The 57,671-nt window shown below is 46.5% G+C and carries 42 protein-coding genes (1 of these 42 running past the window's edge); 32 read left to right on the forward strand and 10 right to left on the reverse strand.

The features are described from left to right. Positions 1 to 43: 43 nt before the first annotated feature. Positions 44 to 385, reverse strand: coding sequence for a hypothetical protein (locus ACLUWI_RS02330; RefSeq protein ID WP_412145993.1), 342 nt, complete (start codon positions 383 to 385; stop codon positions 44 to 46). A 310-nt stretch (positions 386 to 695) separates the two neighbouring features. Continuing rightward, entirely contained in the window at positions 696 to 959 is a 264-nt protein-coding gene (locus tag ACLUWI_RS02335; RefSeq protein WP_272208940.1) for a hypothetical protein, read from the reverse strand. 284 nt (positions 960 to 1,243) lie between these two features. Here ACLUWI_RS02335 and rihA point away from each other — a divergent pair, with 284 nt between their 5' ends. From rihA to ACLUWI_RS02410, 15 genes are all read left to right on the forward strand, one after another. After that, positions 1,244 to 2,182 (forward strand): pyrimidine-specific ribonucleoside hydrolase RihA, encoded by a 939-nt coding sequence (rihA, locus tag ACLUWI_RS02340; protein WP_412145994.1) that lies wholly within the window; start codon positions 1,244 to 1,246, stop codon positions 2,180 to 2,182. Positions 2,183 to 2,510: 328 nt separating this feature from the next. Then, positions 2,511 to 3,194, forward strand: a complete 684-nt coding sequence (locus ACLUWI_RS02345; protein WP_412145995.1) for an amino acid ABC transporter permease — start codon at positions 2,511 to 2,513, stop codon at positions 3,192 to 3,194. A gap of 9 nt (positions 3,195 to 3,203) precedes the next feature. After that, the gene (locus ACLUWI_RS02350) at positions 3,204 to 3,956 is read left to right on the forward strand and encodes an amino acid ABC transporter ATP-binding protein (protein WP_412145996.1); all 753 of its coding nucleotides are present in this window, start codon (positions 3,204 to 3,206) and stop codon (positions 3,954 to 3,956) included. Between the two features lie 24 nt (positions 3,957 to 3,980). After that, positions 3,981 to 4,766: a transporter substrate-binding domain-containing protein gene (locus ACLUWI_RS02355; RefSeq protein ID WP_412145997.1), complete on the forward strand. Its 786-nt coding sequence runs from the start codon at positions 3,981 to 3,983 to the stop codon at positions 4,764 to 4,766. A gap of 325 nt (positions 4,767 to 5,091) precedes the next feature. Next, positions 5,092 to 6,867 carry a LytS/YhcK type 5TM receptor domain-containing protein gene (locus ACLUWI_RS02360; protein WP_412145998.1) on the forward strand — a complete coding sequence of 592 codons (1,776 nt, stop codon included), beginning with the start codon at positions 5,092 to 5,094 and terminating at the stop codon, positions 6,865 to 6,867. Then, positions 6,867 to 7,604, forward strand: coding sequence for a LytR/AlgR family response regulator transcription factor (locus tag ACLUWI_RS02365; protein WP_412145999.1), 738 nt, complete (start codon positions 6,867 to 6,869; stop codon positions 7,602 to 7,604). Before ACLUWI_RS02360 ends, ACLUWI_RS02365 begins: the two co-directional genes overlap by 1 nt. 273 nt (positions 7,605 to 7,877) lie before the next feature. Further along, positions 7,878 to 8,342 carry a CidA/LrgA family protein gene (locus ACLUWI_RS02370; RefSeq protein WP_412146000.1) on the forward strand — a complete coding sequence of 155 codons (465 nt, stop codon included), beginning with the start codon at positions 7,878 to 7,880 and terminating at the stop codon, positions 8,340 to 8,342. A 31-nt stretch (positions 8,343 to 8,373) separates the two neighbouring features. After that, positions 8,374 to 9,108, forward strand: coding sequence for an LrgB family protein (locus tag ACLUWI_RS02375; RefSeq protein ID WP_412146001.1), 735 nt, complete (start codon positions 8,374 to 8,376; stop codon positions 9,106 to 9,108). 25 nt (positions 9,109 to 9,133) lie between these two features. Further along, positions 9,134 to 10,120 carry an L-lactate dehydrogenase gene (locus ACLUWI_RS02380; RefSeq protein WP_412146002.1) on the forward strand — a complete coding sequence of 329 codons (987 nt, stop codon included), beginning with the start codon at positions 9,134 to 9,136 and terminating at the stop codon, positions 10,118 to 10,120. A gap of 146 nt (positions 10,121 to 10,266) precedes the next feature. Next, a complete protein-coding gene (gene pdhA, locus ACLUWI_RS02385; RefSeq protein WP_412146003.1) occupies positions 10,267 to 11,358 on the forward strand; it encodes a pyruvate dehydrogenase (acetyl-transferring) E1 component subunit alpha in 1,092 nt (363 codons plus the stop codon). A 2-nt stretch (positions 11,359 to 11,360) separates the two neighbouring features. Next, the gene (locus ACLUWI_RS02390; RefSeq protein WP_412146004.1) at positions 11,361 to 12,338 is read left to right on the forward strand and encodes an alpha-ketoacid dehydrogenase subunit beta; all 978 of its coding nucleotides are present in this window, start codon (positions 11,361 to 11,363) and stop codon (positions 12,336 to 12,338) included. A gap of 18 nt (positions 12,339 to 12,356) precedes the next feature. After that, complete coding sequence (locus tag ACLUWI_RS02395) at positions 12,357 to 13,685, forward strand: dihydrolipoamide acetyltransferase family protein (protein ID WP_412146005.1); 1,329 nt, start codon at positions 12,357 to 12,359, stop codon at positions 13,683 to 13,685. A gap of 6 nt (positions 13,686 to 13,691) precedes the next feature. Then, the gene (gene lpdA, locus ACLUWI_RS02400; RefSeq protein ID WP_412146006.1) at positions 13,692 to 15,095 is read left to right on the forward strand and encodes a dihydrolipoyl dehydrogenase; all 1,404 of its coding nucleotides are present in this window, start codon (positions 13,692 to 13,694) and stop codon (positions 15,093 to 15,095) included. Between the two features lie 27 nt (positions 15,096 to 15,122). Further along, a complete protein-coding gene (locus ACLUWI_RS02405; protein ID WP_412146007.1) occupies positions 15,123 to 16,142 on the forward strand; it encodes a lipoate--protein ligase in 1,020 nt (339 codons plus the stop codon). A gap of 132 nt (positions 16,143 to 16,274) precedes the next feature. Further along, a complete protein-coding gene (locus ACLUWI_RS02410) occupies positions 16,275 to 17,375 on the forward strand; it encodes a GDSL-type esterase/lipase family protein (protein WP_412146008.1) in 1,101 nt (366 codons plus the stop codon). A gap of 85 nt (positions 17,376 to 17,460) precedes the next feature. Here the strand turns inward: ACLUWI_RS02410 and ACLUWI_RS02415 are convergent, their stop codons facing one another. After that, positions 17,461 to 18,540 (reverse strand): Ldh family oxidoreductase, encoded by a 1,080-nt coding sequence (locus ACLUWI_RS02415; protein ID WP_412146009.1) that lies wholly within the window; start codon positions 18,538 to 18,540, stop codon positions 17,461 to 17,463. A gap of 414 nt (positions 18,541 to 18,954) precedes the next feature. Here ACLUWI_RS02415 and ACLUWI_RS02420 point away from each other — a divergent pair, with 414 nt between their 5' ends. After that, positions 18,955 to 19,473: a hypothetical protein gene (locus ACLUWI_RS02420; RefSeq protein WP_412146010.1), complete on the forward strand. Its 519-nt coding sequence runs from the start codon at positions 18,955 to 18,957 to the stop codon at positions 19,471 to 19,473. 466 nt (positions 19,474 to 19,939) lie between these two features. Here the strand turns inward: ACLUWI_RS02420 and thrC are convergent, their stop codons facing one another. Further along, on the reverse strand, positions 19,940 to 21,433 hold the full coding sequence (gene thrC / locus ACLUWI_RS02425; protein WP_412146011.1) for a threonine synthase: 1,494 nt from the start codon (positions 21,431 to 21,433) through the stop codon (positions 19,940 to 19,942). Between the two features lie 131 nt (positions 21,434 to 21,564). Between thrC and ACLUWI_RS02430 the strand changes: the two genes are divergently transcribed. From ACLUWI_RS02430 to ACLUWI_RS02470, 9 genes are all read left to right on the forward strand, one after another. Continuing rightward, positions 21,565 to 22,848, forward strand: coding sequence for a homoserine dehydrogenase (locus ACLUWI_RS02430; RefSeq protein ID WP_412146012.1), 1,284 nt, complete (start codon positions 21,565 to 21,567; stop codon positions 22,846 to 22,848). A gap of 11 nt (positions 22,849 to 22,859) precedes the next feature. Continuing rightward, complete coding sequence (gene thrB, locus ACLUWI_RS02435) at positions 22,860 to 23,723, forward strand: homoserine kinase (RefSeq protein WP_412146013.1); 864 nt, start codon at positions 22,860 to 22,862, stop codon at positions 23,721 to 23,723. 455 nt (positions 23,724 to 24,178) lie between these two features. Further along, on the forward strand, positions 24,179 to 25,372 hold the full coding sequence (locus tag ACLUWI_RS02440) for an MFS transporter (protein WP_412146014.1): 1,194 nt from the start codon (positions 24,179 to 24,181) through the stop codon (positions 25,370 to 25,372). A 3-nt stretch (positions 25,373 to 25,375) separates the two neighbouring features. Beyond that, positions 25,376 to 25,636, forward strand: coding sequence for a chorismate mutase (locus tag ACLUWI_RS02445; protein ID WP_412146015.1), 261 nt, complete (start codon positions 25,376 to 25,378; stop codon positions 25,634 to 25,636). Between the two features lie 54 nt (positions 25,637 to 25,690). Next, positions 25,691 to 26,857: a chorismate synthase gene (gene aroC, locus ACLUWI_RS02450; RefSeq protein ID WP_412146016.1), complete on the forward strand. Its 1,167-nt coding sequence runs from the start codon at positions 25,691 to 25,693 to the stop codon at positions 26,855 to 26,857. A gap of 13 nt (positions 26,858 to 26,870) precedes the next feature. Then, positions 26,871 to 28,172, forward strand: coding sequence for a 3-phosphoshikimate 1-carboxyvinyltransferase (gene aroA, locus ACLUWI_RS02455; protein WP_412146017.1), 1,302 nt, complete (start codon positions 26,871 to 26,873; stop codon positions 28,170 to 28,172). Next, positions 28,169 to 29,017: a prephenate dehydrogenase gene (locus ACLUWI_RS02460; protein ID WP_412146018.1), complete on the forward strand. Its 849-nt coding sequence runs from the start codon at positions 28,169 to 28,171 to the stop codon at positions 29,015 to 29,017. The genes aroA and ACLUWI_RS02460 overlap by 4 nt, the downstream gene beginning before the upstream one ends. 11 nt (positions 29,018 to 29,028) lie before the next feature. Continuing rightward, positions 29,029 to 29,547 (forward strand): shikimate kinase, encoded by a 519-nt coding sequence (locus tag ACLUWI_RS02465; RefSeq protein WP_412146019.1) that lies wholly within the window; start codon positions 29,029 to 29,031, stop codon positions 29,545 to 29,547. A gap of 425 nt (positions 29,548 to 29,972) precedes the next feature. Further along, the gene (locus ACLUWI_RS02470) at positions 29,973 to 30,425 is read left to right on the forward strand and encodes a helix-turn-helix domain-containing protein (protein WP_272217469.1); all 453 of its coding nucleotides are present in this window, start codon (positions 29,973 to 29,975) and stop codon (positions 30,423 to 30,425) included. A gap of 98 nt (positions 30,426 to 30,523) precedes the next feature. Here ACLUWI_RS02470 and ACLUWI_RS02475 read toward each other — a convergent pair whose 3' ends face one another. After that, the gene (locus ACLUWI_RS02475; protein WP_412146020.1) at positions 30,524 to 31,840 is read right to left on the reverse strand and encodes an MFS transporter; all 1,317 of its coding nucleotides are present in this window, start codon (positions 31,838 to 31,840) and stop codon (positions 30,524 to 30,526) included. A gap of 270 nt (positions 31,841 to 32,110) precedes the next feature. Next, positions 32,111 to 32,527, reverse strand: a complete 417-nt coding sequence (locus ACLUWI_RS02480) for an arsenate reductase ArsC (RefSeq protein ID WP_412146021.1) — start codon at positions 32,525 to 32,527, stop codon at positions 32,111 to 32,113. A gap of 209 nt (positions 32,528 to 32,736) precedes the next feature. On the opposite strand from ACLUWI_RS02480, the gene ACLUWI_RS02485 reads away from it, so the two are divergent. Next, on the forward strand, positions 32,737 to 35,382 hold the full coding sequence (locus ACLUWI_RS02485; protein ID WP_412146022.1) for a cation-translocating P-type ATPase: 2,646 nt from the start codon (positions 32,737 to 32,739) through the stop codon (positions 35,380 to 35,382). 68 nt (positions 35,383 to 35,450) lie between these two features. Here the strand turns inward: ACLUWI_RS02485 and ACLUWI_RS02490 are convergent, their stop codons facing one another. Further along, positions 35,451 to 36,692, reverse strand: coding sequence for a glycosyltransferase family 2 protein (locus ACLUWI_RS02490; protein WP_412146023.1), 1,242 nt, complete (start codon positions 36,690 to 36,692; stop codon positions 35,451 to 35,453). A 22-nt stretch (positions 36,693 to 36,714) separates the two neighbouring features. After that, complete coding sequence (locus tag ACLUWI_RS02495; protein ID WP_080890476.1) at positions 36,715 to 36,879, reverse strand: LPXTG cell wall anchor domain-containing protein; 165 nt, start codon at positions 36,877 to 36,879, stop codon at positions 36,715 to 36,717. A 345-nt stretch (positions 36,880 to 37,224) separates the two neighbouring features. On the opposite strand from ACLUWI_RS02495, the gene ACLUWI_RS02500 reads away from it, so the two are divergent. The 3 genes from ACLUWI_RS02500 to ACLUWI_RS02510 all read left to right on the forward strand — a co-directional run bounded on the left by ACLUWI_RS02500 (position 37,225) and on the right by ACLUWI_RS02510 (position 39,801). Continuing rightward, positions 37,225 to 37,710: a flavodoxin gene (locus tag ACLUWI_RS02500; protein ID WP_412146024.1), complete on the forward strand. Its 486-nt coding sequence runs from the start codon at positions 37,225 to 37,227 to the stop codon at positions 37,708 to 37,710. Positions 37,711 to 37,871: 161 nt separating this feature from the next. After that, positions 37,872 to 39,215 carry an FAD-dependent oxidoreductase gene (locus ACLUWI_RS02505; protein WP_412146025.1) on the forward strand — a complete coding sequence of 448 codons (1,344 nt, stop codon included), beginning with the start codon at positions 37,872 to 37,874 and terminating at the stop codon, positions 39,213 to 39,215. Positions 39,216 to 39,294: 79 nt separating this feature from the next. Continuing rightward, positions 39,295 to 39,801 (forward strand): cupin domain-containing protein, encoded by a 507-nt coding sequence (locus ACLUWI_RS02510; protein ID WP_033935521.1) that lies wholly within the window; start codon positions 39,295 to 39,297, stop codon positions 39,799 to 39,801. A 209-nt stretch (positions 39,802 to 40,010) separates the two neighbouring features. On the opposite strand, the gene ACLUWI_RS02515 is transcribed toward ACLUWI_RS02510, so the two are convergent. Then, a complete protein-coding gene (locus ACLUWI_RS02515) occupies positions 40,011 to 40,871 on the reverse strand; it encodes an SDR family oxidoreductase (protein ID WP_412146026.1) in 861 nt (286 codons plus the stop codon). Beyond that, positions 40,868 to 41,311 (reverse strand): Rrf2 family transcriptional regulator, encoded by a 444-nt coding sequence (locus ACLUWI_RS02520; protein ID WP_412146027.1) that lies wholly within the window; start codon positions 41,309 to 41,311, stop codon positions 40,868 to 40,870. Before ACLUWI_RS02520 ends, ACLUWI_RS02515 begins: the two co-directional genes overlap by 4 nt. 191 nt (positions 41,312 to 41,502) lie before the next feature. Between ACLUWI_RS02520 and ACLUWI_RS02525 the strand changes: the two genes are divergently transcribed. From ACLUWI_RS02525 to ACLUWI_RS02535, 3 genes are all read left to right on the forward strand, one after another. Next, complete coding sequence (locus ACLUWI_RS02525) at positions 41,503 to 42,447, forward strand: ATP-binding cassette domain-containing protein (RefSeq protein WP_412146072.1); 945 nt, start codon at positions 41,503 to 41,505, stop codon at positions 42,445 to 42,447. A 1-nt stretch (position 42,448) separates the two neighbouring features. After that, entirely contained in the window at positions 42,449 to 43,984 is a 1,536-nt protein-coding gene (locus ACLUWI_RS02530; protein ID WP_412146028.1) for an ABC transporter permease/substrate-binding protein, read from the forward strand. Positions 43,985 to 44,251: 267 nt separating this feature from the next. Then, positions 44,252 to 57,671 carry the 5' portion of a mucin-binding protein gene (locus ACLUWI_RS02535; RefSeq protein WP_412146029.1) on the forward strand. 5,144 nt of this gene lie beyond the right edge of the window, so the window shows 13,420 of its 18,564 coding nt (coding positions 1-13,420); its start codon is at positions 44,252 to 44,254; its stop codon lies off the right edge, out of view.

Raw genomic sequence — 57,671 nt, forward strand, 5'->3', positions numbered from 1 at the left:
GCATTTGGGGAACAACGGCGATTAAGCTGATTGAGACATGAATTTAAAGTGCTAGCGGCATGGCACTGTCTAACGCCATCACCGCATCATAGATACTATCACGATCGGTTCTGGTATAGGCATGTTTTTTCAATTTTTCATCAACTAATTGACGAAATTCCTTAGCCTGCTCCAAGAATTTGACATATTGTGACGCATTTTCAACCTCACTGGTATGATACATAAATTCATTCATCGTATTGACGTTGCGCTGAAAAGCATCCAGATGAGCCCAGAGCCGTTCCTTAACGCCGGTTGACTTCATGGCATCAACGAACAGCCGTTGCACGTTGACGGCTTCTTGATAGGCCAAGCGCATGTAGTCGCGAATATAGTTTTCAGTCATGATCTGCCTCCGATAGATGATCTTATTTTTTATGATAGCAGTTTTTGGCGAACAATGGTCTAAATCGGATGGGAAAATAATTCTATTAGGCTCAAGATAGTTGCATTATAAGGTGAGCTTACGTTTGAACGTCAATTTGAATAGATTTTATCGAGATATTTGCCGTCAACTATGTCAAGCCTGGTAGATTTCAGTTAAAATTGGTATATGTATATTTATTTTTAGTAAAAGGTCGGATCAGTTTGATGTATCAGAAAAGATATGTAATAAAACCCGTTGCCAAGCATTTTGCTTAGTAACGGGTTTTTGATCAGCGTGCCTTAGCCAGACTTTGGCAAACCGTGGTCGTTTCTTTTTCAACCAGCGGCAGAATATCCATGGCCATGCAGTCGTCAATATGCAGCTTGACTTGGTAGTCGCGGTCGTTAGGGAAGAAAGCATGATCTTGAACGTAGACGATCGCGCTTTGTACGGAATCCAAATGCCGCCGCTCGATTACTTCCGACAGTTCAACTGCCAGTAGCTCGATCATTTTTTGATTGTGGTGATACTTGAAAAAGCTGCGCAAAGTCACGTTTCATGCCTCCTAAAATTTATTAAAGCTAAGATGCTTTTTTCGATTACTCACGAGATAGTATTTTAGCTGAATAGATCTAAAAATCAAGCCTTTTACCACGAAAAAAATATTATATTTTGATGGGAAATCGAGCCGCTGAAAAACCTCGTCAGATCAAGGATTCTTTGGCTTTCAAAGCAAATTTTAAAAATTAAATTGGGGATTTGAAGTCGTTAGGTAAAATGTTATACTAGTTTTATTGATGAAAACGCTTTATCGGATATGGAAAGGCAGGAAAATTTATGACGAAAAAAATCATCCTTGATTGCGATCCTGGTCATGATGATGCTTTGGCAATGATGCTGGCGGTGGCCTCGCCTAAAATTGAGCTGCTGGCCGTTACTACCTCAGCCGGCAATCAAACGCCTGATAAGACACTCAACAACGCCATGCGAATGCTTAAGCTGTTGGGCCGAGAAGACATTCCGGTTGCTGGCGGGAATCGGACGCCGTTGGTCAAACCATTGGAAACTGCCGGTGAGGTGCATGGTGAAAGCGGTCTGGACGGCTATCCGCTGCCTGAACCGGATTTTCAGCCAGTTGATCTAACAGCAATTGAATTGATTGCCAAAACGCTTAATGAAAGTTCAACGCCGGTGACGCTGGTAGTCACTGGGCCAATGACCAACGCGGCGCTTTTTTTGCGAGTGTATCCTGAGTTGGCCAAGGCAAAGATTGATCAGATCGTCTACATGGGTGGAGCCATGGGTCTTGGAAACTGGCAGCCCAGCGTAGAATTCAACATTTTTGTTGATCCTGAGGCGGCCAAGATCGTCATGAATTTCGGGATTCCATTGGTGATGGCACCATTAAATGTTACGCACCAGGCCCAGATTCTAAAACCAGAAATCGAGGCATTAAAACAGATTAAGAATCCGGTTGGCCAGGCATTTTATGGGCTGCTGAGCTTTTTTGAGCGCTATCATGAAAATCCGAAGTGGGGCTTTCAAGGCGCGCCGCTGCATGATCCTTGCACGATTGCCTGGTTGATTGAACCAGAGATGTTCCAAACCGAAAAAATGAACGTTGACGTTGAAACGGCCGGTGAGCTGACGCGCGGCGAAACGGTCTGCGACTACTATCAGCTGACCAGCAAACCGCAAAATACCGAGGTTATGCTGGGCATCAATCGACAGCGTTTTATTGAAATGATTATGGAAGCATTGCATAGTTTTGACTAATTTAATAAAACTGACATCGGTTTTTGCCAATGTCAGTTTTATTTTTGATTTTTGGTTGACAGCTTATTTTTAGTAAGTTATCATACAATTACTAACTTTTTCAAAGGAGAAATCGGCAATGGCAAACTTTAATTCACTGACCAATCATCTGTGTTGCAGCGGACCGCGCTTAGGCTGTCCGCTTATTGCCGTTGCCCAGCTGGTTGGCTGAAAGACGGTCGGATCAGCATCAAGCGCAGCCTGGTCAATCCCGACTGCGCCTTTTTTATTGCTTTAAGCAACTAAAGCTGTAAATTTCATTTGAGACGTTCAATTTAGGAGGAATAGGATGTGGCATACGATTCAAAGCTCGCTGCCAGAACTGTTGGCGGCCGGCTTTAAATATACGATTCCTTTAGCCCTGGTGTCTTTTTTCTGGGGTCTGCTGATTGCACTTTGCGTAGCATTGATTCGTTTGTCCAGGCAAAATGGCGCGTTTCGGATCTTGAAGGGAATTGCGGTCTTTTATGTCTGGCTGTTTCGCTCAACGCCATTATTGGTCCAGCTGTTCATCGTCTTTTTTGGGCTGCCGCACTTGGTCATACCTGGAGTCTTTCCTGATGGCGTGCAGCTCAAGCCGTTTACCGCTGGTGTGATTACGTTCTCGCTTAATACTGGCGCCTATGCTTCCGAAACGATTCGGGCGGCGATTGCTTCCGTCCCCAAAGGTCAATGGGAAGCGGCTGAGGCAATTGGTATGACCAGACTGCAGGTGCTTTGGCGTATCATTTTACCCCAGGCATTGCGGGTCGCGCTGCCGCCACTGGCCAATTCATTTATCAGTCTGGTCAAGGATACCTCGCTGGCAGCCTCAATTACGATTGCTGAAATGTTTTCGGTGGCACAGCAGATCACGGCTGAAAACTATGAGCCGCTTTTGATGTACATCATCGTGGCTTTGATCTATGCCTTGTTTACGACTGTTTTGTCGCGGCTGCAGGCTTGGCTGGAAAAAACGCTGGCCGTCCAATAGGAGGTTTAAATGAAAGTCGCTAAGATTAACAAATGGTTTGGTGAAAAGCACGTTTTAAAAGATGTCAGCCTGGAGTTTCCAACGGGACAGACAACGGTTTTGGTTGGTCCTTCTGGGTCAGGCAAATCAACGATCCTGCGCTCGTTGAATCTGTTGGAGCGGCCAGATCGCGGTACGTATGATTTTGATGAGCTGCATTTTGATTTTGAAAAGAGCGTTAGCCGGAAGCAAAAGCTGAAGTTGCGACAAAAAACAGGTATGGTTTTTCAAGACTATAACCTGTTTCCGCATCTGACGGTTCTGCAAAACGTCACGGAAGGCCCAGTGCGCGTGCTCAAGCAGTCTAGGAACGAGGCTGATAAAGCAGCTTTGGAAATATTGAGCAAGGTAGGACTGCGGGATTTGGCCGCCGCCTATCCTGCGCAGCTTTCTGGTGGGCAGGCGCAGCGAGTAGCGATCGCCCGCGCGTTGGCTATGAAACCGGGATATGTTTTATTAGACGAGCCAACCTCCGCGCTTGATCCTGAACTAGAATTAGAAGTTTTGCGCGTACTGCTTAAGCTGGCTCAGGAAAATCAATCGCTGATTATTGTAACGCATAATATGGTCTTTGCTCGTCGCATTGCTGACAAGATCGTTTTTGTCGAGAATGGTACGATCAAATATGACGGTGATCCGACAGCTTTTTTTGCGCCTGATAACCCTGATGAAAGAATTCGACGTTTTATTGCGGCCATGACAATGGAAGAACTGGAAGTATAAAAGAAAAAGACGAGGGATAACAACATGAAGATTTTTAAGAAGATTGCCCTAATGACAGCTGCACTGGCATTGGGAACCGTAATTGGCACGACAATCAGCCATGCTGACTCAGTTAAGTCCGAGTTAAAAACGCCTGATACGCTGACGATCGGTCTGGAAGGTACCTACGCGCCATTTTCATACCGCAAAGATGGCAAACTGCAGGGATTTGAGGTTGAGTTGGGCAAAGCCGTTGCTAAAAAAATGGGATTAAAGGCCAAGTTTGTGCCAACCAAGTGGGATTCTTTGATTGCTGGTTTAGGCGCCAAGAAGTTTGACGTGGTGATGAACAACATTGCCCAAACGCCTGAACGCGAAAAGAAGTACCTTTTCTCAGATCCCTACATTTCATCACACTTTGTCATGATCGTTAAAAAGAACAGTTCGCTTAAAACGCTTAAGTCAATTAAGGGTCATAAGTTTGCTGCCGGTGTTGGTACCAATAATGCCACGCTGGTTAAAAAATATGGCGGAATTACGGTTGATGACAGCGATTTTGCCAGTGGATTGGATATGATCAAGCAAGGTCGGGTCGATGGGATGATCAATAGTCGCGAGGCCTGGTACGTTTATGCTAAAAAGCACAGCACCAAGGGACTTAAGATGATTGATGTCTCTAGTGAAGCCAAGCCGGTCAAAATCGCGGCAATGTTCAACAAAAACTCATCGGCACTGCAAAACAAATACAACCAGGCACTGCAGGAACTGCAAAAGGATGGCACGGTCGAAAAACTTTCGCAAAAGTACTTTGGCGCGGATATTACAAAATAGCAGGCAAGACATGGTCTAGAAAATTTCTGGATCATGTTTTTTAATTATGCCTAGCTCATTCCTATGGCAACCTGGGAATGTAAAAGGCATTGGTAATTAGATGATCACTGCTCAAGCAACTGCGGCTGTTTGAGTAAATCGTCCGTATCTATGCAAATTGTGGTTCAGACACTCAATACTGGGGTGTCTGCTCACAAGCCATCGACTTTAGCCGATGGTGGTTGACTTGCCGAAATAAATTCAATTCTTGTTAAGGCTCTCACTAAGCTGTTGGCTGATTGTGGTATATTAAAGTTATTGGATGAGCAAGATTAAGGAGAAATGAATGGGAGAATTAGCTTTTTTAACTGCCGAACGTGTCGGTCTGATTATTTTGTTAGCCTTTATTTTGGTTAATATTCGGCCGTTTCGTCGGCTGCTTTTGGAGTCAACGCCAGCCAACCTGTTTAAACTGGCATTGATTTTTTCGGCGTTTGCAATTATTTCAAATTTATTGGGGCTTGAAATTGATCCTGATAATCACATCATGCGTGAGACTATTTTATGGCATGTTCATAATGGTTATTCGGTTGCCAACGTTCGTATTCTGGCGGTGACCGTAGCCGGAATCGTTGGCGGACCGGGAGTAGGTGGGATGACAGGGCTGGTTGCCGGAACTCATCGCATGATGCAGGAAAGCTGGTCGGCGGATGCCTGGTTTTATATCATCAGTTCAACTTTAATCGGGATTTTGTCTGGCATGCTCTATCACAAAGATCGGCGGCATTTTGTCGTGATGCCGCCTTGGCAAGGTTTTTTGGTTAGTTTGGTGATGGAATCGATTCAGATGATCTTTGTCGGTTTATTCAGTCCGACTCATCTGAAGCTGGTACGGTTTATCGCGCTGCCGATGATCGTGATCAGTTCGATTGGGACCGCGTTTTTTCTGATGATTCTGGCTTTGTATTTTCGGCAGGAAGTTGATACGCGTGCTGTGCAGACCCGTTCAGTAATGAAACTGGCGGTTAAGACGCTGCCGGCATTTCGACATGGACTGCAGGCAGAATCAGCCAAGCAGGTTGCCAGTCTGATTTTAGAGTATACTGACTTTGATGCAGTTGGAATTGCCAATAACGAAAAAACGCTGGCTTTTGCAGGAGTGGGCAGTGATCACCATTATCATGACATGCCAAAAGCCAACGTTCCAAAATTTGCCAATGAGGCGCTAAACGACAAGCAGACACAGCTGGCCTATAATGCTGCGCAGATTGGCTGTTGCGATGACCATTGCCCTTTGCAGGCGGGGATGGCAATTCCTTTGACCCTGGGCAGCCGTGTGTTGGGCGTTTTAACGCTGTATTTTAAGGAAAACTGGCAGCTGACCCCCGTTGAGATTCAAACCGGTGAAGGGCTGGGCGAGATTCTGGCCACGCAGATTGTACTAGGAGAAAAAGAACGTCAGGCTGGGCTACTTAGGGATGCCGAGCTTAAATCGCTGCAGGCCCAGATCAGTCCCCACTTTTTCTTTAATTCAATCAATACGATTATTGCGATTTCACGATTTGATAGTGAAAAAGCCCGCTTTTTACTGCGGGAACTCAGTACGTTTTTTCGTTCTAATCTGCTGGGGGCCAACCAGTCGAAGATTCCCCTTAAACAAGAAGAAGCCCATGTCAAGGCCTATTTGAATTTAGAGCAGACCCGTTTTCCTGATAAGTATGACGTTGGCTTTTATAGCAGTGTCGATGACCGGGTACTGGTACCGCCGTTTGCGATTCAGGTTTTGGTAGAAAACGCGATTCATCATGCTTTTGGCAATCGCAAGACCGGTAACGTTATCAATATTTGGATTACCAAATCAGGCAGATACTTAGAGATTAGGGTTGCGGATAATGGTGAGGGGGTTGATCCAGACGTTATTGGTAAATTAGGTAAGGATAAAATTAACTCTGAGCATGGCAGCGGCACTGCCTTGCAAAACTTGAATGCACGTTTGAAGGGATTGTATGGCGATAGCGCTAAAATGCAGATTGTTACTGGTAAGACTGGGACCTCAATCTCACTTTTGATTCCTTATGCACAAACCGAACAGAAGCTAGATCCGGAAGGGGCGTCCATGTAATGAAAGTATTAATTGTTGATGATGAACCGTTAGCGAGAAATGAGCTGCACTATTTATTGAAAGAAAACATGCTGATCGATCAGATTGACGAGGCAGACGGCGTAATGGCTGCCGATCAAAAGGTCAACACTGACCATCCCGATCTGGTTTTTTTGGACATTAAACTAGATGATGGCAATGGCATGGCACTAGCCAGGCGTTGGAAAAAGCTGCCTCAGCCACCAGCAGTCGTTTTTGCCACGGCCTATGACAGCTATGCGGTCGATGCCTTTAATGAAGCCGCTGTTGACTATATTTTAAAGCCATTTGACCCAGAAAGAATTAAAGAAGCTGTTGTCAGAGTTGCCAAGATCCGTGGTAACGGCGATCGGGTGGAAAATGTAGCTGAGCAGGCAGCCTGGCATAATCCGCGGCTTTCAATTACGATTGATGACAAAACGATGGTGATTCAAAAACGTGACATTATGTACATTGAGACCCAAGGCGGCTATACGCATCTGCATCTTAGAGGCGACAAGCTTTTGATCAGCCGCCAGACTTTGACAAGTATTGCTCAACTGCTTGATCCAAAGCATTTTCTACGAATTCATCGCGGATATATCGTTAATTTGGACCAGATTGATGAAATGCAGCCCAGCTTCAACCATACTTACGAATTAACGCTCAAAGACGGCAGCAAAATCCCCGTCAGCCGATCATATGTAGCAAAAACCAAGAAAGCAATCGGCCTGCAATAACTTGAATTATCTAAAATTTGCACAAGTGTTGAATGTCTAGATGATGCATTCAATGCTTTTTATTTTGTCGAAAAAATGCATTTAGGGCATTTCACGGGGGCCAAAGGGCATTTCAGAACAAAATTCGGTCAATCAATGTGAAAGTTAACACAAATTTAATAAAGGAACCTACAATACATTGTGTAATCGATAGCAAAGATGATCATCTTAACTAGATTAACTGCACTTATTTTATTTGGTATTTTGGATTGATTTGAGGAGAGGACAACTCACATGGATAAGAAAGAAAAGCAAACGCCGGCTAAGGAAGAAAAAAAGGCGGCACCAATTCTGATTCAAATGGGGATTTTTGGCGCAATCCTGTTCGTTTCACAGCTGATTTCGGATCTGTTCCCAGCTAGCTTCGTTGTACCAACGCCACTGATCGGGATGATTTTGCTCTACATTTTGCTGGCAACGCATATTGTTAAACTGGAACAGGTTGAAAAGTTCGGTGACTTTATGATCAGCCTGATTGCCTTTCTGTTCGTGCCATCAGGCGTTCAGCTTTGTGGCAGTTTGGGACTGATGAAGCGTGAAGGTCTGCAAGACATCTGTGTCATCATTATCTCCACGATCATCATGCTGGTAGTGATCGCCTACGTTGGTAACTTCTTTGTCAAGATGCACCAACGCTTGTCCAATAAGTCAGGGAATGTTTCTGCACAAAACGGCTCACAACACCATATGGCTCACTAATCGCTGCATGAGAAAAGGGAGGATTTAAGCAATGTTTACTCAATCACTAATGCTGCCATATACTGGTATCTTTATTTCACTTGTTGGCTACTTGTTAGGGATGTGGCTGTTTAAGATCAGTCATGGTTTCTTCTTGTTCACCCCGCTTTTGGTCGGAATGGTCTTTGGGATCGCGGTTTTGGCAATCTGGGCCAAGGGCATCGGTTCAACGACGGCTGCCGTTTATACTAAGTACTACCTGCCAGGTGGGAACATTATTTTCTGGTTCCTAAACCCTGCTACGGCCGCTTTTGCTATTCCGCTGTATCGCCGGAATGATATCTTTAAGAAGTACTGGCTCGATATTGTTTTGACGCTGTTTGTCGGCGGTTTTATTTCACTGTTTGGTATTCAGATGGTTTCCAAGCTGTTTGGTCTGTCACGAGTTTCGACGGCTGCCATGCTGCCACAGGCTGCCACGACTGCTGTTGCCATGCCAATTGCTAAAGGGGTTGGCGGTGACCCAGCCATTACGGCCATGGCCTGCATCTTAAACGCCGTAATCATCTACGCATTGGCCAACTTCTTGATCAAGGTATTCCGTTTGAACAAGCTTTCTCGCGTTGGTAACGGTCTGGCATTGGGTTCTGCCGGCCACGCTGTTGGTACTGCCAAGGCTTTGCAGCTGGGTTCTATTGAAGGGGCAATGGCTTCGGTTGCCGTTGTTATCGTTTCGTTGGCAATGGACATTCTGGTTCCGCTTTATGTCAACTTGTTCATGAAATAATTAACAAACAAAGGGGTATTTCAATATGTCATATCGACAACAAAAAGTCGTGCTGATTGGTGATGGCGCTGTTGGTTCTGCTTATGCATTTGCCATGGTTCAACAGGGATTGGCTGAAGAATTTGCCATTATCAACCACACCAAGAGCAAAGGGGAGGGTGACACGCTGGATTTGGAGGACGCGACGGTTTTTACCTCGCCCAAAAAAGTTGAATCAGCTGACTACTCGGTCTGCCAAGATGCTGATCTGGTCGTAATTTGTGCGGGAGCAGCGCAAAAGCCTGGCGAAACGCGGCTGCAGCTGATCAACAAGAATCTTAAGATCATGGCCGATGTAACAGAAAATGTCGTTAAGTCTGGTTTTAACGGGATTTTCTTGGTTGCTGCCAACCCTGTCGATATCTTGACTTACGCCGTTCAAAAGATCTCCGGATTCCCAACCAGTCGCGTGATCAGTTCTGGTACGCTGCTTGACTCGGCACGGCTTCGCGTTGCTTTGGCCAAGGAATTCAACGTTAGTCCAGCCGATGTTTCTGCCAACGTCTTAGGCGAACACGGTGACTCCGAATTTGCGGCCTACTCATCGGCGGCAATTGGCGGCAAGAATCTGTTGCAGATTGCTAAAGAAGAAGGAATTTCTGAGGATCGGCTCAAGCAGATTGAAGATGAGACTCGTCACAAAGCCTACGAAATCATTAATCGTAAAGGTGCCACCTACTATGGGGTAGCCACGGCTTTGATGCGGATTACCAAGGCTATCCTGCGTAATGAAAATGCCGTTTTGCCAATTGGTGCCTATGTCAATGGCGAGTATGGTGTTAAGGATCTGTACCTTGGCACGCCTGCGGTTATCAACGCGCACGGGGTAGAACAGGTTATCGACGTACAGCTTGACGAACGCGAACAAAAGGCAATGGCTCATTCGGCAAAAGTTTTGCGTGAAGCAGTGGATAATGGTATGCGTGAAACTGGTCTGGATAAGAAGATCGTTTCATTGAGCAGTAAAGCATAAAAATTCACAATCTAGATAGAGAAAACGTTTTCTTTTATGAAAAAATGTTTTCTCTTTTTTTTGTAAAAAAGCCTTGATTTTTTCTAAAAATGTTATAAAACTATAACTGTAAGCGTTTCATTGTTTATTGAAGGAGGTTGTTCTAGATGAAAAAGTTGGATTTTGAGGAATTGAAGCACAATCCCGAAATCAAGCCGCTTCAAGTTCTGGACGAGGATGGCAAAGTTGTCAATCCTGATTTGATGCCTGACCTGAGTGACGAAGAGCTGGTTGAACTGTTCAAGCAGATGATCTGGTCTCGTGTATTGGGCGACCGTACGATGAAGCTTTGTCGCCAAGGCCGCTTAGGATTCTTTGCTCCTACTGCTGGTGAGGAAGCCAGTCAAATGGGTTCCAATTTTGCAATGAGCAAGGATGACTTTCTGCTGGGCGGCTACCGTGACGTGCCACAATTGGTTAAGCACGGTCTGCCAATGTGGAAAGGTTTCTTGTGGAGCAAGGGACATGTCAACGGCAATAAATACCCCGAAGAATTAAACGCGGTTCCGCCTCAGATCATTATCGGTGCTCAATATGCGCAAACAGCTGGGGTTGCGCTTGGAATCAAGAAGAAGGGTGAAAAGAACGTTGCCTACACCTACACCGGTGATGGTGGTACTTCACAGGGGGACTTTTACGAAGGCGTCAACTTTGCCAGTGCCTTTAAAGCACCAGCTCTGTTCTTCGTACAAAACAACCTATATGCTATTTCAGTTCCAAGAAAGGCGCAGACGGCGGCCCCAACCTTGGCACAAAAAGCCGTTGCCTGCGGAATTCCTGGACTGCAGGTTGATGGGATGGACGCCTTGGCAGTCTACAGCGTTGCCAAGCAGGCTCGTGACTGGATCACGGCCGGTAATGGTCCAGTGCTGATTGAAACGCTGTGCTATCGTTACGGACCACACACCACGGCCGGTGACGTGCCACGTCGTTACCGTTCTGAAGAAGAAGAAGATGTCTGGTTGAAGAAAGACCCATTGATTCGGATGCGTAAGTTCCTGGAGAGCAAGGGCCTTTGGGATGAAGACAAGGAAAAGGCTTGTGTTGAAGCAGCCAACAAAGAAGTCGATGACGCAATGCAGGAAGTTGAATCACAACCAACGCAGACCGTTACCGAACTGATGCAAAACGAATATGTGGTTACGCCACCAGCTATTCAAAAAGAGTTGGATGCATATCAAGCAAAGGAGGCTAAGTAATCATGGCTAAGATGACAATGATCAAAGCAATTACAGCTGCCATGGACGAAGAGCTTGCTCATGACGATAAGGTAATGATCTTTGGTGAAGACGTTGGTAAAAACGGCGGGGTCTTTCGGGCAACTGATGGTCTGCAGGAAAAATACGGTAATGATCGTGTATTCGACACGCCGCTGGCTGAATCCGGCATTATCGGCTTGGCCAATGGGATGGCGCTGAAAGGATTCCGTCCGGTACCTGAACTGCAGTTTATGGGCTTTATCTATGAAGCCTTTGATGAACTGGCCGGTCAAATGGCACGTTACCGCTTCCGGATGGGTGGCTCGCGCAAATTCCCAATTACGGTGCGTGCTCCGTTTGGTGGCGGTGTTCACACGCCAGAACTGCACTCGGACAGCTTTGAGGGCCTGCTGACTCAGGTTCCTGGCCTGCGTGTGGTTGCGCCAAGTGGTCCATATGATGCCAAGGGACTTTTGATCTCTGCTATTCGCTCCGATGATCCGGTCTTCTACTGTGAACACATGAAGCTGTACCGTTCCATTAAGGAAGAAGTGCCTGATGAAGCCTACACCATTCCTTTGGACAAGGCGGCCGTCAAGCGTGAAGGCACTGATGTATCGATTATTACGTACGGCTACATGGTTCAAGAAAGTCTGGCAGCTGCTGAAGAACTGGCAAAAGACGGTATCAATGCGGAAGTCGTTGATCTGCGGACGTTGGCACCGCTTGACGAAGACACGATTCTGGCATCCGTTAAGAAGACGGGTCGTGTTGTCCTGGTTCAAGAAGCCCAAAAACAAGCCGGTGTTGGCGGTCAAGTTGCCTCATTGATTGGTGAGAAAGGTATTTTGTATCTGGATGCGCCAATTGCACGGGTAGCTGCTCCTGACACGCCATACCCATTCAGTGATGCTGAGGAAGTATGGCTGCCTAACAAGCAAGATATCGTTGACAAGGTTAAGGAAACTGTCAACTTTTAATCGCGAGGTGGAAGATCAATGAGCAAATATGAATTCAAAATGCCAGAACTTGGTGAAGGGATGGCAGAAGGCACGATTGGCGAATGGCATGTTAAGGTTGGCGACACCATTCAAAAGGACGCCGATATGGTTGAAATTGAAAACGACAAGTCAACCTCTGAAATTCCATCACCAGTTGACGGCAAGGTAACCAAGATCAATTTTGAAAAGGGCGACGACGTTACGGTCGGTCAAGTCCTGATTGAATTTGAAGTTGCTGAAGGGCAAGGCAATGTTGATGACAGTGCCGAAGCGAAAAACGACGCCAGTGATGCGCCAGAGGAAAGTGCCGCCCCTGAGACCAGCGCTGCTCCTGCTGCATCAAATCCTGCCCCAGCAGCTCCAGCCCCAACGGCGGCCCCAGCAGCTGCCGATCATTCGCTGCCGGTATTGGCAATGCCAGCCGTACGTCGCTATGCACGTGAAAAGGGTGCTGATCTGGCCCAGATTGCCGGAACCGGTCATCACGGTCAGATTTTAAAGGCTGACGTTGATGCCTTCTTGGCTGGTGGTACCAAGGCTGCCCCAGCTGCCAAACAAGAAGCTCCTCAGACGGCAGGTGCGGTTGCCATTGAACAGCCAGCACTGCCGAAGGGCTCCGATGAATGGCCATTGCACGACGAGAAGATGACACCAGTTCGCAAAGCTACCGCCAAGGCAATGATTCGTTCCGTACAGCAGATTCCAATGATCCATGTCTTTGATGACGTGGTCGTTGACAAGCTTTGGGACCATCGTAAGAAGTACAAGGAACTGGCTAAAGAGCATGGCGTTCACTTGACGTTTATGGCATACCTGACCAAGGCACTGGCTGTAATTATGAAGGAATACCCAATCTTTAACTCAATGGTGGACATGGCAAACCAGAAGATCGTCTACCGTGACTACATCAATGTCGGCATCGCTACTGATACTGATCGTGGTCTGTTCGTTCCAAACGTTAAGCACGCTGATTCGATGAGTCTGTTTGATATTGCACGTCAAATCAGTGCCAATACTGAAAAGGCTAAAGAAGGCAAGCTCTCTGGCGATGACATGAGCCACACTGGCATGTCGATCACTAATATTGGCTCAATTGGCGGCGGCTTCTTTACGCCAATCATCAACTGGCCAGAAGTAGCCATCCTGGGTATGGGACGCATCGTTGAAGAACCTGTCGTTGAAGATCACGAAGTTAAGGTTGCTAAGGTCTTGAAGCTGTCGCTGGCTTGCGATCACCGAGTAATTGATGGTGGTACGGCACAACGGGCAATGAACCGGCTCAAGGAATTATTGAGTGATCCAGAACTGTTATTGATGGAAGGGTGATCAGACATGGTTGTTGGTGATTTTGCAATTGATTTGGATACCATTGTTGTTGGTGCGGGCCCTGGCGGTTATGTCGCTGCCATTCACGCTGCAGAAATGGGACAAAAGGTTGCCGTTGTTGAAAGTACCTATCTTGGTGGGGTCTGCTTAAATGTCGGCTGTATCCCATCAAAAGCCTTGATTCAGGTTGGTCATAACTACCAAACTGCCAAAAATTCAGCCGATCAAGGCATTGAGGTTGCTGATGCCAAGCTCGATTTTCAAAAGGTTCAGGCATTTAAGAACAGCGTCGTTAAGCGTATGACCAATGGGGTTGGCTTCTTGTTCAAGGAACACAAGATTGATGTAATCAACGGAACGGCCTACCTTAAAAATGATCACAGTCTGCGGGTTATCAGCGGTCAGCATGGTCAAACCTATACGTTCAAGCATTTGATTCTGGCAATGGGTAGTCATCCAATTGAGATTCCTGGCTTTAAGTTTGAAGGCCGCGTTCTGGATTCAACGGGTGCATTGGCATTAAAGGAAGTGCCAAAAGAATTGGTCATCATTGGCGGCGGCTACATTGGCAGCGAACTGGCCAATGCTTATGCCAACTTTGGTGCCCACGTTACGATTCTGGAAGGCACCAAGTCAATTCTGGGCAACTATGAGCCAGACCTGGTCAAGGTTGCACTCAAAGACTTTAAGGCCAAGGGAATTGACGTAATTACCAATGCGATGGCCAAGCAGGCTGAACAAACCGCAGATGGCGTCAAGGTTACCTACGCCGTTGGTGACCAAGAACACACTGTAGATGCCGATTATGTAGTTGTTTCGGTTGGTCGGCGTCCCAACACTAAAGACATGGGCCTTGAACAAGCCGGTATCAAGCTTGACAAACGCGGCTTAATTGAAGTAGATGCCCAGGGTCGGACCAGCGTCAAGAATATCTTCGCGATTGGCGATATCGTTGCCGGAGCAGCTTTGGCACATAAGGCCAGCTATGAAGGCAAGGTTGCAGCCGAAGCAATCTCTGGCAAGCCAACAACCGTCGACTACCATGCAATGCCAGCGGTCTGCTACCTGGACAACGAAATTGCCACGACTGGTCTGACTGAAGCCCAGGCTAAAGAAAAGGGATTGGACGTCAAGACTGCCAAGTTCCCATTCATGGCTAACGGTCGGGCTGTCTCGATGAAGGCAACGGAAGGCTTTGTTCGGCTGGTATTTATGAAGGACACGCATGTCATGGTTGGTGCTCAGATCGTGGGGCCGGATGCTTCTGATCTGATCAGCGAGCTGACTTTGGCAATCGAATCAGGAAATGAGATTGATGACATTGCATTGACGATTCATCCGCACCCAACTCTTTCAGAAACCTTGATGGATGCTGCAGATGTCGGCCTTGGAATGCCAACCAATATTTAAATTGGATGAAGGGAACAGTGGTGTCGAATGCAATATTTAGCAATGCCTAGTGAGGATATCCGTCGCAATCTGGCAACCGAGCAGTATCTGATGAACAGCGACAAGATGAAGCTGCCATTCATGCTGTTTTATATCGAAAAGCCTTGCATTATCGTGGGACGCAATCAAAACACGATGGAAGAAATCAACGCCGAGTATTGTCGGGAACATAATATTACGATTACACGGCGTCTGTCGGGTGGCGGCGCGATGTATCAGGATCTGGGCAACATGTGCTTTAGCTTTGTCGTTCCTGCCGATGAGATTCGATTCGGCGACTTTAAGGACCTGGTTAAGCCAATTGTTGATGCACTGCATGACATGGGCGCAACTGGGGCTGAAACTACTGGTCGCAACGATATCGTGATTGATGGCAAGAAGTTCTCTGGCAATGCCATGTATACCCGCAATGGCCGCACGTTCTCGCATGGGACGTTGATGTATGACGTTGATACCAGCGCGGTTGCTTCTGCATTGCACGTCCCAAAAGATAAAATTGAGTCAAAAGGCATTAAATCAGTGCGGGCGCGCGTTACCAACGTTAAGCCATATCTCAAGCCTGAGTTTCAGAATCTGACGACGCAGCAGTTTAGAGATGAATTAATCAAACGTATCTGGCATGTCGATTCGATCGAGGAGGCCAAACAGTTTGAATATCAGCTGACGCCTGAAGATGAAGCAGCGATTTCTGAGTTGGAAAAACGCTACTATGACAATTGGGACTGGGTATATGGCAAGTCACCAAAGTTCTCGGTCAAAAAACGGCAGCATTTCGATGGCGGAACCATTGATGCTCGTTTCCTGGTTGAAGACGGCAAGATTAATGATGTTAAGATCTATGGCGACTTCTTTGGTACTGGTGATGTAGCGGATATCCAAAACGCATTAATTGGTCAGCCATATGATCAGGATGCCATGCAGCAGACGTTGGCAAAGATTGATTTGAAACGCTATTTTGTTGGGATTGATCCCCAGGCAGTCATCAATCTGCTGACCAAGCAACATTAAAATTTCCAGCACCAAACGACTGCTTTTCAACAACTTTGAACGCTAATTCAGCAGTCATTGGTCAGCAGGTAAAAGACCGGCGTGTTAAAGCGTCGGCCTTTTTTATCGGGTAGACAGAAAGAAGATGACCAGATGGGATGGCAGATTGCCAGCAGCCGCTTGACGCATGATTTTAGCGCGCTGCCATTTAAAATGAAGGAACTGACCCAATTGATCAAGATTACGCCTCAAGTAAGCGGTGCGGGCTTGCGTTTGGTTTTGCAAAATCGGTTTAGTAAAACAACGCTGTTTTTTGATGAGTTGGCCGTCAGTCATGATGAAAGGATGCGCAACGCGAAACTGATTACGCGCGGTCAACAAAAACGAATCGCCATTGTTGGCAACGGGGCGGTGCACACGGACGCGCTGCCGTTTAAAGTCACGGCTGGCCAGCCGCTTTATTTTAGGGTGCGGACGGCACAAAAGCAGACCTATGCTGATTTTAGCTGTGTTTATGACGAAACGTTTTATAATGCCATCATGGCTGGTGCCGTAAATGCCACGCCGCATTTGCCGCATAACTGGCAGGCACGCAAAGGCTGGTTTTGCATAAGCTGCCTAGAGGTCTGGACAGCTGAAAAAACGCCAATTATTGAGCTGACGGGTGATTCCTTGGCCGAAACGGGGATGATTGAGACTGGACTGATTAAGCAGCTTTTAGGACAGGGCGTGGTAGTCAATACGGGAATCTCCGGCAATCGGCTGATGCATGATGCTCCACAAGACGGTCCGCTTTATCAAACGTTTGGTCAGGCCCTGTTAAAAAGGGTTACGCAACCAGTCTATTCATTTCCGCATCCAGTAATGGCCTTGATTGGCAGCAATGATTTGGTATTACCTTTGATTGACGCTCAGTCGGCTCATGAACTGGTAACGCCGAGTCAATATGTAGCTGGGGTCAATCAATTAAAACGCATCTTGGATGAGCGTCAGTGTCCGTTGATTTTAACGACGATTCCGCCATTTTCGCCCCGAGTGGATGAGGAGCAGACCAGTATGCTGCTTGATGCTCAGCAGCGCCGTTTATCAATTAACGAAGAACTGAAAAAGTTTGCATGGGTCGTTGATCTGGATCCGCTGCTGCTTGATGATAAAGGCGGTCTCAAAGAAGCTTTTGATTTTGGGGATCATCTGCATCTCAACGAGGCTGGTGGGATGGCAGTCGCACGGGCAATTCTGCGAAAAACAAGGTAGCTTGATGATTGGCCGTAAAATCAGAATTAATTAATAAAAGCCGTCACGGAAAAAACTCCGTGGCGACTTTTGATTTATTCCCATATTAAACCGCTGCCGGCATTTCAATGTGCAGATCAGCGGCGATTTCCTGCATTTGTTCAATCGTCTTGGCATCAATGTCAACGCCTTGTTTTTGGTTATTGGCATAGTTCTTGTATTCACGATCACCTGGGACCCAAATCGTCTTGCCAGGAACATGATTAAGATGGCGGATCCGGTCAAGCATGCTGGTTGCGTTGGCCTTAAGCGTTTCAACATCACCGAAGAAGGCCGGATCAAAAGCAAAGACAAACTGGCTGAAGTCGTGTTTACCCGTGTTGGTATCAGCTGAAATGGAACCTTGGGCTAAAATACCAGTTAGAATCTCAACGACGATGGAGTTGCCCATGCCCTTGTAGTTGGAGTTGACCTCACTGCCACCCAGCGTCAAGAGACCGCCGCCTTTTTGATCTTCTTCAAAGGCCGCGGTTGCCAAGATGCTTTCAGCTTCTTTAGGATCCTTGACGACTTGACGATTCTTATCAACGACCCAGTTACCTGGCAGCTCAATACCTTTTTTGTCAGCCAGCTGAATCTTACCGCCAGCAACTACGGATGTAGCTCCATCAAAAACAAATGGATGTGGCGAGGCGGGGAAGCCGAAAGCAAAGGCGTTCGATCCTAGGAATGCTTCAGTGGCATTGGTTGGCACTACCAATGGCCGCGTGTTGGTCAAAGCAATTCCGGACAGACCCGCATCAAGCGCCTTGCGAACGTAATAACCGGCAATGCCAAAGTGGTTAGAATTGCGAACAACGCCAATGCCGACCCCAATTTGTTTGGCTTTTTCAATTACTTTGTCCATTGCCAGACTGGCTGCCAGATGACCCATGTTTTGGTTGGCATCGACTAAAACGGCGCCGGGCAGCTCTTTTAAAATCTTGGCATGATTCTGGGGGACGATGATGCCGTCATTGATCATGCTGCGATACCAGTATAGTCTTTGGATCCCATGTGAGGAAATTCCCCGCAGGTCAGCATCAACCAGCGTATCAGCAATTAAGGCGCCATCCTCTTTTCTAAAGCCTAATTTATCAAAAACGGTTTGAATGTATTTACGTTCATCTTCGGCATTGATTCGCATTGTTTTGTCATCCTTTCATAATAAAAACGCCCCTGAGCTAACTGCTCAAGGGCGTTTTGCGCGCTGTACCACCTTGGTTTGCCATTGTAACAATGACCTCCACGATTGATAACGGTAATCGGCCGGGAACGTAGCTTGCACCCGTCCCATTTGACAATGAGTTCATTTCACCACTTCTGCCAATGCGTGCTTGCACCAGACCACGCTCGCTAAGATTAGAAAAAGCGGCTACTATTCTCACTAACTTTTCATTATTTAAATACAAACTCATTTTAGAAATAGATTTTTAATTTGTCAAGCTGATTTACTAAATTAATTTAAGTTAAAATAAAAATGATGCCATTTTGTGCAAACGCTTGCTCAAAAAATGAAAGGGCTTTATAATAAAGGTAATTAAAAGCGGGAGGCACTAAAATGCGAAAATTTTCTGTCCGTCATCCCTTTATGGCGGGGTACGCGGCAACTTTGATTACCGGCATGATCCTTTGGGGAATTCGCAGTGTGGTTGGCACCAGTTTGATGAATCTGATTGGAATGCTCGCACTGGTGGGTTTGGCATTTTATTGGAACAAGATGAATTCTTATGCCAAGCTGGCCTGTGAAAAATATGATCTGCATTTTAATCTGGGACAAAAGCAGCGGCACAATCCGCACTGGCCGCTATACTTTAACACGGTGATGTTCGCCGTGGCCGCGGTAACGATTCTGTTTTTGAACGTTTCGTTTTATGGCGCGCGGATTGTTGGAGTGGTAATGGCTATCATTGCCGCGAATGCATTTATTCCACTGCCAACGCGCAAGCTGGCTCAAAACCACGAGATCAGAGAACTGGTAAATCAATTGAATGCCAGACGAGAAGCTGAGTTTTACGGCACTGCCAAAGATCGTCAAACAATCCAGGCAATTGCCAAGCTAGCCAAGTCGGAAAAATAGCTAGGATCAATGATTAAGCGTCATTAAGTAATCAGCTTGATGGCGCTTTTAATATTACAACGCAGTAAGACTTTAATTGAGTAGGGTCTTCTTATACATATATATAACAGTGAAAATTTACCTTAACTAAAAAACAAACATACCTCAGACATCAACTAAAGTTCAACCATATTGACGCCAATCAGAAATGCGAAGAACGGGAACTTTTTGAAGCAAATCGTGCGTTAAATCGGATTAGGGAGGTAAATTCCTTACTTATTACTGCCTTTCAGCTAAAAGTAGGGAATGATCTTTTCTTCATGTGTTGATTGTTTTTTTTGCATAATACCCGCAAGCGAACAATCTAATTGGGCAATTGACGAGGCTTAATTGATAAACTGCCCAGTGACAATAGCTTTGATAATGTTATAGATTACAGCGACAATAAAAAGCCCCAATTGAAGATAACTCCAATCAGGGCAAACGTTTATTTCAATTTCAAGATCTGGGCAATCAATTTTTCCATTTCATCTGGTGCGATTACTGATTCTTGACGTGGCTGATGATCAAACAGCTCCTTGACGCCGGCAGTCAGTTCTCCACCAACCAGATCATGCAGCTGCTTGATAGCCGGCAATCCTTGCTGGTCAGTATCGCGACCAGTCAGCGCATGGTAGACGGTTTCGGGGAACTTGTATGGGCTGGCTGTTGAGACAATCACCATTGGCGTCGCGTCATGGCTGTTGTTTTGATATTGACGGGCCACAAATGAACCTACGGCGGTATGCGGATCAATCAAATAGCCGCTGGTTTCATAGACATATTTAATCTCGCCCGCGACTTGACTCTGCGTAGCGTAACCAGATGCAAACGCTTGATCCAGCTTTTCTTTAGCAGCAGAAGTAATCTGATACCAGCCATCATTTTGCAGCCGTTCCATTAAGTCCTTAACGCTGGCGGCATCCCCATCATAAACGTCAAACAAAAGCCGTTCCAGATTGCTGGAAACCAGGATATCCATAGCAGGCGCGGAAGTGAGATGAAAGTCACGCCGACGATCATATTTACCAGTTGTGAAGAAATCCGTCAAGACGTTGTTTTCATTTGAAGCACAGATCAGCTTATTGACAGGCAAGCCAAGTTTTTTTGCGTACCAGCCAGCCAGAATGTCGCCGAAGTTCCCAGTTGGCACGGTGAAGTTGATTGCATCACCAAGTTTAATCTGGCCTTGTTCCACCAGTTGACCATAAGCGCCAAAGTAGTAGACAACCTGTGGGATCAGCCGACCAATGTTCATTGAGTTGGCGGAAGAAAACTGGTAGCCATTGTCAATCAAGCGCTGGTTAAAGGTATGGTCGTTAAAGATATGCTTAACTTCAGTCTGGGCATCGTCAAAATTACCCTTAACAGCTACGGCGGTAAGGTTTTGTCCCGGCTGGCCAAGCATTTGCTTTAACTGAACTGGACTAACGCCGCCATCAGGATAAAACACGATTACCTGCGTGCCATCAACATTGGAAAAGCCACGCATTGAGGCCGTACCGGTATCACCAGAAGTAGCAGTCAGAATTACGATATCGCGATCAACACCATTGAGCTTGATTGCTTTCGTCATTAACTGTGGCAGCATCTGCAGGGCAATATCCTTGAAAGCTAGAGTTGGGCCATGATAAAGCTCCAGATAGTTGAAGCCGGCTTTTTTTCGGCTTAATGGTGCAATTGCCGAGTCGTCCCATTGACCATCGTAGGCCTTGGTTGTACCATCTGCCAGCTGTTCATCAGGATAGTCGTTAAAAAACCATTGCAGGATCGTCTTTGCCAGTTGCTGATAGGGCAGCTGGATTAATTTCTCTAGATCATACTCTGGCTTGGGAAATTCAACCGGAACATATAGTCCGCCATCGGGAGCTAGTCCCTGGACAACGGCATCGCTTGATTTTAATGCATCTTTAACATTACCACGCGTACTGCGATAGTTCATTGTGATCCTCCATTCTTAAATACAGTAGTGGTTTGGTAGAATTCTTTTAAATATTGTAGCCTATGGATAGTCCATGTTACAATCATAAATATGAAAATTTAATTAAAAACTATAGAGAATGGAGTAGCGCTATGGAAACTGTCAAACTGGGAATGCTGGGGCTGGGTACGGTCGGCTCTGGTGTTTTAGAAATGATTGAAAACAACGAGAGTAAGATTCGCAATATTATTGGTCGTGAACTGTCAGTTAAAACAGTTGTGGTTCGTCATCCAGAAAAGCACCAAAATGCAGCTGCTGACATCAAACTAACAACTGAATTTGAAGAAGTGCTTAATGATAATGAGATTCAAATCGTCGTTGAGCTGATTGGGGGAATTCATCCTGCCAAAGAATATATCGAGCGTCTGTTAAAGGCACATAAAAGCGTTGTAACTGCAAACAAAGACTTGATTGCTTCATACGGTCCGGAACTAGCCGCTTTAGCTTACGAGAATCACTGTGACTTGATGTATGAAGCCAGTGTAGCTGGGGGGATTCCAATCCTGCGTACGATTGTTAACAGCTTTGCAGCCGACAACATTCTAGAGGTTAAAGGGATCGTTAATGGTACGACCAACTATATTTTGACCCAGATGAACCAAAAGCACTGGACATATGATGAGGCACTAAAGAAGGCGCAAGAGCTTGGTTTTGCTGAAGCAGATCCGACCAATGACGTCACTGGTAAAGACGCGGCCTATAAGATGATCATTTTGAGCTATTTTGCTTTTGGGACGCAGCTTAAGATTGATGACTTTAAGACTGAAGGAATCGACACTTTAAATGCTTTTGATGTCAGTCAAGCTGAATCGCTCGGCTATGTTATCAAGCTGGTCGGTTCAGCCAAGGTTATCAATGGTGGTGTTTTTGTTGATGTTGCGCCAACCTTGGTGCCGGAAGATCATCCATTGGCAACGATCAACAATGAGTTCAATGCCGTTATGGTTACCGGTAAGGCCGTTGGGGATACGCTGTTTTATGGGCCAGGTGCTGGTGGATTGCCAACTGCCAACAGTGTTTTGAGTGATATTACTTCAGAAGTCAAGAATCTGATCATGGGTACTAGCGGCCATGCGTTCAATACTTATCAAAATGAGTATGTACCGGCAGATCCGGACGATGTTTCCTACCCATACTATCTTTCGCTCACGATGCCGGACGTTTCCGGTCAAATGCTTAAATTTACTAAGATCATGGCGGATGTTAAAGCCAGCTTCAGCCAGATCGTACAGGCGCCAATCAAAGATGAAGGAATTGCTCATGTTGCCGTCATTACGCATGAGCTGTCGCAAAGTCAATTGACTGAGCTTAAACATCAGCTGCATAATGCTGACTCGATTAAGCTGAATGCGGCTTACAAGGTTTTGGAAAACTAGGGGGAATGATTATGCAGATTAAAGTGCCAGCTTCCAGTGCCAATCTGGGTCCAGGATTTGATTCAATCGGCATGGCAGTGTCACTTTATTTAACGCTGGACGTGTTGGAACCAAGCGATAAGTGGGTGATTGATCATGATTTTAAAGATCTGCCGCATGATGAATCCAATATGATCATTGATACTGCCTTAAAAATCAAACCGGATCTGGCACCGCATCACTTGAAAATGCAGTCGGCAATTCCAGTTGCTCATGGTTTGGGCAGCAGTTCCAGTGCTATCGTAGCCGGAATTGAATTAGCCAATACGCTTGGTCAGCTGCAAATGAGCAATGATGAAAAAGTAGCAATTGCCTGTGAGATTGAAGGGCATCCAGATAACGTAGCGCCAGCAATTTTGGGGGGATTGGTGATTGGTACTAATGTCAATGGTCATTTTGACGCCATTAAAGCGCCATTGCTGCCTTACGCGCTGGCAGTCTACATTCCTTCGTATAATCTAAAAACCGCCGATGCTCGAGCCGTACTGCCAGACAGCATGACGCTCAAACAGGCAACGCATGGCAGCGCGATTGCTAACGTCTTGGTAGCCGGACTGTTTGCCAATCGCTATGATCTGGTTGGTGAATTGATGGAGGCCGACGAGTTTCATGAGCAGCCGCGCGCCAAACTGGTACCGGAGCTAGCCAAGATTCGCGAAATTGGACATGAAGCTGGGGCGTTGGCAACCTATTTAAGCGGTGCTGGGCCAACTGTTATGACGATTATTGATAAACAAGGAATTCCACGATTTAAGCAGCTGCTCTTACAGGCAGGCCTTAGTGATCCATTATTGGAAATCGAACCTGATACGGAAGGCGTTCAGGTAATTGATTAGTTAAAAATGAGAATTGAACTATCATTTTTTGTACAAAAAGGCTAAAATATCAGGGAATTAAAAATAATTAATCTTTTTTATAATTAAAGGTTGACGAGATAAGATTAGAGTGTTTTAATGTTAACAACCAATTATTGAAAGGGGAAGCAATTATGAAACTTCAATGCCAAAATCGACAAGCGTTTTATTTCGACTTTGCTTATTATGCTTTCGTTTAGCGTTCGTGCTGCTCAAGCACGAACGCAAGACGTTCAGCGCTTGAGCAGAGTCGCATTTTGGCGCGTCTTTGCCGGGCATCTCTAAATCCAGCAAAGACGAAGTTCACTTCTTCTTTAAATAACCAACCTTAAGTACATCCCTTCATAAAAGTATTGTGCAGAAGGTCAGCTGGATTGATGAGGCAGGCGTCTCGAAACTGGCTGACTTTTTTAATACCTAACTAAGGGGGATTACTTATGGACATTGCAAAAAATCAAGTCAATACAGTGGCTAAACAACGACTTTCCGTTAGCCTATACCTTAACTACCTGATTCATGGAATGGGGATGATCATTTTAGCCCAAAACATGAATAGCTTAGGAGCTGCTTGGCATCAGCCGATTAAAATCGTTTCCTTCGTAATTTCAGGAATCGGCATTGGGCGCTTGATCTCATACTTGATAACTGGGTTTCTGTCGGATAAGATCAGTCGTAAGTTTTTCGTTGAGGTAGGGATGTTTTGTTACGCGGCGTTTGCCCTTGGCATGCCGCTTACCAAAAACATTGGTCTGGCTTACGCCTTTGCGATTCTGGCAGGGGTTGCCAACTCATCATTGGATGCTGGTACTTACACGACTTTCGTGGAAATGAACGGCGGTAACGGAGCCTACACGATTTTAATCAAGGCCTTCGTTTCCGTTGGTGAATTCATCTTGCCAATTCTGGTTACGATTCTGGCTAATCAAGGAATGTGGTTTGGCTGGAGTTTCATGGCGATGGTGGCTTTGCTGATTATCAATTTCTGTCTGATTTTGCCGCTGAAGTTTCCAGTTGCCAACCAAGCCAATGGTGATGCGGTGCATGAACAGGATGCCAAAATTAATGGAACTGCTAAAAAAATCATGACTGGCGCTTTGATTGTTTACGGTTACTCTTCAATGGCCTTAATGATTTGGTTTACGCAGTGGATCACGATGTTTGCGCAACAGACGCTGCACATGTCAAATGGTGCTGCTCACTTCTTACTTTCACTATACAGTATCGGTTCAATTACCGGCGTCTTGGTGCTGTTTGCCTTGCTGGGACACAATGTCAAGGAATCGCATCTGCTATTGGTCGTCAATATGATTGCCTTGGTATCATTGCTGGTGATCATGCAAAGCGAACAGTCGCTTTTGATGCAGATTGCTTCATTTACTTTTGGACTTAGCGCCGCTAGCGGGATTATGCAGACTGGCCTGACGATTTTTATGAAACTTTACCCAACCCACCGTGGTATGATTACCGGTATCTTCTACTTCTTCGGCAGCATTGCCTCATTTACGGTACCGATCATTACGGGTGTGCTTTCAGACATTAGCATGGCCGCGGTCATGGCTGGCGATCTGGTGATGGCAGGAATCGGGATTTTGGTAGCCGCCATCGTGCTGCTGGCTGAAAAGAAAGGATAACTGATGGAGAATCAACAATTAAATGCGCTGCGTGATCAGATCAATATCGTTGACGAAAAGCTGGTGCAATTGCTTGAGCAGCGATTCGCCATTGTTAAAGAAGTCGGGATGGTCAAGCAGGCTGCCAAGCTACCAATAAGAGACGAGAAACGAGAACAGGCGGTTTTAAATCGCCTTGGAGGACAGGTCACGGATCAGTCATTAAAGCCAGCTATCCAGGCTATTTTCCAAACGATTATGGACGAAGCTAAAAAGCTGGAGTAATAAAAGTTTAAGACGCTGAATACGGAACGGGAAAATTAGAAAAGAGGAACATTTATGAACTACTTGACTGCCGGTGAATCGCATGGACCACAGCTGACCGGAATCTTAGAAGGTATCCCAGCAGGCCTGCACTTGGATGTGGATCAAATCAACCAGGCGCTGGCTGCTCGCCAAGGAGGCTACGGACGCGGCAACCGTCAAAAAATTGAACATGATACGGTTGAAATTGTTGGTGGCGTCCGTCATGGCGTAACACTAGGCTCACCAATTGCATTGACAGTCAAAAACCGCGATCATGCACATTGGTCGGAAATCATGAATCCAACATCTCCAGCTACGCCAGAAAATACCGTGCGCAAGGTGAACCATCCACGGCCCGGGCACGCGGATCTGGTTGGTGGCATGAAGTACCGGCATCATGATCTGCGCAACGTTTTGGAACGATCATCAGCGCGGGAAACCGCTATGCGCGTGGCAGTCGGCAATATCTGCGAGCAACTGTTGAACGCGTTGGATATTTCAATCATCGGCTACGTACAGCAGGTTGGCTTTATCGATGCTCGCGGCAAACAACCTGATAACGTCAAGGCAATTGAAATGCTGATTGCCCAAAATGACTTAAGAATCATTGACAACACCAAAGTTGAGGCGATTCATCAATTGATTGACCAAACCAAGCGCAATGGCGACACATTGGGCGGTGTAATTCGTGTTGTTGCCGAAAACGTACCAGCTGGCTTAGGCAGTCACGTCAGTTGGGACACCAAATTAGATGGCAAGCTGGCAGCTGCCGTAATGGGCGTCAATGCCATGAAGGGAGTCTCGATTGGTGACGGATTTGAAAATGCAGTCCGGCTGGGCAGTCAGGTAATGGATGAAATCAGTTGGAATCAAGAAACCGGCTACTCACGTTTGAGTAATCACTTGGGCGGTTTTGAAGGCGGGATGACCAATGGCATGCCAATTATCATCAACGCGGCCATGAAGCCAATTCCAACTTTATACAAACCGTTACAGACCGTTGACGTTACCAGTCATGAACCAGTTAAGGCCAATGTTGAGCGTTCTGATACGACCGCGATCGTGCCGGCATCTTTGGTCGTTGAAAATGTCGTTGCCATCGAGCTGGCCAAGGCAATTACGGATGCGTTTGAAGCTTCCAGCCTGGAACGTCTACAGGCTGAAGTGGCCGCTTGGCGTCAGGAAATGCGCGAATACTAAAGGAGGAAACGTCATGAAAGAACTTGCCTCGGCCCCACACGGACTTCATGGATCATTGACGGTACCTGGCGATAAAAGTATTTCACATCGCGCGGTCATGCTGGGAGCAATCAGTAAGGGAGAAACGGTAATTCATCATTTTTTGGATGGCGATGATTGTCTGTCGACTTTAAAGGCTTTTAATGATATGGGCGTTAAAAGCGAACGTGATGGGGGGACCGTTGTTATTCACGGCAATGGAATCGATGCGCTAAACAAGCCGGCACAGCCTCTCGATATGGGGAATTCTGGCACGACTACCCGCTTGTTGATGGGGATTTTAGCAGGCCGTGACTTTGAGACGCGACTTTTTGGAGATGCCTCATTGCAAAAACGCCCGATGAAACGGGTTAGTGAGCCATTAAGTCATTTTGGGGCTCAGGTTGAGCTAACGGATGCCGGGACGCTGCCGGCAGTGATTTATGGTCAAAAGCTGCATGGCACGAATTATCAAATGAAAGTGGCCAGCGCGCAGGTCAAAAGCGCATTGATTTTTGCCGCATTGCAGGCCGACACGCCATCAACCATTATTGAAAAACTGCCAACCAGAAATCATACCGAAATCATGCTGCGGCAATTTGGCGCCGAAATTGAAACGGCAGCCGATCAAAAAACGATTCATGTTATGCCACAGCCGGAGTTGACAGGGCAAACGGTCGAGGTGCCAGGTGACATTTCTTCGGCTGCCTTTTTCTTGACAGCCGGGGCAATCGTTCCTGATTCAAAGATTAAGTTGGAACGGGTGAATCTAAATCCAACTCGAACTGGAATTATCGACGTGTTGCAGAAAATGGGCGCTGACCTACAGATCGAAGCACTACCAACTAAGGGCGAGCCGTTGGGCAATATTACGATTGCCACCAGTCAGCTTAAGCCGATTCAAATCGAGGCTGAAGATATTCCAGCCGTAATTGACGAGTTGCCGTTGGTTGCGCTGTTGGCGGCTTGCGCGGATGGAACCAGCTCGATTCGGGGAGCAGAAGAGCTGCGGGTAAAAGAAACGGATCGAATTCAAACCGTAGTTGCTGAGCTGCGTAAATTAGGCGTTCAAGTTGAAGAGCTTGCAGACGGTATGATCATTGAGGGAAGAAATGAATGGGCAATTAATGATGATCAGCTTGATAGCTATGGTGATCATCGCATTGGTATGATGGACGCGATTGCGGCATTAAAGGCTCCCCAACCGCTGCGGCTCGCGCATGCGGATGCAGTCAGTGTTTCATACCCTAAGTTTTTCCAGGATCTGCAAAAGCTTTTAGGAGGCGGTCAGGCATGACGACGGTCTTTGTCAAAGGTTTGGGTCTAATCGGCAGCACGCTGATTCGGGCAATTCGCCAAAAACATCCTCAATATCGTATCGTGGGCAGCGATATCTCCACGGCAACGCTGGATTTTGCCATTGAGCAGGGATTGATTGATGATGCGGGAACCAATCTATACCAAGCTGATCAGGCTGATTTTATTATTCTTGCCGGACCCGTATCGGCAATTGTCAAAGACCTGCATGATCTGGCACAATTAGAACTAAAGCCGGGAGTGGTCATTACCGATGTTGGCAGTACCAAGCAGACGATTATCGATGCTGCTCAACCACTGATTGAGCGTGGTGATGTCTTTATCGGGGGACATCCAATGGCCGGATCGCATGAATCGGGCATTCAAGCTGGGCGAATCGATCTTTTTAAAGATGCCTACTACTTCTTGATTCCAACCAGCGGCTCAAGAGGAATTGCCGAACTCAAAGATCTTTTAAGCGGCCTAAACGTCAATTGGTACTTGATTCATGCGCGTCAGCACGATAAAATCGTAGCCCAGCTTAGTCATGTTCCACACGTGATTGCGACAGCTTTGGTTGCCCAAACGGCAGCCACTTTTAAAAATCATCCTGAACTTTTGACTTTGGCCGCGGGGGGCTTTAAGTCAACGACCAGAATTGCCAAATCGGATCCGACCATGTGGAGCGCGATTATGCACAACAACCGCGAGCTGATCGTTCATCAGCTTGACGAATACCTAAATGAACTGCAATTACTACGCCAGGCAATTGCTGACGATGACCAAGAAAAGCTCTTTGCCGTCTTTTCAAAAGCCAAGGCCGATCGTGAACGACTCGATCATTAGGAGGAAGCAAGATGGAACTGATTTTGATAGGATTTATGGGGAGTGGCAAAACCACGATCAGTCGAATGCTGGGTAAGATGCTGAATGCTCCCGTTACTGATTTGGATGATGAAATCGTTCGTCGTGCTGGTATGACGATTCCTGATATTTTTGCCCAAAATGGCGAGGAATATTTTCGTCAATTAGAACATGATACACTAGCTGACATTATCAAATCTGATCAGGGCATTTTGGCAACTGGTGGCGGTACGCCAATGCGTCCTGACAACCTGACCATACTTAAAAATACGTCGACACCGGTAGTTCTTTTGAAAGCCAGCGCGACAGAAACGCTGCGGCGGATTGGCGGTGACAGTGGCCGGCCATTGGCTAAGTCTTTAGACGAGAAGGGGATTGCCGATCTGCAGGCCCAGCGTCAAGTTAATTACGACGCCTGTGCCGATTTGACAATCAAAACGGATGGGTTGAGTCCAGCTGTCATTGCTGAAGAGATTGTTAGTTTTTTGAATCTGCCGACATCAGCGAACTAAATCAGCAAGCCAAAGTCGTTTTGTGAAAACTCCCTGCTTCAAGAATGGAGCGAGGAGTTTTAATATTTTTTGCGAACGTCTGTTTGACAAAAATATTTGGATGCGTTAAGATACTTTTTGAAGCTTTGGTGAATTCTATTGATGTCGCAAAGCCTAAAAGCAGCGACAGATAATTCATGAATTTACCGATTTGCGGAGTGCCGGTCTAAACGCTGTTATTGGCAATGCTCCCAGCAGTGAGGTTCGATTCCTCACCTCCGCGATTGCCAAGCTCAATTGTTTGGCAGGGGCAAGTTAGCCCTCAGTGGTTAAGGAATCTCATGTCAGTGGGCATGAGATTTTTAAAACCAGCTTCAATAAACCGCTTACAAAGGCTTGCTGAAGTGATATCCTATAGCTTAATTAATTCAGAGAGGAAACTGGACATGAAGAAAAAAGACATCCGTAAACGACTGGAAGCCCGTTTTGAAGAATTGAAGGACAACTCCTATGACTCTTACCAAGCAATGCATAAATTAACTAATGACCTGGGCGAGAAAATCGGTCAAGACAACCTTGATTTCTTTGCCCGTCATGTCAAGGGCGGTCTGACTAAAAAGAAGATGACGAACCTGATTTATGCTGCCACGCATCAAAAGCCACTGGAAGAAGCCGTTAAATTAGATCCGGCTGCCAAGCTAGCCTATCGCATCATCAAATTGCGCCAAGCTAAGGGATGGACCCGCGAAACTTTAAGTCATGCAGCCGGTGTCCCATTGGCTGAACTTAATGCTTTGGAAGATGCCAAGGCTGAAACCGTCAGCCTGGTTGATCTGCAAAAGCTTAGCAATACACTGGGTGGTAAGATCAAGCTGTCGTTTAAGCCTGAAAAAGAATAGCTGAACTGGACAAAATAAAAAAGAGATCAATTATTTCGTTGATCTCTTTTAGTTTATAATCAGCTGAAAATCATGCAACCTTAATCAAAGCTTACAATTTAATCAGTAGTTGTAGATTCGGTCATTTCTTCATCAATCAACGACCCTGGTTTGAGTACGAAGGCGTAGACTAATAATGAAATAAATACCGCGCCGGATACATACCAGAAGAAAGCTGATTCGAGGTGAATGGAACGCAGCCATAAAGCAATGTAGTTAACGGTACCGCCAAACAGGGCAACGGTAAGTCCATAAGGCATACCCACGCCCAATGCCCGAATCTCAGATGGGAAAAGCTCAGCCTTGACAATGGCGTTGATCGAGGTATAGCCAGAAACGATGACGATCCCAACAATCATCAATAACAGTGCTTCCCAGGCAGTTGACGCGCCAGCCAGTAGCGTAAATAGCGGAACCGTGCACAGCGTACCGCCAATCCCAAAGAAAATCAGCAATGGCTTGCGACCAATCCGATCTGACAGGTGACCAAACAAAGGCTGCAGTATAACCATGACCAGCAATGCCAAGAAGTTGATCATAGCCGCTGTTTTCTTTGAAAGGCCGGTCGTGTTGATCATAAACTGTTGCAGATAGGTCGTGTAGGTATAGAAACTGATCGTGCCGCCAAGCGTCATCCCGACGACCGTCAACACTTGTTTTGGATAGTGAGCTAAGAGTCGCAGCGTGCCAGCTTGACGATTATTGCGATTACTGGACTTAAACTGATCGGATTCCTCCATTGAGAGTCGCAGCCACAAAACAATCATCGCACCAGCCGCGCCAATAGCAAATGGGATTCGCCAGGCAAAGTCGTACAGTTGTTGATCAGTATAAACAGCTTGTAGAACAATTTGTACAAGCAGCGCGCTCAGTTGACCGCCAATCAATGTAACGTATTGAAATGATGAGTAAAAGCCGCGTCGATTTGGTGATGCCATTTCCGACATGTAGGTAGCTGAAGTTCCATATTCACCACCTAATGAAAGGCCTTGGATCAGCCGCGTCACAATCAAGATAACTGGTGACCAGATGCCGATTCGTGCGTAGGTTGGGACTAGCGCAATAACCAATGAACCGGCCGCCATAATTGAAACCGAAAGCGTCAATGCGGCGCGACGACCTTTCCGATCTGCAAAACGGCCCATCACGAATGATCCTAGCGGCCGCATGAAAAAGCCAATTGCAAAAACACCAGCAGTTGCCAAAAGTTCCGCTGTTTGGTTATTGGCTGGGAAAAAGGCCCCTGAGAAATAAATGGCGAACGAGGCATAGACATACCAGTCAAACCATTCAATCATATTGCCCAAAGATCCTTTTAAAATGTTGCTGGCAATCTTACGTTCACTGCGTTGCTCCGTTGGAATAGTTGCTTGCATATAAATTACCTCGCTTTCAAATTGATTTTTAAGATTGGGCATAGCTTAACGCATTAAAAAGCATAAGTTAATAGTCTTAAACTAATAACACTGATAATTAAGCATTTAGCGAACCAGACTGATCAATCACTCGTGTTGACGGCGCTTACAACCGATGATTTTGAAGTGGCAAAGTTTAATGATTCTGAATACCTGCAAAATATAAAACGCCCTGACCAAGCCAAGCAGCTTAGTCAAGACGTTTGTAAAAATTGATTTTGAATTAGGGCGTTATGGGTAGTTAACGCCTTGCTCAATCTTATTTTTGAGAATCAAAATATTTTTTTCAATTTGATTGATAACTTTAATAAACTCATCGTCAGCTTGGCCAGTTGGATCGTTTAGCCCCCAATCAACCCGCCATTTAGCCGGCAGATAGGGACATTTTACACCGCAACCCATGGTAACGATGCCATCAACCGTTGGCAATGCGTCAAGCGTCTTGTTATATTGTCCTGATGCTTCCATATCAATGCCATAGATTTTTTTCATCAAGCGCACTGCATCTGGATTGATTTGATCTTTAATCTGTGTACCTGCCGAATAACTTTCAAAAACATCCCCGGCAAGTTTTTTTCCTAACGCTTCGGCAATTTGGCTACGGCATGAATTGTGCGTGCAGATAAATGCAATCTTAGGTTTAGTCAATGGAACATCCTCATTTTCGTTTTTGTTTAATTTTAATAGGGTGCTTCTTTTTTGACAACCGGCTGTGAGATTTTTGGAATATTTCGCTATGCTTTTTTGCTAAATCCGCCAATGTAACCCCTACCATATTAATTTGGTAAATGTTATGCTTGTGTTGTAATAGTTGTTATAAAAAGGAAGTATCAAATACAGAGAGGGGTTTAACGTCTATGAAAGACCAATTTTATCGTCAAACCACCTTGCAGGTTTTGGAACGACTTAAGGCAACGCCACAAGGGCTGCTGACAACTGAGGCCATGGAGCGGCTGCAGAAAAATGGTCCCAATGAATTGCCGCAAGGAAAAAAGATTACGCTTTGGCAAAGAATCATCGCTCAGTTTAAAGATCTGATGATTTTGATTTTAATTATCGCGGCAATTGTCGCAGCTTTTGCTGGTGAACTTTCGGATACGATTATTATTTTGCTAGTTGTAGTTTTAAATGCTGCATTTGGAGTCTTTCAGGAAACTAAGGCCGAGAATGCCATTGATGCGCTGCAAAAAATGAGCACACCAACCACGCGCGTCAGACGAGATGGCCAGATTGCCCAGCTTTCCAGTAAAGAGCTGGTCGTTGGCGACGTGATTCTTTTGGAAGCTGGGGACATTATTCCCGCTGACGTTCGCTTCTTAAAGACGCAAAACGTCAAAGTCGAAGAAGCAGCGCTGACTGGCGAATCAGTTGCCGTAACCAAAGATGAGGCGGTAATTGATGCCGAATCAGCTGCTCTAGGGGATCAGCATAACATGGGCTTTATGAATACCAGTATGACGGCGGGCACAGCCGAGGCAGTCGTAGTTGCTACTGGTAAGGATACAGAAGTTGGCAAGATCGCCCAGATGCTGAACAGTGCCGAACAGACTGTAACACCATTGCAGCGCAACATTACCCATCTCAGTAAAATTCTTAGTGTACTGGTTTTGGCAATCGCCGTCATTATTTTCGCGCTGGGAATGCTGACTAAGCGCGAGACGCCGCTGGATATGCTGCTGACCGCCATCTCGCTGGCTGTTGCAGCAATTCCGGAAGGGCTGCCAGCCATCGTTACCATTACGCTGGCTTTGGGAACCCAAGCGATGGCTAAACGGCACGCGCTGATTCGTAAGCTGCAGGCCGTTGAAACGCTGGGCGCTACTGAAATCATCGCTTCCGATAAAACTGGAACCCTGACCAAGAATCAGATGACAATCGAACAGCTGATGCTGAACGGTCAAGTTACGGCCGCACCTGATTTTAAGGTTGATGCTGACTCGCCGTTGACCAAGGCAATGATTCTGGCTAATGATGCTGAGCGGGGCAGTCAAAAAGAATTATTGGGCGATCCGACCGAAACGGCGCTGTGGCAATTTTATATCGATAAAGGGCTTGATATCGATGAGTTTAGGCAGCGCTATCCACGCCTTAATTCATGGCCATTCGATTCGGAACGTAAATTGATGTCAGTAGCCGTTAATGATAAGCAGCCAACGCTCTACCTAAAAGGGGCGGTCGATGAACTGCTGACACGGGCAGATCGCATTTTGGATGGCGAACAGGTGCGAGAACTGACCGATGACGATCGTGAACGCATTCTTAAAACCAATCACCATTTAGCTAAACAGGCATTGCGGGTGCTTGGCTATGCATACCGGCCATTAACTGAAAAAGAATGTCAAAGTACTGATCCGGCGTTGGTGGAACAATCACTGATCTTTATTGGGCTGTCAGGGATGATTGATCCACCGCGTCCTGAAGTCAAGGCTGCTATTCAAGAGGCTAAGGAGGCTGGGATTCGACCATTAATGATTACCGGTGATCATAAGACAACGGCGCGGGCAATTGCTGAACGTCTGGGAATCATTGAGCCTGGTGATGAAGCTGGTGCGATTACTGGTCAGGAACTTAACGCGCTCAGTGATCAGGAATTAAAGGATCAGGTAGCACAGTACTCGGTTTATGCACGAGTTGCGCCTGAGCATAAGGTTCGGATTGTCAAAGCTTGGCAGTCGCATGACAAGGTCGTTGCCATGACTGGTGATGGCGTGAATGACGCCCCAGCTCTAAAGACTGCTGATATCGGCGTCGGTATGGGAATTACCGGGACCGAGGTTTCTAAAAACGCGGCTGACGTCGTATTGGCTGATGATAATTTTGCTACGATCATTGCCGCGGTCAAGGAAGGGCGCAAAGTCTTTGCCAATATTCAAAAAGCGATCCAGTATCTGCTTTCTGCCAACCTTGGCGAAGTCTTGACGCTTTTAATCATGACGATCATGAACTGGTCAATTCTGGCACCGGTGCAAATTTTATGGATCAATCTGGTAACTGATACATTCCCTGCTATTGCGTTAGGGGTCGAACCTGCTGAGGGCGATGTTATGAAACATCAGCCGCGGGGCAATCAAGGCAGCTTCTTGGCTCATGGCGTCGGCTTTAATATTATCTACCAAGGAATCTTGGAAGGGCTGCTGACACTGGGCGTTTATGCATTAGGCATTTTATACCCAGTTCATCAGGGAGCCGCGCTGATTCATGCCGATGCACTGACGATGGCTTACATTACCTTAGGATTGATTCAGTTGCTGCACGCCTGCAACTGTAAGTCGTTGCAAGGAACGATCTTTAAGACGGGGGAATTTAAGAATCGCTACTTTAACTGGGCAATCCTAAGTTCAACGCTACTTTTAGCCGGTACGATCTTCATTCCAACTCTAAATCCGATTTTCCATACCACGGAATTAGATCTTGTTCAATGGGGTATCGTAATTGGAGCTGGCCTTTTGATGGTTTTGATTGTTGAAATCGTTAAGGCGATTCAGCGTCATCAAAGAAATTAAACGTGAAAAAAGTCTCAAGCTCTGATTAAATTCAGAACTTGAGACTTTTATTGGCTTGTCAGTCGTTTTTAACGATCAACGTGCTGCCATTTAGCCGTTTTATCTTCATTGTTGGCAATGCGCTTCATGTTGAACAAGCAGCGCATCAGCGAGATCCAGTCAACGATATTGATCACGTATAGAATCAGATAGGCTAGTGGCGCGACCGTCATCAGCCGGATTCGTTCCCAGAATTTAAGCTCTTCTGGTATGAATGTTGCCATTGCAAAGAGATAGTAGAGGCCCAATATCGCGAAAATCGTTGAGAAATCGGCAAAGTGATGGATAATGCCGATAATCCAAAGCAGCAGCAGTGGATCAATCAGCATTAAAAATTCTTCAAAGAAAACTTTTGGCAGTTTCCAAAAGGCGAGTGAGAAAGTGTACTTGGCATCACGATTAAAAATTACGCGGCGATGCTTGAACAAAGCCTTAAAACGTCCTTGTTTCCATCGGTAGCGCTGTTTAAGCAGCTGAGAAAAGCGGCTGACTGGCGGCGTATAGGCGATAACGTCATCGGCATAGCCAAATTGCCGATTGCTGTTGCCAAAATGAGCGATCATCTTCATCGTAAAGTCGATGTCTTCAGTGATCGAATCAGTGTCATAGCCACCAACTTCCAGCATGGCTGACTTGCGAAAAGTTGAGCCAACACCGCCAATGATATACTCGATTCCCAAAAGCTCCTCAGATCCCTTTAGCCGATAACCAAGCAGGTATTCGACTTTTTGGACGTATTCCACTAGATTATGGGGGCGCGTAATGCGAACGTTCGCACTGGCTCCCAATAATCTGGGATCATCAAAACGCAAGGCCATGTTTGTCAGCGCGGTTGGCGTCAAATAGGAGTCGGCATCAAGTACCATGATCAGATCACCGGTCGCAAATTTTTTTAAGGCATGATTGATTGCAACCGACTTGCCTTGATTATGTTGATGGATGACACGCAGCTTGGGATGTTGTCTGGCTAATTGATCCAAAATCATCCCTGTCTTATCACTGGAGCCATCGTCAACCGCGATCACCTCAAAATTAGGGTAAGTCTGCTTTAAGACTGATTCAACGCCCCGACGAATAAACTTTTCTTCGTTAAACGCGGGAATTATCACAGAGAAACGGTGATCAGCTGGCTTTTGGCTGATCTGCTGTCGATCAAGGCTGTTGATCTGATGCAGATTTGAGACAATCAAGCCAATTAAGATGCGGCCGATTGCCAAAATACTGAGCGCAAATACCGTAATGGCAATGATCAATGCCGGGCTGAATTTCATGATGATCCTCCTTTTTTAAAGATTAAGAGGATCGCTTCTTGATCTCAACCACAATCAGCGTTATGGCCAGGATCGTCATCAAAATACCAATGGCAGCGGCAAAAATCGTGCTCACGGTATTACCTGTCTGTGGTAAAACGGCAGCTAATGGAGTAGCCATCAAACCTTTAGATAAGTTAGAGTACATAGATTAAACCTCCTTGTCATTGCTGTTTCGACTATGACTAAAGTATAGCGAGAATATTTGAACTATTTTTGAACTAAAAATTAAATATGTCTTAATAGTGAATTTAATCACATTTTTGATAAGAAGGATTAATCAAGCTGGTTAGATGATTAATGATTTAAAAATCAGGATTCGGCTGGCAGTTAAGCGATTTGTGCACAAGCCAACGCTTTCTTTTGAGACTGCTGCACATGGATGGTTACTGATACCATGCAAAAAAAGCATACCAGCATACCAAATAAACATTTTAAAGTCTGGACGCTTAGGAATATACTAAAAGTAAGCAAAATAAAAGGAATGATTATTTTGGCTAAAGTGATAGTATTTTACTTTTCCGCTACCAATACGACCAAGCAGCGCGCGGAAAAAGTTGCACAAAAGCTGGGTGCGGATTTATTTGAGATTCACGCCGCAAAGCCATATTCAGTAGCCGATCTTGACTGGCATGATCCAAAATCACGCACGTCAATTGAACAGCATCAGCATGCCAGCCGCGTTGCGATTAAAGACGACCTGCCTGACATTAGCAGTTATGATACGGTCTTGATTGGCTTTCCAATCTGGTGGGGGATTCCGCCGCGTCTGATTGCTGACCTGATTGATCATTTACCGCTCAGTGGCAAGCAACTGGTGGGATTTGCAACTTCCGGCAGTTCTGGTTTTGAACGCGCGCAAAGCTACCTGGAACGAACCGTTAAGGAAAATAATGCTGACGTTCAGGTTTTGCCAGGCGCGGTTTTAAACAGTGACGCGCAGATGGATGTCTGGTTAAAGCAGCTTAATCTTAATTAATTGGTGATCTGAAATGGTGCTGAGCCACTCTTTAATAAGAGTCTGGTCCGGCATCATTTTTTGTTGGTCATTTTTGAGCAGATTGATTGCTTTTTAAAGTTCACTTATTTATAGTAAGCGAAAACATCAATTATTTTGAATTGGCGAAAGGATGATCGGCAATGGAAAAATTTAAAAATGTGGTAATTGGCTTTGGTAAGGCTGGTAAGACACTGGCTAAGTTCTTGGCGCAGCATGATGAAGAAGTGCTGCTAATTGAGCGTTCAGATCAGATGTATGGCGGCACCTGCATCAATGTTGGCTGTCTGCCATCCAAAAATATGATTATCAATGGTCAGCGTCATCTTGAGTTTGCTGACGCGGTTGCCAAACGAGGAATGATGACCAAGCAGCTGCGGAACAAGAACTATCACCTGGTTGCGGATGAGCCGTTGGCAACGGTATGGAATGGCCAGGCCAGTTTTGTCGGCAACCATGAGCTAAAAGTCGCCATGGCTGATGGTACTACGCGACAAGTTGCCGCCGAACGCGTCTTTATCAATACTGGCGCCACGCCGGTCTGGCCCAAAGTTCCGGGACTGATTCCCAGCGAGCGCATCGTCAGTTCTAAAGAAGCCATGGAACTTGCCAAAAAGCCGGCACGCTTGGCAATTATTGGCGGCGGCTATATTGGGTTGGAATTTGCCGAAATGTTTAATTCATTTGGCAGCGAGGTAACTATTCTTGATCATCATGCTCAGCTTTTGGGTCGCGAAGATGCAGATGTCGCGGCAGAGGTAACGAACGACCTTGCCAATCTCGGCATCAAGATTGAGCTGAATGCTGAATTAATCAGCGCGGCAGATAACGGGCAGCAGGTCTTATTAACCTATCAACAAGCTGGGCAAAAACGGCAGACCGAGTTTGATATCGTGCTGGTAGCTGCTGGGCGCCGTCCCAACATCGATGGACTGGGACTAGAAAATACCGACATTGCCCTGACCAAGCGCGATGCCATTCAAGTTGACGATCGGCTACGGACTACGGTGCCAGATGTCTGGGCTTTAGGTGACGTCAATGGTGGGCCGATGTTTACCTACATTTCGCTTGACGACTTTCGAATCGTTAAAGACCAGCTGTTTGGTGAAGGTAAGCGAACAACTGCCGATCGTAACGTCGTGCCGACCGCATCGTTTTTGACGCCGCCATTGGCAAACGTAGGGATCAACGAGCGACAAGCCCAAGCTGCCGGTAAGGACTATCTGGTCTTCAAACTGCCGGTCAAGGCCATCCCTAAGGCGCGCGTGTTAGAGAACCAGCGGGGAATCTATAAGGCAATTATTGAGCGCGACACGCATCGGATTCTGGGCGCGACGCTTTATGCTGCTGAATCCCATGAAACGATCAATCTGATTGCGCTAGCGATGAAGGCGGGGCTACCATATGAAACGCTGCGCGACATGATCTTTACGCATCCTACCATGTCTGAGGCGCTGAATGACTTATTCAAGGCCCCAGTAAAATAAGCAGGATAATTTTTTGACGATCAGCCCGCGCAAATGACCGAACTTTGCTACAATAAAAGAAAAAAGCGAGGTTGATGTCATGCCAACTAAAGACGAATATATTGAAAAGCTCAACCTGACGCCACATCCAGAAGGTGGTTGGTATCGTCAAGTTTATCATAGCGCCAAGACGCGTTATGACGCTACATCCCTGGCCAGCCGTTACGAGTACACTTCAATCTATTTTATTCTGGACGGGGGCTCGCCATCGCATCTGCACCGGCTGCTTCATGATGAGTTATGGTATTTCCATGATGGCTCATCAATTGTCGTTCACTGCTTTTATCCAGATGGCACTTATGAAGCCGTACGCCTAGGCCGCGATATTGAACATGGTGAACAGCTGCAGTTTCGGGTGCCAGCGGGAACGATTTTTGGTTCTGAGGTCTTGGACGATTCGTCGTTTGGGCTGGTCAGTTGTGCCGTAGCACCGGGATTTGACTATCACGACTTTGAATTGTTTACTCAAGACCAGCTGTTGGCTAAGTATCCAGAGCAAGCGGAAGTAATCAAACGGGTGGCGTACCAAAAACTGCCAACTGAATAGTACCAAACAGCGCCGTAGCAAGTTGGCTGCGGCACTGTTTGGTTTCGAGGCCAGCCACTGACAACTGGAATCTTATGAAAAGGCACTATAATTAGATTAAAAACACTCAGCAGTTTTTGGACTGACTGAGTGTTTTTTTATATATCGAATAGGTTGGTGCTGTTTGCAACATGCGCGCAGTAAAATGATTGGAAAAATAAAGTTGTCAATCAGCGTTGGTAGTTTTGCTGCAAGAACTGATCCATCGGCATGGGCTCATGACCGGTGATATGTTGGAAATCATCAGTGACGGCATTCATCAACCCCATTGCAGCAGCATGATACATTGATGCCAGTTCATCACCATCGCCTTCAGCCCGATAGATGTCGGCAAATTCCTGCAAAGAAACCGGGGCATAGCCAATCTTATGGCCGGTTGCTTCAGTCATGATGCGGCTGAGTTCGACCATGTTGTAGTTCTGCTTTTGCGTCAGCAGATAGACTTGCCGGTGATCACGCAGGTAAGGCTTGACGGCAACATTGGCAATTGCTTCGGCACTGTCATCGCGAGTGATAAAACTCATGGCCTGATCGCCGACCGGGTAGATGACATTTTGCCGCTCAATTAGTTCTGGCAAGTAGGGGACCAGTGGATCGGCATATAATGAGTTTTTGACGACCGCGTAGTTCAGTTTGGTCCCAGCGAGCCGAGCGGGCAGGTAGGCATAATATCCCGCCATCTGGAAAGGATTATTGGGCTGGTCGGCAATAAAACTGACATCGACCAGATTTTTAACGCCAGCATTGGCCATCGCTTTTAGCGAGTTTTCAAATTCCAGCACGCGGTTGGCAACGTCATAGGTGATGCTTGGAATATAGATCAAGACGTCGGTATCGGCAAATGCTTTGGTCATTGAATCAACATCATAGTAATCGCTTTTTACGACTTCATAGCCTTGATCCAAAAAGTTCTGGGCTTTGCTAGGCGTATGAACAGCCAGGCGAATCTCACTAACGTCAACTAAACGACTCATTTGTTCAACTACTTTGCGGCCTAGATGTCCAGTAGCTCCGGTAATGGTATATTTCATGATTGATCTTCCTTTTCTGCTCGTTTAACCAAAATCGTATCAATAACGTCTTGAAGCGTAATCTGCTGCAGCTTAGCTTTGGCGGCTGTTTCAGCATGACGATAATAATCTTCTAGTGTTGGTTGAATATTGCCGCCTACGATACATTGTGGATTGGTATTGTGATCAATGGTAAAAAGCGGCGTTTCTCCCTCGGTTGCTAGGTAGACATCCAAAAGCGTGATTTTTTTAGGGTCCACCAGCAGCTCTGGATCGGGGATGCCATGCTGAGTTTTGATGAGTCCAGCTTCCTTAAGGGATGCCATTAAACGGCGAACGACCACCGGCGAAGTCTCCAGCGAACTGGCGATATTAGTACTGGAAAGCTTGATTTTTCCTTGATAGATGTAGATGAACGCCAAGATATGAATGCTGTCACTGAATCGAGTGGAAACCTTCAAATAACCATCTCCTGTTGTAACTATATTGGTTATATCTAATATAGCTGATTCAACTTGAAAAAGCAATAAAAAATAAGCAGTTCGTTCCAAATTGCGCCCACAAATAACTTAGGCTAGAACTTATTGATTTACAAAGTTCCCAAGATCAAGTAGAATGCAAAAAGAAACTTTAATGGTTACATCAAATGAAGATGGTGATTAGATTGATTAAATACGAAGCAATCGGCATGCAATACGGCCAAAATGTTATCTTGAAAAACATTAACTTAACGATTAACGATGGTGAGCTGTTCGTCTTAGTTGGTCCTAGCGGCAGCGGCAAAACCACACTGCTTAGAATGATCAACCGGCTGACGGTGCCAACCGCTGGCAACGTCTATTTGAATGAAAAACGCGTCAAAGACTATGACTTGCGCGAGCTGCGTCTGCATATGGGATACGTATTGCAGAGCAGCAGTCTGTTTCCTAATCTAACGGTTGGTGAAAACATTGCCATTCAGCTTGAGCAGCAGGGCGTCAATAAAAATGATCGGCGCAATCGTTCAATGGAGCTGCTTAATCAGGTTGGTCTGCCAGCTAGTGACTTTATCGATCGGCATCCCGATGAGCTTTCGGGTGGTCAGCAGCAGCGTGTGGCAATCGCTCGTTCAATGGCCACGCAGCCCCAGCTTATTTTAATGGATGAATCGTTCAGCGCGTTGGATCCGGTTTTGCGTACTCAACAGCAGGACTTGTTGTTAAAGCTGCATCGCCAGTCAAAGACAACCATTGTTTTTGTAACCCATGACATGCAAGAGGCACTGCGGTTGGGCGATCGGATTGCCGTGATCAATGATGGTCAACTGCAGCAGGTCGGTACGCCAAATGAGATTTTGGAATATCCAGCTAATCAGTTTGTGGCCGACTTTTTTGCAACGGCGCGGCCAAGATTGGGCACCATGACTGCGCTCTTATCGTCAAAACTAGTACAAAAAACGCCAACTGTTGAGCAATCTGCCGTCGTCGCTACGGTAGCGGAACTGGCAAGTCTTACGCCTGACACGGCTGGCTGGCTTTGCTTTCAATACCAGGGGCAAGGTTTTAGAATTCAGACAACTGATCTGCTGCATTATTTAGGACAAAGAGAGGATCGATAAGATGACTGAATTGCTTAATACGATCGCAACGCAAAAAAGTCAAATTGAACAGGCACTGTGGGAACATCTTTCGTTATCGTTTTGGGCGTTGGTGATTGCCATACTGATTGCGATTCCGTTGGCAGTGTTGCTGAAAAACAGTCGACATGCCGGTGAGATCGTTTTGCAGCTAGCTGGAGTGATGCAGACGATTCCCAGTTTGGCACTGCTAGGACTGCTGATTCCGCTGGTTGGGATCGGCAGCGTCCCAGCTTTGATTGCCCTGGTCGTTTACGGCATCATGCCGATCTATCAAAATACCTATTCTGGACTGCGCAACGTTGACCCAAATCTCGAAGAAGCCGCGACGGCATTTGGCCTTTCGCGTTGGAAAAAACTGACGCGCCTTGAATTGCCCATGGCGCTGCCCGTGATCTTATCCGGAATTCGCATCTCCTTGGTCATGATTATCGGCACGGCTACCCTCGCTGCTTTGATTGGTGCCGGTGGGCTAGGGACCTACATTATGCTGGGAATCAATCAAAACAACAACGCCTACCTGATTATTGGAGCAGGGCTTTCGGCAATGTTGGCGCTTTTGATGTCGGCACTGCTAAAATATGTCGGTGCTTCCAAAAAACATCTCAAGCAGGGAATCATCGTGGCCGCGCTTGCACTGATCGGGATTGGCGGTTGGCGAGCCTGGAACAGCTTTCAAAGCAAATCAGAGCCAATCGTGATTGCCGGTAAAATGGGGAGCGAACCTGATATTTTAATCCACATGTACAAAGATCTGATTGTAAATGACGATCCGCATGCCAAGGTCGAGTTGAAGGCTAATTTTGGCGGTACCAGCTTTTTATTCCGTGCGCTGCGCAATGATCAGATCGATATCTATCCTGAGTTTACCGGAACCGTTTTACAGTCGCTGGTCCATGACCAACGAGCGACGCCACGTGATCCGGTTAAGACATACCAACGGGCGCGCCGTCTGTTGAAGCAGGAATATGATCTGACGTATCTGAAGCCGATGAAGTATCAAAATGGCTACGACCTGGCCGTCAGTTCTGATTTTGCTAAGGAACATCAGCTTACCAAGCTCAGCGATCTGGCTAAAATTAATGATCAGATCACGGCCGGCTTTGATCCAGACTTTGCCAATCAAAAAGACGGCTATCTAGGTCTAAAAACGGCGTATAACCTAGACTTCAAACAGGTAAAGACGATGGAGCCCGCACTGCGCTATCAGGCAATTGCTGCTGGCCGCGTTAATCTGGTCGATGGTTATACAACGGATCCGCAAGTGCGCCAGTATCATCTCAAAGTACTTAAAGATGATCAGCATTTCTTCCCGCCTTACCAAGGAGCACCATTGATGAAAGCATCGTTTGCCAAAAAGCATCCCCAGGTCGTTAAAAGTCTGAACAAGCTGGCTGGTAAGATTACTGAAAAAGACATGCAGGAAATGAACTATCAAGTAACGGTTCAGCATCGAAAAGCCAGTCAGGTTGCTCATGAATATCTAGTCAAGCATCATTTAATTAAACACAACAACTAAATCTTATCGTTACCCAAGATCTCCAAAAGCCAACCTGCAGCTCGCGGAGATCTTTTTAGTTGCTTAAAGTTACTGCTAGTTAAGATATTTCATTTTGTTATGTGATATTTTATTTTGTTATATAATGAACGCAAAGTAAGTGGAATTAAAAGCGTTTTTGTTTATTTGGAGCTTGTACTCATTGATTTAGCAATGTTTTTGAAGTGTTACTGATCAACTCAATTCCACCTAGCTTAACCATTTAGAAGATATATTGGGGTGATTCGGATGGTATCAAAAAACAATGTTCAAGAACGACAAAGAAAAGGCAGCGACCAAAAGCCGCGCTACGCAATTAAAAAACTAACGATTGGCGTTGTTTCGGTATTGGTTGGCACGACTTTTGCTGCTTATAATAGTCAGGTCAGTGCGGATACAATCGGCAGCGCGGCCAGCACAACTGCGCAGACGAATGATGTCACGCCGACCGGCAACTCGCTAACCGCTGGAACCGCCACGGCTGGTGATGATAATGCAAGCGCTGCAGCTAGTCCCGCTAGTCAATCAACCGCGACTGCTTCAGCTAGCGGTTCAAATGTTGAGTCATCTGAAAGTCAATTCGGTACACCAACGTCTCAGACAACCAGTAGCACAACACCGGTAAGTGCCAGCTCAACCGGCAGCACAACACCGGTAAGCACCATTCCAACGGCGGATTCAGCTGCCAGTGGTGACACCACGACTGAAAGCGCGGTGAGCCGCCAACTGACGATTTCGGTTTCCTATGAAGGAGCAGCTAATAATCCGCTACAAGAAACGCGCCAACTGACTTTTAATGGCATCCAGTATCAAACAACTAATGACGGTACCACGACGACTACTTATACATGGCAGCAGAACCATGCCAGCATTCAAACCACGACACCGGTAGTTGAAGGCTATGTAGCCGATGCATCGGCCGTGGATCAAGAAGTCAGTTTGGATGAGCAGGGAAATCTGGTCGTTGAGGTTAATGGCCAGAAGCATCTTTTGTCTGCTTTGAATCCAAGTTTTAACACCGATGTCAAATATCAAAAGGTTGGCAAGGTAATTCCAGTTGCTGAAGACGGTACGGTGATTCAAACCGATGCCAACGGTGCCTATGTCGACTCACCAATTTATCAAAATGACACGGCTGATGCGACCAAAGTAACCTATACCACGCCTACGATTGCTGGCTACCTAACGATGCAGGCCAGCGATGCGGGCGTCCACACGCCAAGCAGCGCGACTAAAGACACCAAGATTTACTACGTGCCATTAAAGCAGACTAAGACCGTTACCAGAACGATTACATATTCCGGCGCGGGGACGCATACCCCAGCTAATGCTACATATTCAATCGTCTTTACGCAGGCCAACGCGCGTGATGAGCAGACTGGCGGCCTAACCAGAACCTGGGATAAAGAGCGTGATTCGTGGCCGAGCGTAATCGTGCCAGCAATTGAAGGCTATACGCCAAACGTCACGGGAATCGCGGCTGACGACAATGTCACTTATCAGACTGCTGATCAAAATATCAGTGTCATCTATTCACCGAATCAGCAAAAAGGCCAAGTTGATTTTATCGATTGCGATGATCAAAATCAGACCATCAAGACAGTCGCTATCAGCGGTGTTTCTGAAGGTCAGATTGATTTTACGACGGCCGCGACCGCGCTGAGCGATTTAGAACAGGCGGGTTACGCGCTGGCTACAACCAATGACTGGGTTGATGCCGATGGAAACTTTAAGACAGCTGAATTCGATAGGGATGACGATACTACTCAAACCTTCAAAGTTTACCTGGTTCATCAGCAGGCGACCACGACGACTGACAAAACGATTACCCGGAAGATCACGTATACCGGTGCTAAAGACAATCCGGAATCAGTTTCCCAAACGGCTGTCTTTACCGAGACAATTGTTAAAGATCTGCAAAACGGCAAAACGCTGCAAGACAACTGGAAACTGAAGAACAATGGGTTTACCGCGGTTGATACACCGACAATAAAGGGCTATACGCCAAATCTCAAAACCGTCGCCGCTGAAGATGACAGCAGTATTTCGCATACCGATCGCGACCAAGCAGTTGAAGTGGTCTATACGCCAAACGATCAAAAAGCCACGGTCGCGTTTTACGTTGACCAGCAAAATGTCTACTCCTTGCCACTGCTAGGCAAGACTGATCAAAAAATTGATCTGACCGCGGCACAGACGATGCTGAATAATTTTGAACAAGCCGGCTATACAGTCTTGGATGGTGACCTCAACGCTGACTATACATATGATGATGAAGACGATCAAGATCAAACGATTACGGTTAAGCTGCAGCAGCCAACTACTTCTAAGACCGTTCATTTGACGGTTAACTATAGCGGCGCGGGGGATGCTATCCCAGTAGCTGCTGAGCGCGACATCGTCTTTATTGGCACGATCAGCTATGACCCAGCAACCAGTACGACCAAAACTGACTGGGTCCCGCAGATGACTGATGCAGCGGTAATTGCCACGCCGGTCGTTGATGGTTTGATTGCCAGCCAAGCTCAGATAATTGCTTCACCTGATCAGGAAAATCAGACAGCAACCGTTAGCTATGCCAAGATCGGCGTCCTGCAAGCCGTTGACGAAGCTGGCAACGTATTAGCAACGATAAATTATCAAAACGATCTCAACGATGCCACTAAAGTCGGACAAACTGCTTTGCCGGCAGTCAGCGGCTACGTGCCAAAAGATGGGCAGCAGTTTATTACGCCGACTGATGCCATCCGTGATATCCAGGTCGTTTACCTGCCAATCAAGGCCCAGTTTACCCAAACCATTACTTTTACCGGGGCTGGTGCAAAGACGCCGACACCTCAAACCCAAACGATTGCATTAACCGACAGCCAAACTAGCGGCACGTTTACTTTTAAGGTTCCTAAACTGGCCGGCTACGACGTTCGGATCACTGGTGCCGCTCAAACCGTGGATCAAAGCAATAATATCCTCGTTACCGGGGCGACGGTAGCTGCTGATAGTTCCAATCCGGCGCCGATTACCGTTGCCTACACGCCTCGGCAGCAAACAGGCGAAGTGTTGTTTGTCGATGACACTGATCAGGGAAAGCAGTTAGCCACGGCTGAATTGACTGGTATTACCGATCAGTCAATCGATTTTAGCCAAGCCGCCGACCAGCTGGCAGCCTATCTGAAAGCTGGCTATGCCTTATCTGCGACTGGCAATGACTGTCTGGATGAAAACGGCAGCTTCAAAGCGGCAGTATATGGTGAAAACAATAATTTCACCGTGCATTTGATTCATCAAACAGCGGTGATCAATTCGGCTGCTGACGCGCAAAAGCTGGTCTTGCCAAGCGGAGTCAGCTTAAGTACCGCGGATCAGCAGGCACTGTTAAGCGAAAACAGCTATCTGGATACCACTACCGCCAGTCGCACCGTCAACTATGCTTTTAGCAGCAATGATGCGACGAGCCAAGTGCCAACCGCAACGGACCAAACGCAAACCGTAACGTTTAACCGGACCAACAGCTATACGGTGGATCTGGCAACGGGAGCGGTAACTAAAAACAATGGTGATTGGCAAATTGCTGCTACGCCAGCCAATGATGGCAGCGCGCGGTTGGATGCGATCACGCCATTAACGTTTGCCGGCTGGTATCTGGCAATCAGTGCCGTCACTGACTCGCTTGATGCCGCGGCGACGGCTGATGACATCTTAAAAGCCCACGCGGTTAAGCCTGGGCAGACGCAGACCCTAACTCTGACCTATCAGAAACTGGCCGCAGCCACCATTTCAATTTTGGATGAAGGCATCAATTCTGGTCAGTCTGACAAGGCAAGCCTGCTAAACACCTATACTGTCAAAGGACAGCAGGGAGCAGATATTGACTGTGATCAGGTTACGGAAATCGTCAGCGTCACGACTAAGGATCCCGATGGCAAGGAGAATACCGTGACTGCCGAATCCGCCGCAAACGCCAACGCGCAGCTGAATGCCTATCTAAAGGCCGGCTATCAGCTGGATCAGTCACTGGCCACCATTCAAAACGATAATGGCACTACCACCTATACGTTTAAGAATGGGGCGGTGGTCACCGAAAGAGACGGGGTCTACGCGTTTGCCAATCAATATGACGTTGATGACACGACCATCCAAAATTATCAAGTCTACTTAGTTCACGGTACGACGACCGCCACTAAAAACAAGACGATTACACGGACAATCAACCTGCATAACGTGGATCAGACCAATACGACAACGGTGCAGCGCTGTACCTTAACGGAGACGATCATAACCGACAATGTAACCGGCGACACCATCAGCGACACCTGGAGTAGCGGCGCTTGGGAAGCATTTGAGATTCCAGCTGTTGACGGCTATGTTGCCAGTGAAAACGATCTTGCAAAAACCCCTGTCTATAACACGACCTCTGATCAGGTTGTCAACGTAATCTACGTGCCAAATTCAGCAACGGCAACCATTAAGATTATTGATGACGATGCCGGCAATGCTGAATTAAACGAATATCAGGTGTCGGGGACAACGGCTGGGCAGGTCAACTTTAACCAGGCGATCACGCAGCTGAAAAAATACTTAACCGGCAACTATACTTTTAATACGGCCAATAAGAACAACTCTGCCAAGTTTACGATTGCCTATCGCAATGGCAAGTTAGACAGTCTGTCGGCGGCTGATATTTATGGTGCGACTGCCCAGGAATATGAGATTCATCTGCAGCATCAGAAGTCAACCAGCAAAGAATATGCCGACATGACGCGGACTATTAATCTGGAACTGCCAAGCGGAACCAAGATCGTGACGCAAACAGTACAAATCTCGCGGGCAGCCACGACTGATCTGGTAACGGGCAGCCGAAGCTATGGTGATTGGACAACAATGGCAGCCTGGCCGGAGTACGCCGTTCCTGCTGTACCTGGCTATCAAGCAAGCCGGGACGTAATTGTCAGCGAGACGGTAACCAATACCACTCCTGATAAGAGCATCAACGTAGTCTACACGCCAATCGTGCAGCATGCTAACATCACGATTATTGACGATACGCAAAATACAACGCTGGCCCAAGCTGACTTGACGGGGACGTATGGTCAAGCGGTTGATTTTGACAAGCCAGCAATCTCATTAGGCAACGTCAGCCCAAACGGCAAGCTGCAGGAGTTTATCAAAAACGGCTATGTTTTGGCCAGTCAAGACAATGTTGCCAGCGATGGTGAGCATTTTGCCACGGCAGTCTATGGCTTACAACCGCTGAACATTATCGTGCATTTAAAAGAGGGCACGCAGGCAACTGAAGAAACCCAAACGCTGACGCGGACCATTAACTATATTTTGGATGGCAAGGTGTTTAAGACCGTTTCGCAGCCAGTGTCCTTAAAGCGGACCAAAACCGTTAATCTGGCCACTGGCGCCACGACTTATAGCAAGTGGACGACTGGTCAGTGGGATAATGTTGATTCACCGACCCATGAGACGGATCCAAGCGACATCCCGGCTGGCTATTATCCCGATAAATCAAGTGTTGCGGAACAAACCGTTTTGCACGCGACAGGAAATCAGATCGTTTTGGTATACTACAGCCGGCCAAGCGACTATCGCAGCGCGACGATCAAGATTATCGATGAAGATGATGGCAACGTTACGCTTTGGACTCAAGAAACGGCTGGGAAAACCAGTACTGCAGTTGATTTTACGTCTGCTAATGCGGCCTTATCTGAATATCTAAAACAAGGCTTTGTGGCCGATTCAGACAGTTCGCTTGAACACCAGGCAGTCAATGATAATTTAACGACGTTTGCGCAGCGAACCTTTGCCGATGACAGTACTCAAAACGTCTTTACGGTTTATTTAAAGCATGGCACCCAAAATCTAGGGGCTGAAAAGCGCGAAGTAACGCGGACGGTCAACTATGTCTTTCCCGATAGCACGACGCGTACCTATGTCCAGGCCGTTGATTTCACGCGGACGGTTACCAGAGATCTCGTTGATGAGCGAAACATTTATGGCAACTGGACTTTTAGCAGTGCCCAAACGACACTCAGTATCACCAATGGGCAGCAAACGAATCTCGAAGGCGTTAGCCAAACAGCTGCTTTTGGAGAGCTCGATACCGCACAGGTGGCAAAAGATGCCAAGCAAGACATCACCGGTTACGTGCCAAGTAAAGCAGTCGTTGATGAGCTGTCTGGGATTACGGAACAGACTGCCAGTCAGGTTGTTAATATAACGTTTAGTCCGAAAGTCGAATCAGCAGTGATCGGGATGATTGATACGACGGTTGCTGCTGATCCGAAGACCGGCACGAATGATTTTGACTTTCAATCGATTTATACCAACACGGCAAGCGGTTATTTTGGCAAGTCGATTAATGTCGATCTGGCCAACCAGTACTTAAATGAATTCCTCAATCAAAATGGCTATTGCCTAGGGGTGGATACGCAGACCGGCACCACCAAGCTCGTCAGTGACACTACGACTGACAACGCGGATCTCAGTCAGACCGAAACACTGACCTATACTTATACTGCCGGCAACACAACGACTGGTCAGATCACGGAAACGATTACGACTGAACCCGTGACCGTTACCAGTGACGGCAATACCATCATCGTTAAGCACTATCATTTCGTCATGGACAGCGCAGCGTCTGATGTCACGGCAATAACGACCACGACGGCAGCTGGAAATTCCAGCACTATCTACCAGCTTGATGCCAAGCCTTTTCTTGATTCCGCACAGACATTGGTAGTGCCGATGCTGCACTATCGGACAACCGCTAATTACTCAACCAGCAATCCACCCGCCGGAACATATAAAGACGTGGTTCGAACGATTATCTATCATTTGCCAGATGGCACGACGGAAACGAAAAACCAAATTGTGCGCTTTACGCGTTCCATCACGACGGATCATGTAACAGGGATGCAGACTGCCAGCAGCTGGTCAACCGGTAATGACAATTATGCCTGGATTGAAACTCAGTCGCCTAATCAATCGACTGTAACGAGTGATATCACACGCAGCTCGACTTGGAGCAGTCAATCGACCCCAGCAGATGATGACGCGCAGTTTGGGGCGATCGTCAAAGGCTATACGCCAACGCAAAAAGTAGTAGCTGAAAAACAGGTTACTGCCGCTACCCCTGATTCAGTGATTGAAATCAGCTATCAAGCCGACAAGCAGGCAGCCACGATTCAGATTATCGATTCTACTACCGGTGATATTTTAAGCAAATACAACGTTCATGGCGTTACTAATGAAGCAATCAATTTTGATGATGCCAATGCTCAGTTGAATTACTATCTGACCCATGGCTATCTGTTGGCCAACGATACTGCTGATCATCACAATAACGATGTTCAGATAAGCGATGGTCAAACCAGTTTCAAAGCGGTCAATTATGATAATGAAGATGCTCAGGATCAAGCGTTCAAGGTTTACCTGATTCATGATGAAGCCAAAACAGACCAGGCAGTTGATCCTAACCTAACCTCAATTACAGACACCAGCGGCAATCAGATTGATTACGTTGATAACGTGAAGAGCAATCCGAAAGTTACCAATCCGGCCAGCTACGTCCAGACGGTTACTTCGAAACGTACTGCCAAATTCGTCTTTGACGGCGACTCGACAACCAAACCAAACATCAGTGACTGCGTTCAGACGGTTACCTGGACGCGAACGGTTAGCTATACCATCGACCTGGTAACGGGGAAAGAAACGCCGACTTATGGAGAATGGAAGTTTGTTGCCAGCACTCCAAATGGCAAGCAGGTTCAGACAGCGGTTAATGGCGGCCAAGCTGAAACAACTGCCACGACGGTCACCGCTGATGAGCAAGAAGCCGGCTATGTCGCGGCCGTTAGTGGTAGTTTCGCGGGCTGGTACCAAGTCAATTCTGATTCGGCAACTGGCAAACAAACCCTCCCGGCATTAGCTAACGGGCAAGGCTTAAATCAAACGGTCATTTTAGAATACAAAGAATACGCCAAGGCCAGGATTCAAATTATCGATGCCAACTCAACGGAAAATCAAGGTACGCTTTATGATGAAACAAAAGCTGATGGCCAATACAAGCAGGGGACGTCAATTGACTTTAAAGATGCCAACTCCACACTGGCTGAACTGCTTAGTCACGGTTATGTCTTTGATCATGCCAGCACGAATGGCAACGGGACAGCGGTTGGCACCGCTGATGGTTTCACCGCTGACACCTATGACGCCAAAGACAATGAGGATCAAAACTTTATCATCTATCTGCGGCATGATACGGCCCAGGCAACAACAAAGCTGACGAACGATTCGCGTTTAACGGCCGCATCTAGGCGCACGGCTTATTTGGATAGCGCATTGAAAAACACTACGCTGACCAACGCCGACAGCTATCAAGAAAGCGCCACGTCAACCAGAACCGTAACTTTTGCGTTCACTAGCAATACCGCCTTGCCATCAGCGATTGCCAAAGTAAACGGCCAAACGGTGACGCAGGTCGTGACCTATACGCGCCCAATCAGCTATACGATTGATCTGGTTACGGGGACCGCGACTCGTGATTATCAAACCTGGCAAAGAGATCCAAAAGTCATGGGGACCACTAGCCAAGGGACAACAACCACGATTGACCAGAATGGTCAGACGACTTTAAGCGCGGCCGCTAACTTTAATGACGATATTTTCCCAACGGTTAGTGGTCAGATTGACGGCTGGTATCTGGCCAGCGGGGATGCCAGCGCGGCTCAGGCTCCATCGCCACTGCATGATCAAGGTGGGGCCAAGCAAGGTGAAGATCTTGGCAAAGCTGGGTCAAATGTCGCATCTTCAATCACGTTGACTTTTAAAAAGCTGCAGAATGCCTACATCAAGATCGTGGATGATAATGAAACTGACAATCAAGGCACGCTGTATGACGAAAGCACAAGCGACGCCAACAGCAAGAACGTTGCCCAAAAGCAAGGCACGGCAATTGACTTCACGAACGCGCAAGCCAAGCTGAATGATCTCTTGAAGAGCGGCTACGTTGTCGATACGGAGAAGACATCAGCGCTGACTGGAAGCACGTTCACGGCCACGAACTTTGATAGTGACGATACCGGCGACCAAATGATCACGGTCTACCTTAAACATGGAACAGCGATAATTGGCGTTAATACCAATACCAAGACCAGTCAAGCCACCGCTGGCGAAAAAATTAATCCTGATTCTGACAATGCGGTTGTCTGGCCAGATGCCGTTAAATATGAAAATTTGACGCGCCAGGCCACCCAGACCATCGAATATCTGTATCAAGGCGGCGGCCAGGCACACGAAAACAATGTGCAGACGGTGGTGCTGACACGAACGGTAACGATTGACAAGGTCACGGGCAAGGTTATTAAGTACTCGAACTTTACCACTCAAAAATTTGCTGACGTTATCTCGCCAACCATTGATAATTACCGTTATGTGAACTCTGAGGATAGGGTCGTGGCCGGTCAGACTGCCTCAGCAACGTTTGATGAAAAAGGTAATGAGACCGATAGTAACTTGGTTGTTACATATCCGGTCTACTACAAAACAAACGGGACCTGGAAAAAGATCAATGAGCCGGTTTATGATCAAGATGGTCAAGTTAGCTACCGGACGGATGCAACTGGGATCAGTTATCTTACCGAAGCTGATGATGCCAGCACCGTAACGGCTACGGTACCAACCTACCAAGGCTATACCGCGGTGTTTGAAACCAATCAGGACAGTAAGACCGATCAGACGCTAACCCCCAACAAGCAAACCAGCGCTCAAAATCAGGTTATCGAACTACAAAATGATCAAGCCGGTCAAGACTCAACGGTTACCTACACGCCGGATCCACAGCAGATCGTCTACCGGATCTATGACCAGACGCTAAGCAAATATATATCTGTAGCAGATGGCGGTCAACTAAAGAAGGACGCGACGACTGGGCTTTTGGCCGTGGGAGTCAGTGACGCCAGTGCAGCATACACGGATACGAATCATTCTCAAACAACAGCTGCTAAATACCAAGCTTTAAAGGATGACTTGGTTAAACGTGGCTACAAGCTGTTTTCCGCTGATTCCTTGCCTGCTTTCTTTGATCATGATGATGATAATAATCAAACCGTGACAATTACGGTTGTTCATGACTACGCGGAGTTTAAGAATGCGCAAACCGCGCTAAATGCAGAAAATAACGGAACAGTTACTGATACAGATAATCAGCAGGCCGTTTACTTGTGGAAAAATAACGGTAATAGCAAGCGAAGTTATACTGACACCACCACGGCTACGCGAACGATCAATTTTGAGTTTAACGGTAATGCCCAAAGCAAGCCTCAGGTAGGTGAGGTTGATCAGACCGTGACCTACACGCGGCCAATTGTTTACACGATCGACTTGGTGGACGGTACCATAACGCGTGACCACGCTGCATGGAATTTTGCCAGTGCCAAAACTGGACCAACGACCATAACCATGGACGGCGATGGCAAGATCACGACAGAAGGAGCCAGCGATAACCTGGGAACCGCAACAATGCCAGCGGTATATGGTAGTTTTGCCGGCTGGTATCTAAATGGCAGTGGCGTCCCTGCATTGAACGCTGACGATGCATTCTTGCAGCCGGATGCGGCAAAAGAAGGTCAAGATGCCAACCAGTCAACAACCGTAACGCTAACGTATCTGCATTACCAAAAAGCAACGATTCAAATCATTGATGATGATCAAAACGATAAGCAGACTTTGGCCAATGATCATTTGACGACTGGTGATGGCAATCTGTACACGCAGGTTGATCTGGAAGGGCAGCAAGATACTGAGATTGACTTTACTGCTGCCAATGCATTGCTTGAAAAACTGCTGGCGGCAGGATACCAATATGAAGCTGGCATGGATAAATTTGCTCAAGCCAAGTTTGACCACGATGACACTGTTGATCAGAACTTTGTCGTTAAGCTGATTCATCAAAGCGTTACGCTTGATGGCAAGGATCAGAATCAACTGCCAACAGTCGGTAATGAGATTTCTCCGGGTTCGCTTTCTCAGGCAACCTGGCCAGAAGACGTCAGCTCCAGTAATCTAACCCGCCAAGCCGAGCGTAGCATTATCTATCAATATGCCGATGGATCCAGTGCCGATAACGAACAGGTTATAGACGTTCATGATCAAGCCGTATTAACGCGGACGGTAACCATCGATAAAGTTACTGGAAAAGTGTTAAAAACTGGCGAATTCAGCACGTATGATTTTGAAGAAAAACAAAATCCGGTGATTGCCGGCTACCACACTGAAAAGACAAGTACTGCCGGTTTTACCGCCAAAGCAGAAGATTATCTGAAAAACGAAACTCAGGTTGTCTACTATGCAAATGGCAAATATCTTGATCAAAGAAATGGTCAGCAGACGGCCTATACAACTGATAAAGATAACGCGGCTAAAGTATCCGGAACAATTTCAGTTGATCCAGGATACACGGCTCATATTGAACAAAAGCAGGGAACGATTGATGTACCAAACAGCGGTACGGAGCTGATCACCTACACGTTTACTCCAGATGATCCGGCAGCGGATACCACGGTTACCTATACCGCCAATTCACAAACTGCAATCGTACAGATCATTGACGATGACGCGAATGGCAAAATTTTAAACGCTGACGAGCAAAATGCAACCGGTCAAACGCTAACTGGTACTAGCAATGCAAAGATCGATTTTAGCAGCATCAATACAGAACTTGCCGATTTGATAAAACATGGCTACCTTCTGAATAAAGCTAGTCAAGCTAACAGTGCTAATGTTGATAGCGAAAAAGTCGAATTTGAGGATGCTAACTACGATCATAACGATAAAGCAACGCAAGTCTTCAGCATTCACTTAATGCATGACAAGGCTGACATTGCTGAAAAGCCGAATTACGGACACACCATTAAGGATCAAGCAGGACAGAACGTTTTATATCAACCTGTGAAAGACAACCTGGCCGATAAAGCATTTAGCGAAAGCTGCACTGCCAAGCGAACGATCAGCTATACGTTTATTGGCGATGCAAATAGCAAGCCAAACGCAGCTGGCATTGTTCAAACGATCAACTTTAAACGTGGATTAACCTACACTGTTGATCTGGTAACCGGTAAGATTTTAGCAACTGCATCAGGAGAATGGGAATTTGAGTCTGGTACTAGCGGTGATACCAAACTAATCGATGCCACGGTACCAGCAGTATCCAGTGAATTTGTTGGCTGGTATCTGGTTAAATCAGACAACACCGAAGCAAAAAAGCTAGTGCCTGGAGCAGCAGAAGAAACTGGCTCGTTACAATTCAAGCATTACCAAAAAGCAACGATTCAAATCATTGATGATATGACGAATAATACGTTGTTTACTCAGTCATTTGCCAATCAAAAACAGGATGATCAGGTTGACTTTTCGAATGCCAATGATAAATTAAGCAATCTGTTAGCAGCGGGGTACATTTTGGATCCAACCAAGCCATCTGATGGTACGGTAGATGGCTTTACGCCAGCAGCCTATGACAGCTTGGATAATACTGATCAAACGTTTACGATTTATCTGACTCATGCCAAGATTGAAATCACAGTTGATAGTGCCAAAACCGTTGGCGCCAAGATCAACCAAAAAGGCGATGCTGTATGGCCGACTGAGGCTGGTAAAGATTATTTAACCAAAGTCGTTTCACAAACCATTAACTATGTCACCAATAATGGTCAATCGTTGGCAAAATCAGCGGTACAAACTAGCACATTGACACGAACAGTCACGATTGATTGCGTTACTGGCGAGAAGATTACCGAAACTAAATTTATTGATCCGGCAACGCATGAAAATGGACACACATTTGATAAGATTCAAACACCATTTGTTGAAGGTTATCATGTTCATGACGACAACCAGGAAGCAGGTGGTTTAACGGCTACTGCTGAAGCGCCAGATCGAGAAATGATGGTAACCTATTATGCAAATGGTTATGTGAAGGCGGTTGATTCAACTGGCAAGCCATTCAAGGACTACCAGCCAGTTCAATATACAACGGTTAAAGATGACATCAGCAAGGTTGAAAACATCACGATTCCAACATACGCTGGCTATACGGCTAAGATTAATGGTCAAACAGTTGTTCAAGGATCAACTTATGCAATTGGGGATCCAGACGAAGATACCGTGATTGTCTACACGGCTGATGCTCAAAAGGCGCAAGTACAGATCTTCGACGATAACGTGGATCCGAAGACACCATTATGGACTTCAGCACCGGATGATCTAAATGGTTATACTGATATGCTAATTAACTTTAGCAACAGTCAAAAACAGTTAGACTACTATCTGAGTCATGGTTATGAGCTTGCCGCTAATGGCAATGACGACCTTGATGGCACGCAGTTTAAGTCTGCATTCTATGACAATGTCGATGATGTTGAGCAGACGTTTGTCGTTCATCTGGTTCATGGCAAACGAACCTTTAACTTTGGTGATTCACAGCCAACCGGTAAGATGTATTCCGACGTTGAAAACAGTCCAGTTTGGCCAACAATGACTTTGAGTGAAGATGCTACTCAAACCATTAAATACGCCGGCGCAGGAACTGATACGCCGGGCAATAAGACGCAGACCGCCAAAGATGCCTTTACGCGGACCGCCACGGTGGATTTGGTTACTGGTAAAG

It is taken from the genome of Limosilactobacillus mucosae (assembly GCF_046939755.1).
Taxonomy (GTDB): Bacteria; Bacillota; Bacilli; order Lactobacillales; family Lactobacillaceae; genus Limosilactobacillus; species Limosilactobacillus mucosae_A.

Coding starts and splice junctions, on each gene's coding strand:
- ACLUWI_RS02440 (WP_412146014.1), top strand. CDS start 24,179: ATGGACATTGCAAAAAATCAAGTCAATACAGTGGCTAAACAACGACTT.
- ACLUWI_RS02390 (WP_412146004.1), top strand. CDS start 11,361: ATGGCTAAGATGACAATGATCAAAGCAATTACAGCTGCCATGGACGAA.
- ACLUWI_RS02505 (WP_412146025.1), top strand. CDS start 37,872: ATGGAAAAATTTAAAAATGTGGTAATTGGCTTTGGTAAGGCTGGTAAG.
- ACLUWI_RS02345 (WP_412145995.1), top strand. CDS start 2,511: ATGTGGCATACGATTCAAAGCTCGCTGCCAGAACTGTTGGCGGCCGGC.
- ACLUWI_RS02495 (WP_080890476.1), bottom strand. CDS start 36,879: ATGTACTCTAACTTATCTAAAGGTTTGATGGCTACTCCATTAGCTGCC.
- aroC (WP_412146016.1), top strand. CDS start 25,691: ATGAACTACTTGACTGCCGGTGAATCGCATGGACCACAGCTGACCGGA.
- aroA (WP_412146017.1), top strand. CDS start 26,871: ATGAAAGAACTTGCCTCGGCCCCACACGGACTTCATGGATCATTGACG.
- pdhA (WP_412146003.1), top strand. CDS start 10,267: ATGAAAAAGTTGGATTTTGAGGAATTGAAGCACAATCCCGAAATCAAG.
- rihA (WP_412145994.1), top strand. CDS start 1,244: ATGACGAAAAAAATCATCCTTGATTGCGATCCTGGTCATGATGATGCT.
- ACLUWI_RS02375 (WP_412146001.1), top strand. CDS start 8,374: ATGTTTACTCAATCACTAATGCTGCCATATACTGGTATCTTTATTTCA.
- ACLUWI_RS02365 (WP_412145999.1), top strand. CDS start 6,867: ATGAAAGTATTAATTGTTGATGATGAACCGTTAGCGAGAAATGAGCTG.
- ACLUWI_RS02330 (WP_412145993.1), bottom strand. CDS start 385: ATGACTGAAAACTATATTCGCGACTACATGCGCTTGGCCTATCAAGAA.
- ACLUWI_RS02395 (WP_412146005.1), top strand. CDS start 12,357: ATGAGCAAATATGAATTCAAAATGCCAGAACTTGGTGAAGGGATGGCA.
- thrB (WP_412146013.1), top strand. CDS start 22,860: ATGCAGATTAAAGTGCCAGCTTCCAGTGCCAATCTGGGTCCAGGATTT.
- ACLUWI_RS02445 (WP_412146015.1), top strand. CDS start 25,376: ATGGAGAATCAACAATTAAATGCGCTGCGTGATCAGATCAATATCGTT.
- ACLUWI_RS02430 (WP_412146012.1), top strand. CDS start 21,565: ATGGAAACTGTCAAACTGGGAATGCTGGGGCTGGGTACGGTCGGCTCT.
- ACLUWI_RS02350 (WP_412145996.1), top strand. CDS start 3,204: ATGAAAGTCGCTAAGATTAACAAATGGTTTGGTGAAAAGCACGTTTTA.
- ACLUWI_RS02370 (WP_412146000.1), top strand. CDS start 7,878: ATGGATAAGAAAGAAAAGCAAACGCCGGCTAAGGAAGAAAAAAAGGCG.
- ACLUWI_RS02360 (WP_412145998.1), top strand. CDS start 5,092: ATGGGAGAATTAGCTTTTTTAACTGCCGAACGTGTCGGTCTGATTATT.
- ACLUWI_RS02410 (WP_412146008.1), top strand. CDS start 16,275: ATGGGATGGCAGATTGCCAGCAGCCGCTTGACGCATGATTTTAGCGCG.
- ACLUWI_RS02420 (WP_412146010.1), top strand. CDS start 18,955: ATGCGAAAATTTTCTGTCCGTCATCCCTTTATGGCGGGGTACGCGGCA.
- ACLUWI_RS02405 (WP_412146007.1), top strand. CDS start 15,123: ATGCAATATTTAGCAATGCCTAGTGAGGATATCCGTCGCAATCTGGCA.
- ACLUWI_RS02530 (WP_412146028.1), top strand. CDS start 42,449: ATGACTGAATTGCTTAATACGATCGCAACGCAAAAAAGTCAAATTGAA.
- lpdA (WP_412146006.1), top strand. CDS start 13,692: ATGGTTGTTGGTGATTTTGCAATTGATTTGGATACCATTGTTGTTGGT.
- ACLUWI_RS02525 (WP_412146072.1), top strand. CDS start 41,503: ATGGTGATTAGATTGATTAAATACGAAGCAATCGGCATGCAATACGGC.
- ACLUWI_RS02380 (WP_412146002.1), top strand. CDS start 9,134: ATGTCATATCGACAACAAAAAGTCGTGCTGATTGGTGATGGCGCTGTT.
- ACLUWI_RS02355 (WP_412145997.1), top strand. CDS start 3,981: ATGAAGATTTTTAAGAAGATTGCCCTAATGACAGCTGCACTGGCATTG.
- ACLUWI_RS02490 (WP_412146023.1), bottom strand. CDS start 36,692: ATGAAATTCAGCCCGGCATTGATCATTGCCATTACGGTATTTGCGCTC.
- ACLUWI_RS02485 (WP_412146022.1), top strand. CDS start 32,737: ATGAAAGACCAATTTTATCGTCAAACCACCTTGCAGGTTTTGGAACGA.
- ACLUWI_RS02460 (WP_412146018.1), top strand. CDS start 28,169: ATGACGACGGTCTTTGTCAAAGGTTTGGGTCTAATCGGCAGCACGCTG.
- ACLUWI_RS02470 (WP_272217469.1), top strand. CDS start 29,973: ATGAAGAAAAAAGACATCCGTAAACGACTGGAAGCCCGTTTTGAAGAA.
- ACLUWI_RS02475 (WP_412146020.1), bottom strand. CDS start 31,840: ATGCAAGCAACTATTCCAACGGAGCAACGCAGTGAACGTAAGATTGCC.
- ACLUWI_RS02510 (WP_033935521.1), top strand. CDS start 39,295: ATGCCAACTAAAGACGAATATATTGAAAAGCTCAACCTGACGCCACAT.
- ACLUWI_RS02415 (WP_412146009.1), bottom strand. CDS start 18,540: ATGCGAATCAATGCCGAAGATGAACGTAAATACATTCAAACCGTTTTT.
- ACLUWI_RS02515 (WP_412146026.1), bottom strand. CDS start 40,871: ATGAAATATACCATTACCGGAGCTACTGGACATCTAGGCCGCAAAGTA.
- ACLUWI_RS02465 (WP_412146019.1), top strand. CDS start 29,029: ATGGAACTGATTTTGATAGGATTTATGGGGAGTGGCAAAACCACGATC.
- thrC (WP_412146011.1), bottom strand. CDS start 21,433: ATGAACTATCGCAGTACGCGTGGTAATGTTAAAGATGCATTAAAATCA.